Raw genomic sequence first — 57,671 nt, forward strand, 5'->3', positions numbered from 1 at the left:
GCGTGAGGTCGATGGTTCGAGTCCATTTAGGCCCACCATTCCATTTCCCAAAACGGGGCCTTAGCTCAGCTGGGAGAGCGCCTGCCTTGCACGCAGGAGGTCAGCGGTTCGATCCCGCTAGGCTCCACCAATGAAACAATCACGTTGTGATTGGGACAGCTTGTTCCTTGAAAACTAGATAATAGATAGAAGGCAATTAATTTTTTTCAAAGCATCTGTAAGATCTTTTTTAACGGTTAAGTTAGAAAGGGCGCACGGTGGATGCCTTGGCACTAGGAGCCGATGAAGGACGGGACTAACACCGATATGCTTCGGGGAGCTGTAAGTAAGCTTTGATCCGGAGATTTCCGAATGGGGAAACCCACTGTTCGTAATGGAACAGTATCTTTACCTGAATACATAGGGTACTGAAGGCAGACCCGGGGAACTGAAACATCTAAGTACCCGGAGGAAGAGAAAGCAAACGCGATTTCCTGAGTAGCGGCGAGCGAAACGGAATTAGCCCAAACCAAGAGGCTTGCCTCTTGGGGTTGTAGGACACTCAACATGGAGTTACAAAGGAACGGGGTAAACGAAGTGATCTGGAAAGGTCCGTCGAAGAAGGTAAAAACCCTGTAGTTGAAACTTCGTTCCCTCCTGAGTGGATCCTGAGTACGGCGGGACACGAGAAATCCCGTCGGAAGCAGGGAGGACCATCTCCCAAGGCTAAATACTCCCTAGTGACCGATAGTGAACCAGTACCGTGAGGGAAAGGTGAAAAGCACCCCGGAAGGGGAGTGAAATAGATCCTGAAACCGTGTGCCTACAAGTAGTCAAAGCCCGTTAATGGGTAATGGCGTGCCTTTTGTAGAATGAACCGGCGAGTTACGATTTCATGCGAGGTTAAGTTGATGAGACGGAGCCGCAGCGAAAGCGAGTCTGAATAGGGCGAATGAGTATGAGGTCGTAGACCCGAAACCAGGTGATCTACCCATGTCCAGGGTGAAGTTCAGGTAACACTGAATGGAGGCCCGAACCCACGCACGTTGAAAAGTGCGGGGATGAGGTGTGGGTAGCGGAGAAATTCCAATCGAACCTGGAGATAGCTGGTTCTCTCCGAAATAGCTTTAGGGCTAGCCTCAAGATGAGAGTATTGGAGGTAGAGCACTGATTGGACTAGGGGCCCCCAACGGGTTACCGAATTCAGTCAAACTCCGAATGCCAAATACTTATTCTTGGGAGTCAGACTGCGAGTGATAAGATCCGTAGTCGAAAGGGAAACAGCCCAGACCACCAGCTAAGGTCCCAAAGTATACGTTAAGTGGAAAAGGATGTGGAGTTGCTTAGACAACCAGGATGTTGGCTTAGAAGCAGCCACCATTTAAAGAGTGCGTAATAGCTCACTGGTCGAGTGACTCCGCGCCGAAAATGTACCGGGGCTAAACGTATCACCGAAGCTGTGGATTGACACCATTGGTGTCGATGGTAGGAGAGCGTTCTAAGGGCGTTGAAGTCAGACCGGAAGGACTGGTGGAGCGCTTAGAAGTGAGAATGCCGGTATGAGTAGCGAAAGAAGGGTGAGAATCCCTTCCACCGAATGCCTAAGGTTTCCTGAGGAAGGCTCGTCCGCTCAGGGTTAGTCGGGACCTAAGCCGAGGCCGAAAGGCGTAGGCGATGGACAACAGGTTGATATTCCTGTACCACCTATACATCGTTTGAACGATGGGGGGACGCAGAAGGATAGGGTAAGCGCGCTGTTGGATATGCGCGTCCAAGCAGTTAGGCCGGAAACGAGGCAAATCCCGTTTCCATTAAGGCGGAGCTGTGATGGCGAGGGAAATATAGTACCGAAGTTCCTGATTCCACGCTGCCAAGAAAAGCCTCTAGTGAGATGTAAGGTGCCCGTACCGCAAACCGACACAGGTAGGCGAGGAGAGAATCCTAAGGTGTGCGAGAGAACTCTCGTTAAGGAACTCGGCAAAATGACCCCGTAACTTCGGGAGAAGGGGTGCTTTTTAGGGTGAATAGCCCAGAAAAGCCGCAGTGAATAGGCCCAGGCGACTGTTTAGCAAAAACACAGGTCTCTGCGAAGCCGCAAGGCGAAGTATAGGGGCTGACACCTGCCCGGTGCTGGAAGGTTAAGGGGAGAGGTTAGCGCAAGCGAAGCTTTGAACCGAAGCCCCAGTAAACGGCGGCCGTAACTATAACGGTCCTAAGGTAGCGAAATTCCTTGTCGGGTAAGTTCCGACCCGCACGAAAGGTGTAACGATCTGGGCACTGTCTCAACGAGAGACTCGGTGAAATTATAGTACCTGTGAAGATGCAGGTTACCCGCGACAGGACGGAAAGACCCCGTGGAGCTTTACTGCAGCCTGATATTGAATTTTGGTACAGCTTGTACAGGATAGGTAGGAGCCTGAGAAGCCGGAGCGCCAGCTTCGGTGGAGGCGTTGGTGGGATACTACCCTGGCTGTATTGAAATTCTAACCCGCGCCCCTCATCGGGGTGGGAGACAGTGTCAGGTGGGCAGTTTGACTGGGGCGGTCGCCTCCTAAAGAGTAACGGAGGCGCCCAAAGGTTCCCTCAGAATGGTTGGAAATCATTCGTAGAGTGTAAAGGCACAAGGGAGCTTGACTGCGAGACCTACAAGTCGAGCAGGGACGAAAGTCGGGCTTAGTGATCCGGTGGTTCCGCATGGAAGGGCCATCGCTCAACGGATAAAAGCTACCCCGGGGATAACAGGCTTATCTCCCCCAAGAGTCCACATCGACGGGGAGGTTTGGCACCTCGATGTCGGCTCATCGCATCCTGGGGCTGTAGTCGGTCCCAAGGGTTGGGCTGTTCGCCCATTAAAGCGGTACGCGAGCTGGGTTCAGAACGTCGTGAGACAGTTCGGTCCCTATCCGTCGCGGGCGCAGGAAATTTGAGAGGAGCTGTCCTTAGTACGAGAGGACCGGGATGGACGCACCGCTGGTGTACCAGTTGTCTTGCCAAAGGCATAGCTGGGTAGCTACGTGCGGACGGGATAAGTGCTGAAAGCATCTAAGCATGAAGCCCCCCTCAAGATGAGATTTCCCATGGCGCAAGCTAGTAAGATCCCTGAAAGATGATCAGGTTGATAGGTCAGAGGTGGAAGCATGGTGACATGTGGAGCTGACTGATACTAATAGATCGAGGACTTAACCAACGCTTTTTAAAAAATGAAATACCTTCTTATTATCTAGTTTTGAAGGAACAACGTTCCTTACATGTTTGGTGGCGATAGCGAAGAGGTCACACCCGTTCCCATTCCGAACACGGCAGTTAAGCTCTTCAGCGCCGATGGTAGTTGGGGGTTTCCCCCTGTGAGAGTAGGACGCCGCCAAGCCATTTAAAAAGATCAGCCATCCGGCTGGTCTTTTTTCGTCGTTCGGGACAAATCAATTGACCAATTGGATGTTGGAAGGATCAAAAATGGAACCTCTCGGACTTAATCCATTCAAATATTAAAAATGGCACCTTAGCTTGGCTTATTTTAAGAAATTGCACAATGCAAGGGTAATCATCATTGGGCATGGTTTTCATCAGTTCTGCCCACCATTCTGTCTCATAACGAGCTATTATGCTAAGGTTATAAGAAATCAAATAATGGATTAAAAGTTCAGGTAATGAAAAAGCTGACGAATCTTTATTTAGTGATAGCATGAACTGCCCCTCTGCCAAATTATACCGTATTGGGGAAGAAGCATTATGAATAGGAATGCCATCAGTTTTTAAATGCAGTGTCCCAGGCACTTCTGAAATACTGTAAGCTTGATTCGTTTTAGCTTTCAAAAATTCTTCCATCCGACTGCTGGACATTTGATAGCTATCCAATATCGCTGAGGGTAATTGAAAGCCATTCGAAGAGGGTAACAGGGCGACGAAATTTTTTTTGGAAATGGACCATGTAAAGTTTTGCATATCCGGGATTTCCTTTATCAGCGTCCCCATGGAAAATTTTTCACCCTCCAGATGCTTGATATGAAATAACTTCTCGGCAATGCAGGTGAAAAGTCCGTTCTTTTGCGTTTTCACTTCGTCCTTTAAAAATTCATATTGTTGTTTTTTCTTTTTTCTCGTAGTTACCCCATGGGCAAGCATCGAAGTTGATTCCGGATAATTGGGATCGATCGTGAGCAGACAAGCCTTTAACAATTGGGCGAATCCATAAAATGTAAGGATTGGTTGTATGGAAAGTGGTGCAATGGCAGCCTGATTATAATAAGTTTTAGCATGTTCGAGATGGTAAATAAATGGATAACAATTATCGTAACTTTTTATTTCCGCTTCTGCTATTTTTTCATGCGTATAACATTTTTGTAAAAAAAGTTGAGAGGAAGATGCGGAAAAAAAAGGTGTATATTTATCGAAATTATCATTGTTTTCAGGCATTGCAGCTATCCTCCGAATTAATAGAATAATCAAACATTTATTTCTCTTCTTGACAGTAGTATGTCCTATTGATAACCTACAAATAATATTTTTAAGCAGGAGGGGAAAATAATGTGGGAAAATAAATTTGCAAAAGAAGGTTTAACCTTTGATGATGTCCTATTAATTCCAGCGAAATCAGAGGTTTTGCCGAAAGATGTTAACCTTCAAGTCAACTTAGCTGAAAACTTAAAGCTCAACCTTCCTATCATCAGCGCAGGAATGGATACCGTGACAGAAGCCGAAATGGCAATTGCCATGGCTCGCCAAGGCGGATTAGGTATCATTCATAAAAATATGTCTATTGAGGCACAAGCTGAACTGGTGGATAAAGTAAAACGTTCAGAAAGCGGTGTTATTACCGATCCATTTTTCTTAACGCCAGATCACCAAGTATTTGATGCAGAGCATTTAATGGGTAAATATCGCATTTCGGGTGTTCCTGTAGTCAACAATATAGAGGATCAAAAACTTGTGGGTATCATTACAAACCGTGATTTGCGATTTATTTCCGATTTTTCCTTGAAGATTTCCAGTGTCATGACTGTAGAGAATCTGGTCACAGCGCCAGTGGGAACTAACTTGGAACAAGCAGAGAAGATCCTTCAAAAGTACAAAATTGAAAAGCTTCCCCTTGTAGACGATAATGGAGTCCTTAAAGGACTTATTACGATCAAGGATATAGAGAAAGTCATTGAGTTCCCGAATTCGGCGAAAGATAAGCAAGGAAGATTACTTGCAGGTGCTGCAGTCGGAGTGACTAAGGATACAATGAAGCGTGTGGAAATGCTAGTTAAGTCCCATGTCGATGCAATTGTACTTGATACTGCTCATGGTCATTCAGAAGGCGTCCTTGAAATGGTGAAGGAAATCCGCGGGACATATCCTGAATTGACGATCATTGCCGGTAATGTGGCAACAGCCGAAGGGACGAAAGCATTGATTGAAGCAGGTGCCGATGTAGTCAAAGTGGGAATAGGACCAGGGTCAATCTGTACGACAAGGGTTGTAGCTGGTGTAGGTGTTCCACAAATCACGGCAGTCTTCGATTGTGCGACAGAAGCAAGAAAACATGGTAAAACGATTATCGCTGATGGCGGAATTAAATACTCTGGTGATATTGTTAAAGCCCTGGCAGCAGGCGGACATGCAGTAATGCTTGGCAGTATGCTTGCAGGTGTAACTGAAAGCCCAGGCGAAACGGAAATTTTCCAAGGTCGCCGTTTTAAAGTGTATCGGGGTATGGGTTCTGTTGCTGCTATGGAAAAGGGATCTAAAGATCGTTACTTCCAAGAAGATAACAAGAAATTCGTACCGGAAGGCATCGAAGGTCGCCTTCCATACAAAGGACCTCTTTCAGATACGATTTTCCAACTGATTGGCGGCATTCGTTCAGGTATGGGATATTGCGGTACAGCCACATTGGAAGAGTTGAGAGAAAACTCCCAATTTGTTAAAATGACCGGTGCCGGGTTAAGGGAGAGCCATCCTCATGATGTCCAAATTACCAAAGAAGCACCGAACTACTCAATGTAATGAATTTAACATATAATTGTCATTAAAATTTATTGTTAAAATAGACAGAGTCTGCGATTACTCTGTCTATTTTTTTTATTTTTTCTGTGATAAACTAGACAAGGTGTCAAGGGAATTACATAAAGTTTCTTCTTTGTTATAGAGATTAGCTTAAAAGTTGGAGGTATTGGAAATTGAAAAAAATCAGCAAGATGACCCTCATTTTCACTTTTGTTTTTGTTCTTGTAATGTCGCAATTTGCCTATCAACCGGGGGAAGCTGTTGCTGAATCTGATAATTTAGGTTTAAAAGCAGAAGCAGCCATCATCATTGATGGTGAAACAGGACAAATCGTATATGAAAAGAATGCCGATAAAGTATTAGGAATTGCATCCATGTCTAAAATGATGACCGAGTACATCATTATGGAGTCAATTGAAAATGGGAAAATCAGTTGGGATCAAAAAGTTAAAATAAATAAATACGTACATGACCTTTCAAAAGCACCCAATTTATCGAATGTTGGGTTAACGGAAGGTGAAGATTATACAGTTAAGGAACTATATCAAGCTATGGCCGTCTATTCCGGAAATGCGGCAACAGTAGCTTTAGCACAGTTGGTTTCCGGAAGTGAAAAGAGCTTCGTTAAGTTAATGAATGAAAAAGCAAAGGAATTAGGCTTGAAACACCATAAATTCGTTAATGCCAGCGGTTTGAATAACTCCGATTTATTAGGACAATATCCTTCCGGCAATGAAGATAGTGAAAATATCATGACAGCAAAAGATACTGCCCTTCTTGCTTATCGTTTAATCAACGATTATCCGGAAGTGTTAAAAATCGCCAGCATTCCTAAATTGAAGTTCCGCGATGGAAAGGAATATCCGAACTTCAACTGGATGTTGCCAGGTCTGATATTTGAATATAAAGGCGTAGATGGACTGAAAACGGGATCTACCGACTTTGCCGGTTATGGACATACAGGGACGGTTATCCGGGACGGTCAGCGCTATATCACGGTGGTTATGAAGTCCACTAATAAAAACGAACGTTTTGCAGATAGCACTAAGCTCATGAACTATGCGTATGCAACCTTTAAAAAGGAAAAAGTCCTTCCAGCCAATTACCAGGTGAAAGGGAAAGAAACACTTTCAGTAGTAAAAGGCAAGGAAAAAAACGTTAAGATCCAATCTGAAAAAGCAATCGAGCTACTTGTTGAAAATGGTGAGAAAGATAACTATAAAACAGATTTAGTGATCGATAAAAACAAATTGAATGATGATGGCAAGCTTACTGCACCAATCAAAAAAGGTGAAAAGCTGGGTTACATCACAGTCACTCCTAAAAAAGGAGAAGATTACGGATACATTAACGGCGATCCGGTTAAGGTTAACGTCGTAGCTGCTGAATCTGTTGAAAAGGCAAACTGGTTCGTATTATCAATGCGAGCGGTTGGCGGATTCTTTGGTGACGTATGGAGCAGTGTAGCTTCTACTGTTAAAGGCTGGTTTTAAGTTTCGCGTATAAAACGGTTGCGAAATGTATAAAATTATAGTACATTATGGAAAACAATCTGATTATATAAGAAAGCAATGACAGGAAATAGTAACAAGTATTTCTTTCTATAGAGAGCCGATGGCTGGTGGAAATCGGTGTGAGAGTTTTGTGAATCCCTCCTGGAGCAGAGTATGGAAAGCCTTTTGGGTCAGTAAATACTTTCGGTTAAAAGCCGTTATCGAGATAAGTGGTAGGCGTTTTTCATAGGCCTTCAACTAGGGTGGCAACGCGGGTTAACTCTCGTCCCTTCTTCAGGGGACGGGAGTTTTTTGCGTTCTTTGATAAATCATCAAATTATTAAGGAGGAACTGAAAATGTTGGATTTGAAATATGTAAGAAATAATTTTGAAGAAGTGAAGCGTGTATTGCAATTTAGAGGGGAAGATTTGACCGATTTAGGTAAATTCGAGGAACTGGATGTAAAGCGTCGGACTTTGATTGCCGATACGGAAAAGTTGAAAAGCCAAAGAAATGAAGTTTCGCAGCAAGTGGCCGTATTGAAACGGGAAAAAAAGGATGCAGATCAGTTGATTGCCCAAATGCGTGAAGTTGGTGACCGTATCAAAGGGTTCGATGATGAACTTCGTGAAGTGGAAGCCCAGTTAGAAACATTACTTCTTTCCATTCCGAATATTCCGCATGATAGTGTGCCTGTTGGTGAGACGGAAGACGATAATGTCGAAATTCGTAAATGGGGAGAGTTACCGGAATTCAAGTTTGAACCGAAACCACACTGGGATGTAGCTGGAGATCTAGGCATCCTGGATTTTGAACGGGCAGCAAAAGTGACCGGAAGCCGATTTGTATTTTATAGGGGGCTTGGTGCTAGATTAGAGCGTGCTTTAATTAGCTTTATGTTGGACCTTCATGTTGAGGAACACGGATATGAAGAAATGCTGCCGCCATATATGGTGAACCGTGCAAGCATGACTGGCACAGGTCAATTGCCAAAATTCGAAGAGGATGCTTTCCGTATCGAAAGTGATGATTACTTCTTAATTCCTACAGCTGAGGTCCCGGTGACAAACTTCCATCGTGATGAAATCATGAGCACGGACGATCTGCCGATAAGCTATGCGGCATACAGCGCTTCATTCCGTTCAGAGGCAGGGTCTGCTGGTCGTGATACCCGCGGGTTAATTCGTCAGCACCAGTTCAATAAAGTTGAACTAGTGAAGTTCGTGAAGCCGGAAGATTCTTATGCAGAGTTGGAGAACCTCACTGGGCATGCCGAAAAGGTCCTTCAATTGCTAGGCCTTCCATACCGGGTGCTGAGCATGTGTACGGGAGATCTTGGATTCACTGCTGCTAAAAAGTATGATATCGAGGTTTGGATTCCGAGTTATGGAACGTACCGAGAAATTTCTTCTTGCAGTAACTTTGAAGCATTCCAGGCTAGACGGGCCAATATCCGCTTCAGACGTGATGCAAAAGGCAAACCGGAACACGTCCATACTCTTAATGGATCAGGTCTGGCAATCGGCCGTACAGTCGCTGCCCTTTTGGAAAATTATCAGCAGGAAGATGGCAGTGTTATCATTCCTGAAGTATTACGTCCATATATGCGCGGTGTGGAAGTCATTAAACCGTAAGTTAAAAGGAATCAGCTTCTGATTAAAGAGGCTGATTCTCCTTTTTATCAAAGTTTGAAATTATTTTAAAAAAACTTTATAGAGGGCTTGACTTTAATTTTAATTCCATGTAATATAATAAATGTTGATACGGAGGTATACCCAAGTCCGGCTGAAGGGATCGGTCTTGAAAACCGACAGGGGAGTCAAATCCCGCGGGGGTTCGAATCCCTCTACCTCCTCCATAACTTATTAATAACCACAGCGCATAAATTGGATATCGATAAAATCCGTTACAGATATGTAACGGATTTTTTGTTTTCTAATATATTAAAAAACCACCGGATAACCGGTGGTTTTTTTGTTTTACACATTTCGCAATAACTTGGTTTGCTCCATATATTCGGCAATCCTTTTTATAAGAGGTTCGATGCTTGCTTCATCCTGCATAAGGTCGTATTCGTTTATATTTAACCGAAGGACAGGGCAGGCGTTGAATTGATCGATCCATTCTTCGTAACGGCCGTGCATTTCCTGCCAATATTCAATTGGGGTATGCTGTTCCATTGGACGGCCACGCTCTTGGATCCGGTAGAGGATATCATCCAGTGAGCCTTCGAGATAGATAAGTAAATCAGGGTGCGGGAAGTATGGCGTCATTACCATGGCGTTGAAAAGGCTTGTATAAGTTTCGTAGTCCACATCATTCATCGTGCCTTTTTCATAATGCATTTTTGCAAATATCCCGGTGTCTTCATAAATGGAACGGTCTTGGATAAAACCGCCGCCATATTCGAAGATTTTTTTTTGCTCTTTAAAACGTTCAGCGAGGAAATAGATTTGCAGGTGGAAACTCCAACGATTAAAATCATCGTAAAACTTATCCAGATAGGGGTTCGTATCAACCTTTTCAAAGGATGTCCTGAATTGAAGGGCATTGGCTAAAGCATTGGTCATGGTCGATTTTCCTACGCCAACCGTCCCTGCTATCGTAATGACAGCGTTGTTTGGAATATTATATTTCTTTCGTAAGTTCATTTGACTTTACTCCTTTGTGCAGGGCATTCTCTATTTTGCTGATTATCGTTTTCAAATCATCCTTGTTCCCGACAAAATCCAGCTCATCTCCGTTGAATGTAAGAACAGGTATGTCGGGGTGCTGTTTCTCAAATGCTTCCATGAATGTTCGATAATCCGCGGATAACTGCTCTAAATAAATGGAGGATATATTTTTTTCGAATTCACGACCTCTTTTACCGATTCGGGAGATAAGAGTATCAAGACTTGCATTTAAATAAATCACCATATTAGGTTTAGGCATATCCCGTGTTAAAATATTGAATATTTCAAGGTATTTATTGTATTGTCCGTTCTTTAACGTTCGTTCAGCAAATATCAAGTTCTTGAATATATGGTAATCAGCCACCACGGCTTGTTTATTAGTAAGATACTTTTTTTCGATATCTTCCAATTGTTTATACCGGTTACACAGAAAAAACATTTCTGTTTGAAAGCTCCACTCATCAATATCTTTATAGAATTTCCCGAGAAATGGATTCTCATCTACAATTTCCTTCAATAATGAAATTTGAAAATGATCTGCGATAACTTTTGCAAGTGATGTTTTTCCCACGCCGATTGGACCTTCGACGGTGATAAATGGGGTGGATTTCATCCAATCTGTCCTCCTTCATGAGGTATCAAGCTGAAATTCCCGGTTATTAGGTTTTTCGCCAAGAGATATTGTATCACAGACTTGGGACTTTAGTGACATTTTTGTCAGGTTGATAAAGAAAGAGAATGAAAGAGTGTTCATTGGGGGTGGTATGTAGGTTAGTGCCTTTTCGATTGAATGCTTAAAAGTCTTCACCTTCTTTAATGGATGCCTTGAGAACATGGTTCATCATCTTTAATGCGTAATGATTATCTTCCTTTGATGCAGAAGCGATGCAATCCTTCGGAATCCATAATTTATATTCCCGCATATAGGCATCATTGGCTGTGAATAGCACGCAGATGTTGCCAGCTATGCCAGTAATGATCAGGGTTTCCACGTTTAATCGTTTAAGTAGTGTATTGAGTGCCGTCCCATAAAATGCGGAATGTTTCGGCTTGATGAGAAAAAATTCGTCCGGTTGAGGTTTTATCCTTTCGATTAATGAGGCATTTCCTTCATTTTTACATCTACTAATAATTTTATCGAAGTCAGCTTGCCATAAATCATAATGGTCGTTTATATAAATGATTGGAAAACCTTTTACTTTCATTTGCTTTTTTATTTTCAAAATCGGGTCGACGATAAGTTTCGTATGTTCAAGGAGCATATTTCCGTATTTGAAATCAAAATCATTGATCATATCAATGATAAGCAAAGCAAAAGAAGGTGAGTCAGGTCGATTCATGGTATATCCTCCTGTATTGTGAGAATTTACTTGCAGCACGTATGCCTCATGCGTTACTATTCTTTAGAATAAGTAGTATGACCTTTATTTTTGTCTTATATTTGTCTGTTTACTCCTACTTAATATGAGGGGGTTTTTTTATGAAGGATGATGTTTATTACATGAATTTAGCCTTAAAGGAAGCAAAAAAGGCGCAGATGTTGAATGAAGTGCCGATTGGCGCTTTAATCGTAATAGATGATCAAGTTATTTCGACAGGGCATAACCTGAGGGAAACTGAACAGAATGCGACGGCACATGCGGAGCTACTTGCGATCAATGAGGCTTGCAAGGAACTTGGCAGTTGGCGCCTTGAAAATGCGACATTATATGTAACGCTGGAACCTTGTCCCATGTGTGCAGGGGCCATCTTGCAATCAAGGGTAAAAAGGGTTGTTTTTGGAGCGCATGATCCTAAGGCTGGGTGTGCAGGGACATTCATGGATTTACTTCGTGATGAACGCTTTAACCATCAATGTGATGTAACAAGCGGTGTATTAGGGGAAGAGTGCGGCTGGATATTGACTTCTTTTTTTAAAGAGCTTAGGGATAGAAAGAAAACTTTGAAAAGAGAGCAAGCACTCAAGATTGCCGAAGAAAATGAATAGGGGAAAACGAATGTTGAAAAAAGGTTTGCTTCGTTTGATAAATTTGGAATCAAACTGTTCATGAACAACACTTGCGTTTTTTTTGTTACCTTAGTATAATGAATTATGCGTCGACGTGACGCTATGAATTTGGTATTACTTTTGCCGTGCTAGACGGGGAGGTAGCGGTGCCCTGTACTCGCAATCCGCTCTAGCGAGGTTGAATCCCTTCTCGAGGTTAGCATTCTGTAGGGCCTGCCTTAAGTAAGTGGTGTTGACGCCCGGGTCCTGCGCAATGGGACTCTATGAACCATGTCAGGTCCGGAAGGAAGCAGCATTAAGTGGAAGTTCTCATGTGCCGCAGGGTTGCCTGGGTCGAGCTAACTGCTTAAGTAACGCTTATGGTTGCTAATCGACAGAAGGTGCACGGCAGTTATTTTACATAAACAAAAAACTCATTCGTATCGGGTGGGTTTTTTTTTATGCCAAGAAGGTGAAGTGCTTGGCATTTTTGAAAAAAATGAGGCAATGATGAAATTTCTTTTTAGACTTTGAAATAAAGGAAATCAGTAATGTATAATAAACAAGATGGAGAAAAGAAGGAGGGATTTCCGTGGGGTATCAAGCATTATACCGGGTATGGCGGCCACAACAATTCATTGATGTAGTCGGGCAGGAACATGTAACGAAAACGTTGCAGAATGCCTTGGTCGGGCAGAAGGTTTCGCATGCCTATTTATTTTCCGGTCCACGTGGAACAGGGAAAACAAGTGCTGCCAAAATTCTAGCAAAAGCAGTGAATTGTGAGCATGCCCCGACAAGTGAGCCCTGTAACGAATGTGCTACCTGCCGCGGAATCACCGATGGCTCCATATCAGATGTTATAGAAATTGATGCAGCATCCAATAATGGTGTCGAGGAAATCCGTGACATTCGTGACAAGGTCAAATATGCACCTAACGCGGTTACATATAAAGTTTACATCATTGATGAGGTACATATGCTTTCACAAGGGGCTTTCAATGCGCTTTTAAAGACATTGGAAGAGCCTCCGAAGCACGTGATTTTTATATTGGCGACGACTGAACCTCATAAGATTCCACTAACAATCATTTCCCGTTGCCAAAGGTTTGATTTTAAAAGGATCCAGCCTCAAGATATAGTTGGCAGGATGTCACAAATCATTGCAGAAACAGGTGTTTCCTGTGATGAACAGGCCCTGCATATCATTGCGAGGGCAGCCGAAGGCGGGATGCGAGATGCACTAAGCCTTCTTGATCAAGCGATATCCTTCAGTTCGGAGACGGTTTCTGTGGAAGATGCATTGACTGTCACCGGTTCTGTGTCACAGGCATTTTTAAGCCGGCTGGCAAAAGCTATATATGATAAAGAAGTAGCGGTGGCGCTTGAAGTCCTTGAACAATTGCTGGCCATGGGGAAAGATCCGGCTAGGTTCATAGAAGACATGATTTATTATTTCCGTGACATGCTTTTGTATCAAACGGCACCGGCACTGGCGGAATCCTTCGAGCGTGTTTTGATTGATCCCCAATTTAAGGAATTGGCAGAAGTAATCTCTTCTGAATCGATTTACTCCATCATTGAAAGCTTCAATCAAACACAGCAGGATATGAAATGGACAAATCATCCAAGGATTTTCCTTGAAGTGGCTCTTGTGAAGTTATGTAATGAGCAAAGGCCAAATCAAAGTGATAACGGGCAGCTCCAACAGTTGCAGCAGAAAATAGAAGATTTAGAGAAGAAATTACTCGAAATGCAGAAAAACGGCATTCCGGCGGCCATGACGGAAAAACCTGCAGAGCAGGCTAAGGCGCAAAGGGCCGTTAAAAAGGCGTATAAAGCTCCTGCTGGAAAGATCAATCAAGTATTGAAACAAGCTACGAAGCCAAATCTTAATGCTGTGAAAAGTAAGTGGGGGGAAGTGCTTGAACAGTTAGGTCAGCAAAACCAAAAGTCATTGGCAGCTTTATTGACGGAGGCAGAACCTGTTGCTGCGTCTACTGAAGCTTTTGTGGTAAAATTCAAATATGATATTCATTGTCAAATGGCAATGGAAAATAACCGTTTCGTGGAAGTAATAGCCTCGATCATGCAGCAATTGACCGGACGCCGAATGGAGATAGCTGGAGTTCCGGAGAGCCAGTGGCAAAGGTTGCGGGAGGATTTCATATCGACACAGCAGTTCGACGGTCCAGAAGAAACGGAATCAAAAGAAGAAGACCCCTTTATAGCAGAGGCTAGAAAATTAGTCGGCGATGATTTACTTGAAATTAAAGAATAATTGGAGGTAAGAAGAATGGGTATGCGCGGCGGTAATATGCAGAACATGATGAAACAAATGCAAAAGATGCAAAAGAAGATGGCAGAGGCACAAGAAGAATTAGGTGAAAAAAAGGTCGAAGGAACTGCTGGCGGCGGAATGGTGACGGTCATCGTGACTGGACATAAAGAAATAGTCGATGTAGTCATCAAACCGGAAGTTGTCGATCCGGATGATATCGATATGCTTCAGGATTTAGTGCTGGCTGCGACTAATGATGCTTTGAAAAAGGCGGAAGAACTGACAAACCAAACGATGGGACAATTCACTAAGGGAATGAACCTTCCGGGTATGTTTTAAGCAAGTTCAAAAGAAACTTCCTTTTAGGGGGTTTCTTTTGAAATTTTTAGGAGGAATTCGATGCATTATCCAGAACCAATTTCCAAGCTCATTGACAGTTTTATGAAATTGCCGGGGATTGGTCCTAAAACGGCTGCTCGATTAGCCTTTCATGTACTAGGCATGAAGGAAGATACTGTTTTGGATTTTGCAAAAGCACTTGTAAATGCTAAGCGGAATCTTATGTATTGCTCAGTCTGTGGTCATATTACAGATCAAGATCCCTGTTATATCTGCGAGGATCAAAAGAGGGACAGAAGTTTGATTTGTGTGGTTCAGGACCCGAAAGATGTAATAGCTATGGAAAAGATGAGAGAGTTCAATGGTTTATACCATGTCCTGCATGGCAGTATTTCCCCGATGGACGGAATCGGTCCGGAAGATATAAATATTCCTGATTTATTAAAGCGCCTGCAAGATGAAACAGTGCTGGAGGTAATTTTGGCTACTAATCCTAACATTGAAGGTGAAGCGACAGCCATGTATATTTCGCGGCTGCTTAGACCATCAGGCATCAAAGTGACCCGAATTGCCCACGGACTTCCTGTTGGCGGAGATTTGGAGTATGCGGATGAAGTGACGCTATCAAAAGCAATAGAAGGAAGAAGAGAAATATAAGATAGCTGGGAGGACTTCACTTGTTCTTTCGTAAAAAAAAGAAACTTCGGAATGAATTCAATGATTCATTGATTGAAGAGCTTGAACATTTGAAATGGAATTGGCATAATCAAAAATCATTACTTGAAAAAAGCGTTGATCCATCTGAGGAAGTAATCGCCCAAACGAGACTGGCGGAAGTGAAATATTTTTACTTATTCAGGGAAGTTAAAAGAAGGAATGTCCGCTTAAAAAGATGATAGGGAAATGGCTGTGAAGGATTGCTGATCCTCATGGCCATTTTTTTCGGTTCTTAATCCATCGATTTCTTCATATAAGTGTAGTACAAGCTTGCGGGGAGGAATGAGTTTGGAACCAGTTGTCTTTGTTGCCGTAATTGGCGGCCTGATTTTAATGCTCCTCATTATCGGGGCGCCATTAAGACCTGTCCGGTTTATAGGGCAGGGGATTATAAAGGTCATTATCGGTGCAGCATTTTTGTTCTTTTTGAATACACTTGGGAATCAAGCGGGCATTCATGTACCCATCAACCCCGTTACCTCGGCAGTCGCCGGCCTGCTTGGAATACCGGGGGTTGCCGCTTTGGCGGCCATTGGTTATTGGATCATTTAAAGGATATTGCGTCGAAGTCATTCTTATGAAAACCCCATGGATATCTCCTTGGGGTTTTTATCATGTTATAGTTTTTTTAAAAAAAACTAATTAAACGATTGACGATAACCCTTCAACCTGATAATATATTAGGAGTCGCCAATAACGACATCGTCAGTTGCTCAATCGAAAAAAACAAATTGAAATAATTGTTGACATTAGGTTGAGTAAGTGATAAGATAATAAAGTCGCTTACGAAGTAACGACAAAAAATCGCTCTTTGAAAACTGAACAAAACAAAGCGCCAACGTTAAATTTTAAGTGAGCACACACTATCAAAAAAGCAAATGAGCAAGTCAAACATTTCTTCGGAGAGTTTGATCCTGGCTCAGGACGAACGCTGGCGGCGTGCCTAATACATGCAAGTCGAGCGAATCGACGGGAGCTTGCTCCCTGAGATTAGCGGCGGACGGGTGAGTAACACGTGGGCAACCTGCCTATAAGACTGGGATAACTTCGGGAAACCGGAGCTAATACCGGATACGTTCTTTTCTCGCATGAGAGAAGATGGAAAGACGGTTTACGCTGTCACTTATAGATGGGCCCGCGGCGCATTAGCTAGTTGGTGAGGTAATGGCTCACCAAGGCGACGATGCGTAGCCGACCTGAGAGGGTGATCGGCCACACTGGGACTGAGACACGGCCCAGACTCCTACGGGAGGCAGCAGTAGGGAATCTTCCGCAATGGACGAAAGTCTGACGGAGCAACGCCGCGTGAACGAAGAAGGCCTTCGGGTCGTAAAGTTCTGTTGTTAGGGAAGAACAAGTACCAGAGTAACTGCTGGTACCTTGACGGTACCTAACCAGAAAGCCACGGCTAACTACGTGCCAGCAGCCGCGGTAATACGTAGGTGGCAAGCGTTGTCCGGAATTATTGGGCGTAAAGCGCGCGCAGGTGGTTCCTTAAGTCTGATGTGAAAGCCCACGGCTCAACCGTGGAGGGTCATTGGAAACTGGGGGACTTGAGTGCAGAAGAGGAAAGTGGAATTCCAAGTGTAGCGGTGAAATGCGTAGAGATTTGGAGGAACACCAGTGGCGAAGGCGACTTTCTGGTCTGTAACTGACACTGAGGCGCGAAAGCGTGGGGAGCAAACAGGATTAGATACCCTGGTAGTCCACGCCGTAAACGATGAGTGCTAAGTGTTAGAGGGTTTCCGCCCTTTAGTGCTGCAGCTAACGCATTAAGCACTCCGCCTGGGGAGTACGGCCGCAAGGCTGAAACTCAAAGGAATTGACGGGGGCCCGCACAAGCGGTGGAGCATGTGGTTTAATTCGAAGCAACGCGAAGAACCTTACCAGGTCTTGACATCCTCTGACAACCCTAGAGATAGGGCTTTCCCCTTCGGGGGACAGAGTGACAGGTGGTGCATGGTTGTCGTCAGCTCGTGTCGTGAGATGTTGGGTTAAGTCCCGCAACGAGCGCAACCCTTGATCTTAGTTGCCAGCATTCAGTTGGGCACTCTAAGGTGACTGCCGGTGACAAACCGGAGGAAGGTGGGGATGACGTCAAATCATCATGCCCCTTATGACCTGGGCTACACACGTGCTACAATGGATGGTACAAAGGGCTGCAAACCTGCGAAGGTAAGCGAATCCCATAAAGCCATTCTCAGTTCGGATTGCAGGCTGCAACTCGCCTGCATGAAGCCGGAATCGCTAGTAATCGCGGATCAGCATGCCGCGGTGAATACGTTCCCGGGCCTTGTACACACCGCCCGTCACACCACGAGAGTTTGTAACACCCGAAGTCGGTGAGGTAACCTTCATGGAGCCAGCCGCCTAAGGTGGGACAGATGATTGGGGTGAAGTCGTAACAAGGTAGCCGTATCGGAAGGTGCGGCTGGATCACCTCCTTTCTAAGGATAATTACGAGGCGCTTTTGTTTTGTTCAGTTTTGAATGAGTGATTCATTCAATTAAATAGCAATCCCGCGATAAGCTTGGGAAGCAGAAGCTTATTATTTATGTGAATGGGCCTATAGCTCAGCTGGTTAGAGCGCACGCCTGATAAGCGTGAGGTCGATGGTTCGAGTCCATTTAGGCCCACCATTCCATTTCCCAAAACGGGGCCTTAGCTCAGCTGGGAGAGCGCCTGCCTTGCACGCAGGAGGTCAGCGGTTCGATCCCGCTAGGCTCCACCAATGAAACAATCACGTTGTGATTGGGACAGCTTGTTCCTTGAAAACTAGATAATAGATAGAAGGCAATTAATTTTTTTCAAAGCATCTGTAAGATCTTTTTTAACGGTTAAGTTAGAAAGGGCGCACGGTGGATGCCTTGGCACTAGGAGCCGATGAAGGACGGGACTAACACCGATATGCTTCGGGGAGCTGTAAGTAAGCTTTGATCCGGAGATTTCCGAATGGGGAAACCCACTGTTCGTAATGGAACAGTATCTTTACCTGAATACATAGGGTACTGAAGGCAGACCCGGGGAACTGAAACATCTAAGTACCCGGAGGAAGAGAAAGCAAACGCGATTTCCTGAGTAGCGGCGAGCGAAACGGAATTAGCCCAAACCAAGAGGCTTGCCTCTTGGGGTTGTAGGACACTCAACATGGAGTTACAAAGGAACGGGGTAAACGAAGTGATCTGGAAAGGTCCGTCGAAGAAGGTAAAAACCCTGTAGTTGAAACTTCGTTCCCTCCTGAGTGGATCCTGAGTACGGCGGGACACGAGAAATCCCGTCGGAAGCAGGGAGGACCATCTCCCAAGGCTAAATACTCCCTAGTGACCGATAGTGAACCAGTACCGTGAGGGAAAGGTGAAAAGCACCCCGGAAGGGGAGTGAAATAGATCCTGAAACCGTGTGCCTACAAGTAGTCAAAGCCCGTTAATGGGTAATGGCGTGCCTTTTGTAGAATGAACCGGCGAGTTACGATTTCATGCGAGGTTAAGTTGATGAGACGGAGCCGCAGCGAAAGCGAGTCTGAATAGGGCGAATGAGTATGAGGTCGTAGACCCGAAACCAGGTGATCTACCCATGTCCAGGGTGAAGTTCAGGTAACACTGAATGGAGGCCCGAACCCACGCACGTTGAAAAGTGCGGGGATGAGGTGTGGGTAGCGGAGAAATTCCAATCGAACCTGGAGATAGCTGGTTCTCTCCGAAATAGCTTTAGGGCTAGCCTCAAGATGAGAGTATTGGAGGTAGAGCACTGATTGGACTAGGGGCCCCCAACGGGTTACCGAATTCAGTCAAACTCCGAATGCCAAATACTTATTCTTGGGAGTCAGACTGCGAGTGATAAGATCCGTAGTCGAAAGGGAAACAGCCCAGACCACCAGCTAAGGTCCCAAAGTATACGTTAAGTGGAAAAGGATGTGGAGTTGCTTAGACAACCAGGATGTTGGCTTAGAAGCAGCCACCATTTAAAGAGTGCGTAATAGCTCACTGGTCGAGTGACTCCGCGCCGAAAATGTACCGGGGCTAAACGTATCACCGAAGCTGTGGATTGACACCATTGGTGTCGATGGTAGGAGAGCGTTCTAAGGGCGTTGAAGTCAGACCGGAAGGACTGGTGGAGCGCTTAGAAGTGAGAATGCCGGTATGAGTAGCGAAAGAAGGGTGAGAATCCCTTCCACCGAATGCCTAAGGTTTCCTGAGGAAGGCTCGTCCGCTCAGGGTTAGTCGGGACCTAAGCCGAGGCCGAAAGGCGTAGGCGATGGACAACAGGTTGATATTCCTGTACCACCTATACATCGTTTGAACGATGGGGGGACGCAGAAGGATAGGGTAAGCGCGCTGTTGGATATGCGCGTCCAAGCAGTTAGGCCGGAAACGAGGCAAATCCCGTTTCCATTAAGGCGGAGCTGTGATGGCGAGGGAAATATAGTACCGAAGTTCCTGATTCCACGCTGCCAAGAAAAGCCTCTAGTGAGATGTAAGGTGCCCGTACCGCAAACCGACACAGGTAGGCGAGGAGAGAATCCTAAGGTGTGCGAGAGAACTCTCGTTAAGGAACTCGGCAAAATGACCCCGTAACTTCGGGAGAAGGGGTGCTTTTTAGGGTGAATAGCCCAGAAAAGCCGCAGTGAATAGGCCCAGGCGACTGTTTAGCAAAAACACAGGTCTCTGCGAAGCCGCAAGGCGAAGTATAGGGGCTGACACCTGCCCGGTGCTGGAAGGTTAAGGGGAGAGGTTAGCGCAAGCGAAGCTTTGAACCGAAGCCCCAGTAAACGGCGGCCGTAACTATAACGGTCCTAAGGTAGCGAAATTCCTTGTCGGGTAAGTTCCGACCCGCACGAAAGGTGTAACGATCTGGGCACTGTCTCAACGAGAGACTCGGTGAAATTATAGTACCTGTGAAGATGCAGGTTACCCGCGACAGGACGGAAAGACCCCGTGGAGCTTTACTGCAGCCTGATATTGAATTTTGGTACAGCTTGTACAGGATAGGTAGGAGCCTGAGAAGCCGGAGCGCCAGCTTCGGTGGAGGCGTTGGTGGGATACTACCCTGGCTGTATTGAAATTCTAACCCGCGCCCCTCATCGGGGTGGGAGACAGTGTCAGGTGGGCAGTTTGACTGGGGCGGTCGCCTCCTAAAGAGTAACGGAGGCGCCCAAAGGTTCCCTCAGAATGGTTGGAAATCATTCGTAGAGTGTAAAGGCACAAGGGAGCTTGACTGCGAGACCTACAAGTCGAGCAGGGACGAAAGTCGGGCTTAGTGATCCGGTGGTTCCGCATGGAAGGGCCATCGCTCAACGGATAAAAGCTACCCCGGGGATAACAGGCTTATCTCCCCCAAGAGTCCACATCGACGGGGAGGTTTGGCACCTCGATGTCGGCTCATCGCATCCTGGGGCTGTAGTCGGTCCCAAGGGTTGGGCTGTTCGCCCATTAAAGCGGTACGCGAGCTGGGTTCAGAACGTCGTGAGACAGTTCGGTCCCTATCCGTCGCGGGCGCAGGAAATTTGAGAGGAGCTGTCCTTAGTACGAGAGGACCGGGATGGACGCACCGCTGGTGTACCAGTTGTCTTGCCAAAGGCATAGCTGGGTAGCTACGTGCGGACGGGATAAGTGCTGAAAGCATCTAAGCATGAAGCCCCCCTCAAGATGAGATTTCCCATGGCGCAAGCTAGTAAGATCCCTGAAAGATGATCAGGTTGATAGGTCAGAGGTGGAAGCATGGTGACATGTGGAGCTGACTGATACTAATAGATCGAGGACTTAACCAACGCTTTTTAAAAAATGAAATACCTTCTTATTATCTAGTTTTGAAGGAACAACGTTCCTTACATGTTTGGTGGCGATAGCGAAGAGGTCACACCCGTTCCCATTCCGAACACGGCAGTTAAGCTCTTCAGCGCCGATGGTAGTTGGGGGTTTCCCCCTGTGAGAGTAGGACGCCGCCAAGCCATTTAGAAAGATCAGCCATCCGGCTGGTCTTTTTTTGCATAATGCAAAGGAAAATCATTGGATATAAAGGGATTATCAATTAAGGAAACTTTTATAAAGACATACACGTATTGAAATTCCCCATCATACATTGTTAAAAGCATCCCGGGTTCTCTTAAACTATTTAAATTCATGTATGCGAACAATGGTTTTTGGGGAGAATGCAGGTATGGAGGTGGAGATGTTGGGGACAACAACAACCAAAACAACGGCAGGGGAAACGTGCGCGGTTTGTGAACAAATAAAAGGGATGGGAATACATCTATATACGACTTTTATTTGTGAGGAATGCGAAAGGGATATGATTGGCACGGATACGAACGATCCCAAGTACCAATATTACTTAAAGCAATTAAGAAAAATCACTAATCCTGAAATATTATCATGAAAAAATAGTGTGTGGAAAGTTAAAGAGTCAGAGAAAAAAGAAATGATGTGTTTCTTTAATCTCTGATTCTTTTTTTGGTACTTTAGAAGAATGCTTGGCAACGTGCTCCCATGTTTCTGTATGTTCCCTCCAAACAGACGGTTCGGAGACGCATAATTGCCTTTCAGTCGACGCAATATGAGATAAAATTGAACTTATTTGATAAAATGAAAAAATACTATGATATGAGGGAAGAGAAAAATGAATCAATCACAGACACCGTTGTTCGATGCAATGAGTGCTTTTCATAAAAAAAGCCCAATATCTCTGCATGTCCCAGGGCATAAAAATGGATGGGTGTTTAATAAAAAGGGCCAAGCCTTATACAACCCCATTCTTGGTATTGATGCCACGGAGATAAGCGGTTTAGATGACCTGCATGCTCCAGAGGGCGCCATTTTACAGTCCGAGCGACTACTCTCTGACCTATATGGGGTAAAGCGGAGTTATTTTTTGGTTAATGGGTCCACCGTGGGCAACATTGCCATGATTCTTGCTGCCTGCCGGGAAGGCGATAAGGTCCTTGTCCAAAGAAACTGCCATAAATCAATTTTACATGGATTGATGTTAGCGAATGTACATCCGATCTTTTTACAACCAGCTTATTATGAGAAATGGAGCATTGCTGGCGGTGTGGGATCAAAATTAATTGAAGAAGCCTTGAGTGTACATCCAGATGTAAAAGCCATCATTGTGACCTATCCTAATTATTATGGTCTTGGTGAAGACTTGACGGAAATGGTAGGACTCGCACATCAAAAAGGGATTCCTGTGCTGGTGGACGAGGCACATGGCGCTCATTTTCAGTTAGGAAGTCCGTTTCCAAAGCCGGCAATTTTGGCAGGGGCGGATGCCGTTGTCCATTCAGCGCATAAAACACTGCCGGCTATGACGATGGGATCATTTCTTCATGTGAATTCATCCTTGGTTGATGTCGATCAAGTATCATTCTATTTACAAATGCTTCAGTCGAGCAGTCCATCTTACCCAATTATGGGATCGCTCGACTTGGCTAGGGCCTACTTAGCCGCTTTTACATCAGAAGATAAAATATCCCTTATTGAAAAGATATCAGACTTCAGAGGGGAATTAGGTGCCCTTCAAACAGTAAGGGTCCTGGAGGCGCCACTAGGCACCTTGGCAGACCCGTTGAAAGTGGTCATTCAATCAACAAATGGTTTAAGCGGGTTTGAATTACAGCAGCTATGTGAAGCCCAAGGCATTTTTACTGAATTGGCTGATCCTCATAATTTATTAATGATTTTACCCTTATTAAAAATGGGTACCGAATTTCCTTTTCAGGAAATCGTTCAAACCATAAAATGTGCCACTGAAGACAGAACTGGAAACAAGGAATCAGATCTCGGGGGCCTATGGCCTGATGGAAGGTCAATGACAGGACTTGAAATGCCATACTCCGTCATGAAGCAAAGTAAATCAAAATCTGTCACATTACGCAATGCAGTGGGTGAAGTATCTGCCGAGATGGTCATTCCTTATCCGCCGGGCATCCCTTTGATTATGTCCGGGGAAATGATTACTCCTGATCATATATTCAATCTGAGGAGACTGCTGGAACTGGGATCAAGGTTTCATGGTGGTTCCTCCCTTTCAAACGGAGAATTGATCGTTTATGAAAGCGGGCATTAAAATGATATACTACAAACAAAGAACCTTGGAGGTACATCGATGAAACGTGGTATTTTTATAACAATGGAAGGGCCTGAGGGTGCCGGGAAAACAACAATTACCCAAATGCTTGGCAAGGCTCTGCAACAAGAAGGCTATCAAGTCCTATTAACGCGTGAGCCAGGGGGAGTTCCCATTTCGGAGCAAATTAGGGAAGTGATCCTTAATAAAGATAATACAGCCATGGACTCGAGAACAGAGGCTTTATTATACGCAGCAGCAAGGCGTCAGCATTTAGTGGAAGTAGTCATGCCTGAGTTGGAACGAGGGGGAATTGTCCTCTGTGACCGATTTATAGATAGCTCGTTAGCCTATCAGGGTCATGCAAGGGGTCTGGATATAGAAGAAGTTTATAATATCAATAAATTCGCAATTGGAGATATGATGCCAGATGCCACGTTCTTTTTTGATATCGAACCGGAAGAGGGATTGAGACGTATCCAGTCCAATGGGGAACGGGAAGTGAACCGTCTGGATCTTGAAGCCCTCGACTTCCATAAAAAAGTTCGTGAGGGGTATCAACTCATTATAAATAGATGGAAAGACCGTTTCATTATCGTGGATGCAGGCCGGACAATAGATGAAGTCCTAGAGGAAACGAAAGCCAGCTTGCTGAAATTTTTAGCGAAAGCAGGAAACTGAATATATAGGTTTCCATATTATTCAACCAATACTATTCCAGACAAGGACTAGTTGCTATAATGGAGTTAGTAAAAATTCAGAGTAACCGGAGGATGATGAGAATGAAAATGATCATTGCTGTCGTTCAAGACAAGGATAGTCATCGCCTGCTGAATGAATTAGTGGAAAATAATTTTGGGACGACCAAGCTAGCCAGCACTGGCGGGTTTTTAAAATCAGGTAATACGACTTTTATGATTGGCACAGAGGATGAACGTGTTGATAAAGCCATCCAGATCATCAAACAGAATTGTCAGTCACGATCCCAGTTAGTATCACCGGTTTCACCGATGGGCGGGAATGCCGAGTCCTATGTACCTTACCCAGTGGAGATTCAAGTGGGCGGTGCGACCATTTTTGTTCTGCCGGTTGAAAACTTTTTACAATTTTAACGGTTAGTTTCAGGGAGGTTCATTATGAAAATCAACCATGATATCCCTATTAAGCATAATAAATCGCGTCAGGATGCCAAGCAGTTTCAAACCGGAAATGGCAGATTTCAAAAAATGGTCCAGACACAGGATCAAAAGATGCAAATCCAAACATTAAACCGTTTGATAGGCGATATTGAAGGGTCGGGTCAGCGGTTAGGAAGGTCACGCACTTTTAGGGAATTGGCAAAATATAAGTGAAACGGTTTGTTAAAGAAGCGGTTGAATATGGACTGGAACTGAAGCAATCCACGAGCTGGAACGAATATGGTCAGAGCAGGCAGTTGAAAACCATGGAAACGATAGATGTAAGATTAGTTGAGTTAAGTGAGGAAATCCTAAATAAAGAGAAAAGCTCGCTTGAAATATTGGAAATGATAGGCGAGATTAAAGGTCTTCTGATTAATTTATATACTTAAGTGAGTTGATGGTTTTGGATAAAACATGGCAGGACATGAGTCAAATTCAGCCGCAGGTAATGACGATGCTGCAAAATAGCATAACGAAGCAAAGGGTGGCCCATGCGTATTTATTTGAAGGGGAAAAAGGGTCAGGTAAGCAGGAGATAAGCAGTGCCTTTGCCAAAAGCTTACTATGTGAAGCCCCGACAGCAGGTTATGAGCCATGCGAACTTTGTCGGAATTGCAAACGGATTTCAAGTGGGAATCATCCTGATGTCCATTTGATAGAAAGAGACGGTCTCTCAATAAAGAAAGAACAAATTAAGGGGCTTCAGGAAGAATTTTCGAAAAAAAGCGTAGAGGCGGATCGGAAGGTTTATATGATTGCCGATGCTGACAAAATGTCGGTGGGGGCAGCCAACAGTCTATTGAAATTTTTAGAAGAACCTTCGGCTGATACTGTGGCAATATTGATGACCGAACAGCTTCAGAGGATTCTGCCAACTATATTATCAAGGTGCCAAGTGATTTCGTTCAAGCCATTATCTCCTGAGAATGTGAAACGGAAGCTGATGGAACAGGATGTAGAACCACAGCTGGCTTCGGTTATTGCACACATAACACAGAATGTGGAAGCTGGAATCGTGCTTAGTCATGATGAATGGTTTGTACAAGCTCAAAAAATAGTGGTAAAATTATATGAAGTGTTAAAACTTAATTCCTTGAAGGCATTGCTGTACCTTCAGACGGATTGGTTCACACACTTTAAAGAAAGAGAACAGGTTGACAGAGGTCTTGATTTGTTACTTCTTATATATAAGGATTTATTATACATTCAGTTGGACAAAAAGGACTTCGTTGTGTTCCAAAATAAACTGAAGGAATTTGAAACTCACGCTCTTCATCTTTCCCCAAGACGCCTTGCTGAACATATGGGTTGCATTTTGGAAGCAAAAAGGAAGCTGATGTCCAACACGAATCCACAGCTGTTGATGGAACAGCTTGTGCTGAATTTGCAGGAGGGATCATGATTTGTATGATGTTGTAGGTGTCCGTTTTAAAAAGGCGGGCAAAATATACTACTTCGATCCGGGTGAATTCGCTATTCCTAAGGACGATTTTGTAATAGTGGAGACTGTCCGCGGTGTTGAATTCGGTAAAGTCGTTACAGCCCGAAAACAAGTAGATGAAAACGATGTTGTCCTGCCATTGAAAAAAGTACTTCGGGTCGCTGATGCAAAGGATAAGCTGATTGTAGACGAGAACAAGGCGGCTGCAGAAGAGGCTTACTCTATATGTTGTCAAAAGGTTGTGGAGCATAAGCTGGATATGAAGCTGGTTGATGTGTCATATACTTTCGACAGAAATAAAGTCGTGTTTTATTTTACAGCGGATGGTCGCGTGGATTTCCGTGATTTAGTCAAAGATTTAGCTGCCATATTCAGAACTCGCATAGAACTGCGCCAAATTGGGGTAAGGGATGAGGCAAAGATGCTTGGTGGCATCGGGCCTTGTGGCAGAATGCTTTGCTGCTCCACATTTCTTGGAGATTTTGAACCGGTTTCCATCAAAATGGCGAAGGATCAGAATTTATCATTAAACCCTACAAAAATCTCAGGTTTATGCGGTCGATTGATGTGCTGTCTGAAATATGAAAATGATGAGTATGAAAGTGCGAAGGAAATGCTTCCTGATTTAGGTGAAATGATTAATACGCCTGGTGGCAAAGGCAAGGTAGTGGGGCTTAATATTCTAGAACGCGTACTTCAGATTGAACTAATCGAGCAAGAAAGAGTATTAGAGTATACTCTAGATGAGATTCTAAAAGAGGGAGCCGTTTCTATTCAAGCCACAGATTATTAAGGTGGTGGGAGAGCGTGGATAAGAAAGATATTTTTGAGTCGGTGACCAATATGGAAACCCAGATAGGCCAATTATATAAGCAGCTTGGAGAATTGAAGCAGAATTTGGCTGAGATCCTTGAGGAAAATCAGTCGCTCAAGCTGGAGAAAGAGCATTTGCGCCATCGGTTGGGCCTTGTGGAAGTCGAAAGTGCGCCTGCTGCAGTAAAGGTCAAACAAAAAGTGAAAAACCGTACAGCAAGTACGGACAAGGTTATGGATATCGGGGAAGGCTATGATAATTTAGCCCGTATCTATCAAGAAGGCTTTCATATTTGCAATCTGCACTTTGGCAGTTTACGAAAAGAAGGGGATTGCCTGTTCTGTTTATCTTTTTTGAACAAGAAGTGATAAAGGAATAATATAAAAGATGTTTCTTTTACGTGATAGATAGACCGTTTACAATATATAGTGATTCGGGGTCTGACGCATACTATGAGTCAGACCCCTTTTTGTACGATAGTAATGTAGAAGCATGGTCCCTAAACATGCTTTTTCGATACATGATTAGGAGGGTAACAGCAATGGTGGAACTTAAAGGCGATGAGCGCCTGGATTATCTATTGGCTGAGAATTTAAGGATCATTCAGAGCCCATCGGTGTTCTCTTTTTCATTAGATGCCGTTTTATTATCAAGGTTCGTAAATATACCGATCCAAAAAGGCAAAATCGTAGATCTTTGCTCAGGTAATGGGGTCATACCTTTACTGCTGAGTACAAGAACGAAAGGGACAATTACAGGTGTTGAAATACAAGAGCGGTTATATGACATGGCCCAAAGGAGCATGGATTACAATGGCGTATCCTCCCAAATCGAGATGATTCATGGGGATATAAAGGAAATTCCAAAACAGATAGGGTATAGCAAATATGATGTCGTTACTTGCAACCCACCCTATTTCCCGACTCCATCTATCGAGGAAATTAACAAAAATGAGCACTTTGCAATTGCCCGACATGAAATAATGTGTAATCTTGAGGACGTCATGCGTGTTTCAAGCCAGTTGCTGCGTCAGGGTGGGAAAGCTGCATTCGTTCATAGACCGGGCCGTCTGATGGATATCCTGCATTTCATGCGGATGTACAGAATTGAACCGAAGCGGCTGCAATTCGTTTATCCTAAGAGTTCAAAAGAAGCGAATACGATTCTTATAGAAGGGATAAAGGACGGCAACCCTGATTTGAAGATTCTTCCTCCGCTTGTTGTATATAATGATCAAAATGAGTATAATCCGGAAATCAGAAGGATTCTATATGGAGAGGAATAAGCATTATTTTTATGTTTTGAAATGCAGGGACGGCAGCTATTATGCTGGGTATACGAATAATTTGCATCGTAGGATTGATGCTCATAATAATGGCAGGGGTGCAAAGTATACACGAGGCCGGACCCCGGTTGAACTGATTTATCATGAAATATTCGAAACACGGACATTGGCCATGCAGGCTGAATATAAATTTAAGCAATTAACAAGAAAACAAAAGCAAAAGTGGATGGCAAAGGAGGATACATGATATGTGGCAGCAAAAAAGTTTTGAAAAAGAAGGATTGGAGCCAGCTCTATATCTGGTTCCTACACCGATAGGGAACCTTGAGGATATGAGTTTCCGGGCTTTAAGAATCTTAAAGGAAGCGGATGTCATTGCTGCTGAGGACACGCGAAATACGAAGAAATTATGCAACTACTTTGAAATTTCGACACCTATCGTCAGTTACCATGAACATAATAAGGAATATAGCGGGAAGCAAATGCTAGAGAGGCTTCGATCTGGAGAGGTCATCGCATTGGTAAGTGATGCTGGTTTGCCGACGATATCCGATCCGGGATATGAACTGGTCAAAGATGCCATTGCCGAACAGTTTAAAGTCATCCCGTTGCCGGGGGCCAATGCTGCATTAACTGCATTGATCGCATCTGGTCTGATTCCGCAGCCTTTTTACTTTTATGGCTTTCTACAACGGGGAGCAAAAGAAAAAAAGCAGGAGCTGGAAAAATTAAAAAAAATGGAATCGACTTGGATCGTCTATGAATCGCCACATCGATTGAAAGAAACATTGAAACATATGCATGAAATTTTAGGTGACCGCCGTATAGTATTATGCCGCGAATTAACCAAGAAATTTGAAGAGTTCATTCGAGGGACTGTGAGTGAAGCATTGACGTGGGCGATGGAATCTGAAATTCGCGGTGAGTTCTGTTTAATAATTGAAGGTGGGCAATGGTCGGAAGATGAACCTGAAGAAGCTTGGTGGATGGCCCTTGACATCGTCGGTCATGTTAATCATTATATAGAAACCAAGCAGTTCACTTCAAAGGATGCAATCAAGCAGGTCGCAAAAGATCGCAATATGCAAAAACGTGATGTATATCAAGCGTATCACATTGATATACCAAAATAATAAACATAAAAAAACTTCCGAAGACCGGAAGTTTTTTTATCATTTATTTAGAAGCAGTGAAGTTTTGTTGAATTTCTTGAATAAGTAATTCTGCACCTTCACGACTAAGGATCAATTTACCATTAGCAAGTGTAAGGTTGTTATCGGAAACTTCACCTGTAACTTGGCAAGTCATGTTTGGTTTGTATTTTTTCAAGATGATGCGCTCATCATCAACATAGATTTCAAGAGCGTCTTTTTCAGCGATACCCAATGTACGACGAAGTTCGATTGGAATAACCACCCGGCCTAACTCATCAACTTTACGAACAATACCTGTAGATTTCATTTAAAAAATTCTCCTCTCAGTTACAATCTAGTACCCTATTTCTATTTTTTTCGCCAATATTCGACAAATTTTTTTATAAATTTATAATACCAGCCATTCCCAAATTCGTCAATGATTTATTTTCATTTTTTTGTAAGAAATAGCATGGCTCTTTTCGTGTAACAAAAAGGCTTTTAAAGAGAAAAAATCGGTTATGTCTTTAAAAGTGAAGAAATAGCAGGATACAAAGAACTACTAACTTCACCACATTTCGACAAAGTATGCATATAAAAACATACTTTACTATTATATGATTAAATATCATTTAGTTTCAAAACAAAAGTTCTGAATTAAGGATAATTTTCTGAAAAAGTTTATGAATATGTGAGTTGTTGCACAAAAAAAGAAATTTAGGTATATTTTGTTGAGGTAAGAGGTAATGCTGTCATAAGGGAAGTTCACTTCCGTACCCCTGTTGTTAAAATGAGATTAAACTTATATTTTTTTAATTCTATTAACATGATGATTAGATTAGTGTTTATTGTCGCGCAGAATTGTATATAGCGTTAAAATAGAGATAATAGCTTAAAATATATTCTTATGGCTTGGGCCAGTCCCATAGCCGGTTTTTCAAATGATGAGGAGGGAACGAAGTGCAAGATAAATTAAAGACATTCTATATCACGACACCCATATATTATCCGAGTGGTAATTTACATATAGGGCACGCGTATACGACAGTGGCAGGGGATGCCATGGCTCGTTATAAAAGGATGCGTGGCTTCGATGTCATGTATTTAACAGGAACTGATGAACATGGTCAAAAAATCCAGCGTAAAGCGGCTGAGGAAGGAGTCACTCCTCAGCAATATGTAGATAATATCGTATCAGGGATTAAAGAGCTCTGGGAAAAGCTTGATATTTCATATGATGATTTCATCAGGACTACGGAAGATCGCCATAAAGAGGTCGTAGCCAAGATTTTCAAAAGGCTGTTGGATCAGGGTGATATATATTTGGACCAATATGAAGGATTATATTGTACACCTTGCGAATCTTTCTTCACGGAACGTCAGGTGGAAGAAAGCAATGGAAACTGTCCTGATTGCGGCAGGCCTGTTGAAAAGGTGAAAGAGGAATCTTATTTCTTTAAGATGAGTAAATATGCGGATCGGTTACTGAAGTTTTATGAGGAAAACCCGGATTTCATTCAACCGGAATCCCGCAAAAACGAAATGATCAATAACTTCATCAAGCCTGGATTGGAAGATCTGGCCGTTTCCCGTACTACTTTCGATTGGGGCATCAAGGTGCCGGGAGATCCAAAGCATGTTATTTATGTATGGATTGATGCATTGACCAATTATATAACGGCATTAGGGTATGGAACGGACAATGATTCTAAGTACTTGAATTATTGGCCTGCCGATGTACATCTGGTCGGAAAGGAAATCGTTCGTTTCCATACAATCTATTGGCCGATCATGTTAATGGCTCTTGATGTGCCGCTTCCAAAGAAAGTCTTTGCCCACGGATGGCTTCTCATGAAAGATGGTAAAATGTCGAAATCAAAAGGGAATGTAGTGGATCCCGTTACATTGATTGATCGTTACGGTTTGGATTCCTTACGCTACTACTTATTGCGTGAAGTACCATTTGGTTCAGATGGAGTATTTACACCGGAAGGGTTTGTGGAACGGATCAATTTTGACCTGGCAAATGATTTAGGGAATTTATTGAATCGAACAGTTGCAATGGTCAATAAGTATTTTGATGGTGTGATTCCAAATTACGAAGGATCCAATGGCGAATTCGAAAAGGCTTTGCTTGAAATGAACCAAGATACGGTAGGCAAGTATGAGGAAGCAATGGAAAACATGGAATTTTCAATTGCACTAACATCCATTTGGCAACTCGTGAGCAGAACTAATAAATTCATTGATGAGACCCAGCCATGGACTCTTGCTAAAGATGAATCAAGGAAAGAAGACCTTGCTGGTGTCATGGTTCATTTGGCGGAATCATTGCGCAGGACGGCAATACTTTTGAAACCGTTCTTGACGCAAACTCCGGAAAAAATCTTTGCTCAGCTTAGCATCAAAGATGATGTGTTAAAATCCTGGGACAGTTTAGCGGAGTTCGGTCAAATTCCTGCTGAAACAAAAGTCTTGAAGGGAGAGCCGATCTTCCCTCGTCTGGATATGGAAGAGGAAGTTTTATATATTAAAGATCAAATGCAGGGTGGCGCCCCCAAGGTCGAGGAAAAAGTGGAAGAGACGATTCCCGAAGTTGATGAAATCACTATTGATGACTTTACAAAAGTGGAGCTTCGTGTTGCTCAGGTCATGGAAGTTGAGCCTGTGAAGAAGGCGGATAAGCTTCTTAAACTTCAGCTTGATTTGGGGTATGAGAAACGCCAGGTCGTATCAGGCATTGCACAGCATTATAAACCCGAAGATTTAGTAGGCAAAAAAGTGATATGCGTAACAAATTTAAAACCTGTTAAACTTCGTGGCGAGCTCTCTCAAGGAATGATTTTGGCGGGAAGCCAGGATGGTGTGCTCTCAGTCGCAACAATAGATTCATCGATTCCTAACGGTTCAAAGGTGAAATAAACCGATGAAAACATAAAGGTGTTTCATATGAAACATTTTTATGTTTTTTTCTTTATGCTTTTGGAAAAAGTAATGTAATACAGGTTTAGTTTTTGGTTCTGCATTTATTTGTTGGGCATATAGGCTTCTTTGTAATCTTTTTGTTACCTAAATGTGAAACATAAAACTTTCATTTTTTAATAAAATAGTGCTAGAAAGGAAGAAAAATAATGTTATTTGACACACACGTACATGTTAATGCGGAACAATTCAACGAGGATCTCGAAGACGTAATAGACAGAGCTAAGGAAGCAGGAGTCAATAATATGGTAGTCGTTGGTTTTGACCGGCCTACTATTATAAGGGCAATGGAATTAATAGAAGCTTATGATTTCATGTATGCCGCGGTCGGATGGCATCCTGTGGATGCTATAGACATGACTGAAGAGGATTTACAATGGATCGAGGAGTTATCCAATCATCCAAAGGTTGTGGCCATTGGTGAGATGGGCCTGGATTATCATTGGGATAAATCACCGAAAGATGTTCAAATGGAGGTGTTCAGGAAGCAGATCCGATTGGCAAAAAAGGTGGGGCTGCCCATTATCATCCATAATCGGGAAGCGACCGCGGATATCGTGAACATACTCAAGGAAGAAGAGGCATCAATGGTTGGAGGCATCATGCATTGCTTTAGCGGAAGTGCAGAAACGGCTTTGGAATGCATCAATATGAACTTTTATATTTCATTGGGTGGCCCTGTGACCTTCAAGAATGCAAAAAAACCAAAGGAAGTGGCAGCAGCCGTACCTTTAGACCGTTTACTGATAGAGACCGATTGTCCATACCTGGCTCCCCATCCTTATAGAGGGAAGCGTAATGAACCTTCGTATGTGAAGCTTGTTGCTGAACAAATTGCAGAAATCAAACAACTCACATTAGAGGAAGTTTCCCAGGCAACAACGGAAAATGCCAAGAAATTATTCGGCATTAACTGACATTTTTTTTTACAATATCTCCCGGGATTCATTAGCTAAAATTGAATTTTTTTAAGGTTTCTACAAATTTCACTCCTACTATAGGTTTATTATGTCGAGAAGTCGCCCTTTCCTTTTCAATATGAAATATGCATAATAGGTAGTAATTTCCTGAATGAGAAGTGAATGGGTTGACAGCTTGATAACTAAGTCTATATAATCACCGGGAGGAAGGAGGAGTTTTTCATTCTATTAAAAACTATGAAAAACCTTATTCCCAAACCTTTTGGGAAGAAGAGGATGGCAATTGCCATTTGCAGTGCTATTCTTGTTTCTACAGCATTGGGAATATTGATATATCAAGGAACAAAGGATACAGTAACAATCATGCTAGACGGAAAAAAAGAGGTAGTGCGTACACACGCGGCTACTGTAAATGATATGTTGGAAGATTTAGAGATTACCGTTAAAGCTGCAGACTATGTCCACCCATCTAGAACCACCAAGGTTGATGATGATTTAGAGGTGGTTTGGAAGCCTGCACAAAAAATCGTCATGGTACAGGATGGTAAGACGAAGGATGTTTGGTCCACCGCCGATACGGTAGATGAACTTTTAAAAGACCAAAATCTTAGGGTGAAGGAACAGGATAAGATCACCCCTTCGAAAAATACGAAGCTGAAAGCGAATATGGAAGTTGCCATAGACAAAGCCTTTTCACTGAAATTAGTGGTAGGTGGAGACGAAAAGCAGGTATGGTCAACTTCGACTACTGTCGCTGACTTTTTAAAGCAACAAGGGGTAAAACTCAATGATTTGGATCGAGTTGAGCCGGAATTAACCGAAAAAGTTGAAGCTGAGAATACGGTAAACGTAGTTCGAATTGAAAAAGTCACCGATGTAGTGGAAGAACCAGTTGACTTTGCTGTCATAACTAAAAAAGATGACTCTTTATCAAAAGGGAAAGAGAAAATTGTCAAAGAAGGAAAAGACGGACTCATTTCCAAAAAATATGAAGTTGTTAAGGAAAATGGCAAAGAGGTTAAAAGAGAATTACTTTCAGAAAAAGTAGTTAATAAAAAGCAGGATAAAGTTGTAACGGTCGGAACTCGAACGACGGTTGCCCAGGCATCACGCGGAGTAACTAACGTTAGTTCTACAAGCGGAAAAGAAATATACGTATCATCAACAGCTTATACTGCCAGTTGTAAGGGCTGTTCCGGTGTCACGTCCACAGGCGTGGATCTAAAGAGTAATCCGGGTGCCAAAATCATCGCTGTCGATCCAAACGTAATTCCTATGGGATCGAAAGTATATGTAGATGGCTATGGCTATGCAGTAGCTGCTGACAAAGGCGGAGCAATAAAGGGAAATAGGATTGACGTCTTCTTTTCTTCAAAAAATGATGCCTATCGCTGGGGTGTAAAGAGGGTAAAGGTTCGTGTATTGGACTAATAAGGTTTCTCTCGCAGGAGATGAATTCGTCTCCTGTTTTTTGCGTTTTATTTTCCATTTGTTGAAAAACCCTATGTAAAACTGTTTTAATAAGATAGACGTCTCACATAAGGTTTCAATTACGGGGGACCGGTTACGTTTATCCAAGAGCTAATCAAAGCGTTTGCGCTTTTCTGTATGGAGGAAACCATGAAAAAGATTAAAGAAATTATCGTTGTAGAAGGAAAAGATGATACGGTAGCGATAAAAAGGGCTGTTAATGCTGATACAATAGAAACCAACGGTTCCGCGGTGAATGAATCTTGTATTGAGCAGGTGAGGCTTGCACAAAAGACACGTGGAGCCATCATTTTCACAGACCCCGATTTTCCAGGCCAAAAAATCAGGAATATCATTTCAGAACAAGTAAAAGGCTGTAAACACGCCTTTTTAACGAAGAAGGAAGCCCTTCCTAAGGCAGGTAGAGGAATTGGTGTGGAGCATGCTTCTCCTGAGGCAATTCGTAATGCTTTAAAGGATGCCCAATTAATGGATGAAGAGGCTTCAGAAGAGATTTCACAGCAGGATTTAATAGATGCAGGTTTAATCGGAGGATCTGGTGCCAAGGAACGAAGGGAAAAACTTGGATCTATTTTAAAAATCGGGTTTACCAATGGTAAACAGTTATATAAGAGACTAAAAATGTTCCAAATATCGACTGAGGCTTTTGAGAAAGCAATGGTACAGATAATTCAGGAGGAAAAAAATGAATAAGGATATTGCAACCCCTGTCAGAACGAAAGAAATATTAAAGAAATATGGATTCTCCTTTAAAAAGAGCTTAGGCCAGAACTTTTTAATCGATACGAATATCTTGAAACGTATTGTTGAACATGCCAATTTAACTGAGGAAAGCGGCGCCATCGAAATTGGGCCAGGAATAGGGGCATTGACGGAACAACTAGCGAAAAGCAGCAGAAAGGTTGCGGCCTTTGAGATTGATCAGCGTCTGCTGCCCATCTTATCGGATACACTGTCTCTCTATAACAATGTAAACATCATTCACGGGGATGTTCTCAAAGCTGATGTCAAAAGGGTCATCGAGGAGGAATTTGCTGGCTTTTCGGACCTGATGGTTGTTGCAAATCTGCCATACTATGTCACGACGCCCATCATTTTAAAGCTATTGTCCGAGGACTTGCCCATTAGAGGCATCGTCTGTATGCTGCAAAAGGAAGTGGCTGATCGAATTGCCGCAAAACCTGGGACAAAGGAATACGGTTCTTTATCCATTGCCATTCAATATTATACTGAAGCCGAAACAGTGATGATAGTACCTAAAACGGTATTCATGCCTCAGCCTAATGTTGATTCAGCTGTAATCCGTCTTACAAGGCGCGTGAAGCCGATCGTCGAGGTCCTGGATGAGGATTTCTTCTTCATTGTGACCCGGGCGAGCTTTGCCCAGCGTCGGAAAACGATTTTAAATAACTTAACCAGTCAGCTGCCAGATGGTAAATCGAAAAAAGAACTTATACTTGCGGCTCTCGAAGCCGCGGAAGTGGATCCTTCCAGACGGGGGGAAACGCTGAGCATCGAAGAATTTGGCCGCTTAAGTGATGCATTATTGCCGAATTTCAAATAAAGGAAATGTGAAGGATTCAAGTCGGAATGGGGTCAATCCCAGCTTCCGGCTTTTTTTATTTTGAAATTGGCCAACCATGAGGAAACATACCTGAAAATGTAATCAATCCCCACCTTTCACCATTCAAGAATGGTTCGCATAACTTAAGAATGAAAATAAACTAGGGCGGGCTGAAAATAAGTCTTCTCATGGGGTGGGGCCATGAATATTCAAATAAACGATATTGTTGGTCGGATTTCTTATAAATGCGACGTGTTGTTCCGGGTAATCGATATCCGTGATATTGACGGAAGACGTCAAGCTGTTCTTTATGGGGAGGATATCCGACTGATTGCAGATGCACCTTTTCAAGATTTAATGATCATTAATGATAATGAAAGAAATGATCGACAAAGGTCGAATGAGGTACTTCAAGAACAATCTTACCGCTTATTAACACAAGATCTAGAGCTGCAACAACAAAAAAATGGCTATCAATCCAGTAATGGTTATCGGTACAGCGGTGAATATTTTCAGATACCAGGGAGGGTCCTCCATGTTGATGGGGATGCATCTTACTTAAGGAAATGCATGGATCTATATCAGAAATTCAGTATTCCGGTCAATGGCATCTATTGCAATGAAAAGGAAATGCCCCAAAGAATCGGGGGGTTGTTGGACCATTATCGGCCGGACATTCTTGTTGTAACCGGTCATGATGCCTATTCAAAATCAAAAGGACCGATATCCGATATTAATGCCTACCGTCACTCAAAGGATTTTGTACAGACGGTTAGAGAGGCTCGTAGGAGGGTTTCTAATTTAGACCAGCTGATTATATTTGCCGGGGCTTGTCAGTCGCATTTTGAATCGCTGATCCAAGCGGGGGCAAATTTTGCAAGTTCTCCTTCCCGTGTTAATATACATGCTCTTGATCCGGTATATATCGTCGGAAAGATAAGCTTTACGCCTTTTTCCGATCATATTCATGTATGGGATGTGCTTAGGAATACATTAACTGGAGAGAAGGGCTTGGGGGGAATTGAGACAAAAGGGGTGTTACGGACCGGGTTGCCTTTCAAGCCATTTCAGGAAGAATGAACGAGCTGCATTTTGAAAGAATGCAGCTTGCTTTTCGTGAGTAAGAATTCGGATATCGTCAAAGAAAAACTGGTTTTTTGTTGAGTAATGTCAGTAGGTAATATTTTAAATACGAAAATTCGGCTTAATAGATAATGAAATAGTTCGTTTACATAATTTTTCATTTCCCAGGATATAATAAAATTGTTCGCGATTTTGCCGAATTTCAGATAAAAATATATTGACTACATTTTTAAGTGCTGATATAATTTATTATTTTGTTTGCGTATATTTGTAAATTGTGATATACTTAACTTAGTGAGGTGGACCGAAAATGCCAAAAACTCTAGCTGATATTAAAACTGCACTTGATTCAAACCTAGGTAAAAGATTGCTCTTAAAAGCAAACGGTGGAAGAAGAAAGACTGTAGAACGATTCGGAACTTTGGCGGAAACTTATCCGGCTGTTTTTGTAATTGAGCTCGACCAAGATGAAAATGCGTTTGAAAGAGTATCTTACAGCTATGCGGATGTTTTAACGGAAACCGTAGAACTAACATTTTTAAACAAACAACAAGAGATGTAACTTAGACGAGGCAGTGAACAACTTTGTTTGCTGCTTTTTGTTTTGTATGGAATACCTGTGAGCTCCAATAAAAAGGCTTAAAAAGGATGTAATGAAATAGCGTATGATGCAAACACTAGGCATGTGACGGCATGTGAAAGGGGTTGCTTCGCTTGAGCAGGAAAAAAGGGATTATGTCAAATGATCTTAAAGAGGAATTGGCTAAAGAACTTGGATTTTACGATGTTGTCCAGAAAGAAGGCTGGGGAGGAATCCGGGCCAGGGACGCAGGGAACATGGTAAAACTTGCTATCGAAAAAGCACAACGTCAATTGGTGAACAAAGAGTAAGATAAAACACTTAATTGCATCATGCCGTCATGTTGAAAGAAACCGGACTCTTTATACAATGTATAGCTCCATTCATTTTTGCTTACATTGTAGTTAAGGAGTCTGGTTTTTTTATGTATTGGTGATTGCCATACGGATATGTAGCAAATCTTTTGGGATGCAGGAAGCAGCTGCTCTCCAATGTGCCTACATGTGTCTATTCTCCTCTAAGGGCCGATCTTAGCTTCATTACATTGAAATTACGATGAAAAAACCTTTAGAATATAAACAAATATGATAGAATAGGACAAGAACTTTTAAGAACGTTAAAGTAGGTGGACATATTGAAGCTTATGGAAAAAGCCCCGGCTAAAATTAATTTGGCTTTGGATGTGCTTTTCAAACGGCCTGATGGGTATCATGAGGTGGAAATGATCATGACGACAGTCGACCTTGCCGATAGAATTGAACTAAAGGAAATAACGGGAAATCATATTCAAATTCTATCCCATAATCGATTTGTTCCGGATGATCACCGGAATTTAGCTTATCAAGCTGCATTTATTCTAAAGGAACGTTTTGGGATCAATAAAGGTGTTTCCATAACTATAGAGAAAAATATACCTGTAGCCGCAGGGCTTGCTGGTGGAAGCAGTGATGCCGCAGCTACCTTGAGAGGCTTAAATAGACTGTGGAAGCTTGGTCTTTCCATGGATGAACTTGCGGAAATAGGAGCTGAAATTGGCTCTGATGTTTCATTTTGTGTATATGGAGGAACGGCATTGGCCAGGGGGCGCGGGGAAAAAATCACGCATCTTCCCGCACCGCCAAAATGCTGGGTCATCTTGGCCAAACCGACGATCGGCGTATCGACAGCAGATATATACAAAAGGCTCCAAACTTCAAAAATGGAGCATCCGGATGTACCTGGAATGATTTCGGCTATTATGGAAAACAATTATCACGATGTATGTGAAGGGTTGGGTAATGTTCTGGAACAAGTGACATTGCAGTTATACCCAGAGGTTGCGAACATTAAAGATCAAATGAAGACATTTGGAGCGGATTCGGTCTTGATGAGCGGAAGTGGTCCGACCGTTTTTGGTTTGGTGGAACACGATTCGCGCATGCAAAGAATTTATAATGGACTTCGCGGATTTTGTGATCAAGTCTATGCGGTCCGTTTACTGGGTGATCGAAACAATCTTGAATAGAAACGTACATTAGTGGTATAGTTGCTATATAATATTCGGAATTCACAAAGGGGGTGTCTCAATGAAATTTCGTCGCAGCGAGAGGCTAGTCGATATGACCAATTATTTATTAGAACATCCAGGGGAACTTGTTTCGCTGACTTATTTTGCTGAAAGATATAGTTCGGCAAAGTCCTCGATCAGTGAAGATTTGACAATCATCAAAGATACCTTTGAACAACGCGGCATAGGATCTTTAACAACCGTTCCAGGTGCGGCAGGTGGAGTGAAATATATTGTTTCCATCAAGGAAGAAGAAGCCAATGCCTTCATTGACGGATTATGCGATACGATCGCTAGTCCAGAAAGGCTACTTCCTGGCGGTTATCTATATATGACAGACATATTAGGACATCCGCAAACCGTGAATAAGGTTGGAAGGATAATCGCTTCAATGTATGCCAAGAAAAACATCTCAGTCATCATGACAATGGCAACCAAAGGGATATCATTAGCATACGCCGTGGCAAATTATTTGAATGTTCCAGTTGTAATTGTAAGTAGGAATAATAAAGTAACGGAAGGTTCTACAGTGAGCATCAATTATGTTTCAGGCTCTTCAAAGAGGATCCAGACTATGGTACTCTCTAAGAGAAGCTTGGTTGAGGGTTCAAATGTATTGATTGTAGATGATTTCATGAAGGCTGGGGGTACCGTTAATGGTATGATCAGCCTATTGGATGAATTTAAGGCAACAGTTGCCGGAATAGCGGTGCTGGTCGAATCCGAACATACGGAGGAGTGCCTTGTCGAGGATTATGTTTCTTTAATCAAGTTGACGCAGGTGGTCGAAAGAGACAAGAAAATCAATGTAAGCCGTGGGAATTATTTTACGAAAAAGGAATAGGGGGAATCATTTAATGAAAACGATACATACTGATGAAGCACCGGCAGCAATCGGACCATATTCACAAGGCGTAATCGTGGATAAGTTATTTTTCAGTTCAGGACAGATCCCACTTACTGCTTCTGGTGAGATGGTGACTGGGGATGTAAAGGAACAAACACACCAGGTCTTTAAGAATCTCCAAGCTGTATTGAAAGAAGCTGGGGCTTCATTGGAAACGGTCATTAAGGCCACAGTATTCATTAAAAGTATGGATGATTTCAGTTCGATTAATGAAATATACGGAGAATATTTTTCTGCTCACAAACCTGCTCGCTCTTGCGTAGAGGTTGCTCGCCTTCCTAAAGATGCACTAGTGGAAATAGAAGTGGTAGCGCTCGTTAAATAAACGGGCGTTTTTTTTATGTTTAAGGGAATACTTAATGGGTTTTCCTGTAATGTAAGGATGATTTTTAACATTTTTGAAAACTAGGCTGAATTTTCTAAAAAAATTACAGATAATAGAAGGAGTTCACGTTTTTTTGTTGAATATGTACTTTAAGTTTTAACAACAACAAAAAGGGATGGTGAGCTTAAATGGAAGTAACTGACGTAAGATTACGCCGTGTGAATACGGATGGTCGTATGAGAGCTATCGCATCAATTACACTGGATAATGAATTTGTGGTTCATGATATTCGTGTGATCGACGGAAATAATGGTTTATTTGTAGCAATGCCAAGTAAACGAACTCCAGATGGAGAATTCCGGGATATCGCTCATCCAATCAATTCCTCGACACGCGGGAAAATTCAAGAAGCTGTCTTGACAGAATATCACCGATTGGGAGAACTTGAAACTGAATTAGAGGAAGCTGGAGCAGGTGCTTCTTAAAATAACCTTACTTTTAAACTTTAAATTTATAATTCGTGCATCTAGAGCCTACTTCATAAGTAGTGCTCTTTTTTATTTATTCATAAACGGATAAGTATAGGACCTATTCGCTCATCATGCAGAAATTTGCTTTAATTATCTAAATTGTAAAATTAAGGTGATATATTCAAAATTTAAGTACCCATCCTTTTTATTTTTTAAACCTTTTTGTTCATCCTGAAATTGAAATTCCTGTAAGCGGGATTTGAGGATATCACTTACTCTATCATCTGATGAGCTGAAGATGAATTGAATCGGTAACCTGATTTTGGAATGGAAGTTAATAAAGGGTGCAGTACTTCCAGATGGCTTGTACATAGGTCTAGCGTGATCATGGCAATGTTTTGGGATAATGGGGCTTGCTGGTGTTATAAAGGGGAGGAGACATGGTTTCTGTATTATGCCGTTAATGAAAATGACATCGACCATGATTTAAAATAATGCTAAAAGGTCCATTAATAACTTAAGTAAGGCTGTCGGAAATCGAACTTTTTTAACCTGATTGGTTGACAATTATATGTACTTTTAATTGTTACCTTGAAAAGAATCACTATTTGAGATAATATTTTTAGTGGATAAAAAGGTGAAAATGGAGGCCTGTTATGAGTAATCGCTATGCAATAATATTGGCCGCTGGGCAAGGTACTAGGATGAAATCTAAGCTTTATAAGGTTTTGCACCCTGTTTGCGGGAAACCAATGGTACAACATGTTATCGATCAAGTCAATCAACTTCAAATAGAAGATATTGTTACAGTCATCGGCCATGGAGCTGAAAAAGTACAAGAACAACTTGGTGATTCATGCAAGTATGCCTTACAAGAACAGCAATTAGGTACGGCACATGCTGTAATGCAAGCGGAAAGCGCTTTATCCGTAAAAAGTGGAACGACCCTTGTTATTTGCGGTGATACGCCCCTGATTAAAGCGGAAACGATGAAAGAGCTTATATCATTACATGAGCAAAGTCAGGCGAAAGCAACAATCTTAACAGCATATGCAGATAACCCTGCTGGTTATGGAAGGGTCCTTCGCGGTGAAGGCGGTCTTGTAGAAAAAATCGTCGAGCATAAGGATGCCACTGATGAAGAAAGATATGTTAAGGAAATAAATACCGGTACATATTGCTTCGATAACCAAGCATTATTCAGCGCGCTGAAAAAAGTTTCAAATGAAAATGTCCAGGGAGAATATTACTTACCGGATGTGATTGAAATCTTAAAAGAGGAAGGCGAAGTGGTGACGGCCTTCCAATCCAGTGATTTCGAGGAGACATTGGGTGTAAATGACCGAGTGGCTTTATCGCAGGCGGAGCTAATTTTACGGAAACGCATCAATGAAACGCATATGAGGAACGGTGTAACGATCATCGATCCGCTTACTACGTTCATTGAAGCTGATGTGCAAATCGGACAGGATACAGTCATTAACCCTGGGTCATTCATTAAAGGAAAAAGTATTATCGGGCAGGATTGCTTGATTGGCCCGAATACGGAAATCAGTAATTGTGAAATTGGTGATGGAACGGAAGTCCTCCAATCGGTTGTACACGAAAGCAGTATTGGAAGTTTTGTTAAAATCGGTCCATTCGCACATGTTAGACCTCAATCAGATATTAAGGATTCCGTTAAGATCGGTAATTTTGTCGAAATTAAAAAGACCGTTTTTGGCGAAGGAAGCAAGGCCTCTCACTTGAGTTATATTGGAGATGCAGAGGTTGGGGAGAATGTTAATATAGGCTGCGGATCTATTACCGTGAATTACGACGGGAAAAATAAATACCTGACGAAGATTGAAGACAATGTCTTCATAGGCTGCAATTCTAATCTGGTTGCACCCGTGACGGTAGGAGAAGGGGCATATGTAGCTGCTGGGTCAACCATCACTCAAGATGTACCGCAGGAAGCCCTATCCGTTGCCCGGGCTCGTCAAGTTAATAAAGAAGATTATGTCAAGAAATTGAAATTTAATAAATAACCGACGGAGGTCATCATGTCAAATCAGTATTTAGATCCTAATTTAAAAGTATTCTCTTTAAATTCAAACTTCGATTTAGCTCAGGAAATTGCTGCTGCAATCGGTGTTGAGCTTGGAAAATGTAGCGTAACAAGTTTCAGTGACGGTGAAGTTCAGATTAATATTGAAGAAAGTATTCGTGGCTGTGACGTTTACGTAATCCAATCAACAAGCCAACCAGTCAATGAAAATTTAATGGAACTTTTAATTATGATCGATGCTCTTAAACGTGCTTCAGCTAAAACGATCAATATTGTAATGCCATATTACGGTTATGCCCGACAAGATCGTAAAGCGCGTGCGCGTGAACCAATTACAGCTAAACTTGTCGCAAATCTTTTAGAAACGGCTGGTGCCCACCGTGTTATCACATTAGATCTTCACGCACCACAAATTCAAGGTTTCTTCGATATTCTGATCGATCACCTTGTTGCTGTTCCGATTTTAGCTGATTTCTTCAAAGAAAAAGATTTAAGTGATATCGTCATCGTTTCCCCAGATCATGGTGGTGTAACACGTGCCCGTAAAATGGCCGATCGCCTAAAAGCACCGATTGCCATTATCGATAAGCGCCGTCCAAGACCGAACGTGGCGGAAGTCATGAACATCATTGGTAATATTGAAGGGAAGACAGCAATACTGATTGATGACATCATCGATACTGCAGGCACTATTACACTAGCGGCCAATGCTCTTGTGGAGAATGGTGCTAAAGCAGTGTATGCTTGTTGTACACACCCAGTCCTTTCAGGCCCTGCCATCGAAAGAATTCAAAATTCAACGATCAAGGAATTGGTCGTGACTAACTCGATTGCCCTATCTGAAGATAAGAAAATCGATAAAATTACAGGACTTTCTGTAGCACCTTTGATTGCAGAGGCAATTATTCGTGTGCATGAGGAACAATCAGTCAGTACATTATTCGATTGATAACAAAATTAATCAAAACACGGCGGGCCTTCGGGCTCGCCGTATTTTTGTTTTAAATTTTCAAAAAATACTAAATTCTTAGTTGACAGATATGAATACTAATAATAAAATGGCTATACAAATTCAATTCATATTCATGGAATGAAAACCTGTACTAACGCAAGTGCATATTGGATGACGCCGATCGGACTACCGAAGGCTCCTTTTCACTTACCATTGAACATTAGGCATCTTTTTGCCCTATTGTCCTATTGGTGAGGAAAGGAGCCTTTTATTTTTATATAAATAGTTTAAGAAGGGTGTGCAGAATATGAAAAAACGAAAGATATGGCTGCTGACCATCTTCAGCATCTTCATGCTGATAGTGAGTGCATGCGGGCAGGAAAAGAACAGTTCCACAAGTGCTGATGCAAAAGAATCGGATAAGACCATCCGAATCGGTTATCAAAAATTCGGGACATTAAATATTTTAAAATCAAAGGGAGAGTTGGAGACACATTTAAAGGATGTGGGTTATACAGTCGATTGGACTGAATTCCCTGCAGGACCTCAACTGCTTGAAGCCTTGAATGTCGGCAGCATTGATTTTGGGCACACAGGGGAGGCACCGCCGATATTTGCACAGGCAGCCAATGCGCCGCTTGTCTATATTGCCAATCAGCCGGCAAACCCATCAGGAGAGGCCATAGTCGTACAAAAGGATTCACCCATTAAAAATGTGAAAGATTTAAAGGGTAAGAAGGTTGGCTTGAATAAAGGTTCCAATGTTCATTACCTATTGGTTAAAGCGTTAGAGGAAGCAGGTCTTACTCTTGATGACATTCAGCCCGTCTACTTGCCGCCGGCTGATGCGAGGGCTGCTTTTGAAGGAAACCAAATCGATGCCTGGGTAATATGGGATCCATTTTTATCAGCGGCGGAATTGGAACTTGAAACGAAAACGATTCAGGATGGAGACGGACTGGTGGCGAATCGTGAATTCTTTTTGGCAACTGATTCATTTGCCGGGAACGAAGAGGCTTTGAAAATTATCAAAGAAGAACTGATAAAAGTTGATAAATGGATTGAAGAAAACCCAAGGGATGTTGCTGAGTTTCTATCTCCGGAAATTGGAATGAGTGTGGAGGCATTGGAAAAAACATTAAATAGAAAAGAATATGGACTTGAGGAGATTTCCAATGGGGTTTTGGATGATCAACAAAAGATTGCCGATACGTTTTACAATCTTAAATTAATCCCAAGCAAGATTAATGTTCTGGATGCATCTGCAGATGTTAAAAAAAATTAAGGGGGAAATGAAAATGAAAGTTTTTTGGTTTTTACCATCACACGGGGAAAGTCGCTATTTAGGATCTACAAAGGGAGGGAGGGCAATCACGCTTCCTTATTTAAAACAAATAGCACAGGCGGTCGATCATTTGGGATTTGAAGGAGCGTTGCTTCCGACGGGACGGTCTTGTGAGGATGCATGGGTAGTGGGTTCTTCATTGATTTCCGCAACGGAAAGAATGAAATTTCTAGTTGCGGTCCGACCAGGTTTAATGTCGCCAACCTTGGCTGCCAGGATGGCCTCGAGTTTCGACCGGTTGTCGAATGGACGCCTCTTGATCAATGTAGTAACTGGAGGGGACCCGGTCGAACTGGCAGGTGATGGCGTATTTCTGAATCATAAGGAACGATATGGGCAAACAGATGAATTTCTTGATATCTGGAGAAAGGAGATGTCCGGGGACAAAGTGGACTTTGAAGGGGAGCACCTAAAGATTGAAGGCGGGGATATCCTGTTGCCGCCTGTACAAAAACCATACCCACCACTCTATTTCGGAGGTTCATCCGACCCCGCCATCGATATATCAGGAAAGCATATTGATGTGTACTTGACTTGGGGTGAGCCGCCGGTGCAAGTGGCAGAAAAAATTGAGAAGGTACGTAAAAAGGCAGAAGAATATGGACGTGAGGTTAGGTTTGGCATACGGATGCATGTCATTGTAAGGGAAACGGAAGAAGAAGCTTGGCAGGCAGCGGATGAACTAATTAAATATGTGGATGACGAAATGATTGAAAATTCGCAAAAGATTTTCGAAAGGTTTGATTCAGTGGGCCAAAAGCGGATGTCGCAACTCCATGACGGAAACAGGGATTCGCTTGAAATCAGCCCTAACCTTTGGGCAGGTGTAGGTCTAGTGCGCGGGGGCGCCGGTACGGCACTAGTGGGGAGTGCAGAAAATGTTGCTGCCAGAATGAAGGAATATGAAGAAATCGGAATAGAATCCTTTGTTTTATCTGGATACCCTCATCTTGAAGAAGCGTACAGAGTTGCGGAATTATTATTCCCTTTACTCTCTGTTGAACAGCTGGAAAGTCCCGTTTCAAAAGCTACGAGCCCATTTGGGGAAATACTGGCCAATGACCACTACCCTACAAAAGGACGTGAAAATGAAGATGCAGAAAAAATTAAGCAAAAAGTTCAATAGGTTCCACCTCATATCTTGGCTTGTGCCCATTCTCCTTTTGATAACTTGGCAGCTCCTGTCTTTGTGGGGGATTTTGTCGGATCGGATATTGCCTGCCCCGACTGAAGTGTTTCAAGCAGGTGTCGCTTTATTGGGTACTGGTGAACTTATGGATTATATCGGCATCAGTGCTCAGCGTGCCTTCATCGGCTTTTTAATAGGCGGGATCATTGGTTTTGCACTAGGTTTATTAAATGGATTATCATCCATTGCTGAAACCTTATTCGATACCTCGCTTCAGATGTTGCGTAACATTCCGCATCTAGCTTTAATACCGCTGGTGATTCTATGGTTTGGTATAGAAGAAGAAGCAAAAATCTTCCTTGTCGCTTTAGGGGTTCTTTTTCCTATCTATCTAAATACATTTCATGGAGTGAAATCGGTGGATAAGGGATTGATCGAAGCAGCGAGGGTTTATGGGTTAAGTGGTTTTTCTTTATTCTGGAATGTTATTCTCCCTGCCGCCTTTCCATCCATTTTAGTGGGTATCCGCTTCTCTCTTGGAATCATGTGGGTCACATTAATTGTCGCAGAAACAATATCCGCTAATTCCGGAATTGGATATATGGCTATGAATGCCCGGGAATTCATGAGGATGGATATTGTTGTTCTTAGTATTCTCCTATATGCCTTATTGGGAAAAATATCGGACGTTGCGGCCAAAATAATCGAAAAAAGATGCTTGAAGTGGCATCCATCATACCAATGAGGAGGTCATTAATATGAAAAATGGAAATTCGTTGGAGTTGCAGGGTGTAAGAAAGGATTTTGGGGAGTTTGAAGTATTAAAGGGGATGGACCTCACATTTAAAAAAGGGGAATTCGTAGCCATTGTCGGTAAGAGTGGATGTGGAAAGAGCACCTTGCTTCGCCTTGTGGCAGGACTGGAAAAGCCGACGGGCGGGCAGATACTGGTGAATGGAAAGCCGTTGAAAGGATTAAATAAATCTTCACGTACGATGTTTCAGGATGGAAGGCTTTTTCCTTGGAAAAAAATCCTTGAAAATATTGGTATAGGCTTGAAAGGGGATTGGAAGCCAAATGCCATGGAACTACTGGAGCAAGTGGGCCTTGCAGATCGAGCAAGCGATTGGCCGTCCGTTTTATCTGGGGGGCAAAAGCAAAGGGTTGCATTAGCGAGGGCATTGGTGAACCAACCTGACATTCTCCTCTTGGATGAGCCGTTAGGGGCATTGGATGCTTTGACGAGAATTGGCATGCAAAGGCTGATTGAAGATCTATGGAGGAAAAGGGACTTTACTGCCTTGCTTGTTACACATGATGTTGAAGAAGCCGTAATGCTAGCCGACCGTGTCATATTAATCGAAGAAGGCAAAGTGGTCATGAATAAGGAAATCAATCTGCCGAGACCACGGAAAAAGGATAGTATTCAATACTCATCACTAGCAGCACAAATCCTTAACCGAGTGATGCAAGTTGAGGGGGAAATGGAAAAAAAGGCGATACACGCTTGAATTAGAGAAAAAAGATTTTGCGGCGAATACCTATGTTTACCATATGTTTATCCCCTTCTTGCTTCCTTCGGATTTTACCTTTCATGTTTAATGATTCGCCATTTAGGGAAATGTAAAATATAGAGAAACTTGTAATTCATATTTAGGAAGGCGGAGGATGTATGAGTAATATATTAGCTGCAAAAGAACGTACGGATTCAAAACACTCTAATTTAAGGAATTTGAGGGAAAATGGCGAAATCCCTGCGATAGTATATGGCAATAAAAATGACAGTACGGCCATTTCAGTCAATAATATCGAGCTTCAAAAGACAATCAAGGAAATAGGCCGTAATGGAATCATTTCTTTGGAATTGGAAGGTGCGAGTTATAAAGTCATGCTTTCTGACTATCAAAAGGATCCAATTAAGAATTCCATTTATCATGCAGACTTTTTAATTGTAGATATGTCCGCTCAATTACAAGCGCAAGTTCGCATTAACCTTGTCGGTGTTTGTAAAGGCGTGAAAGACGGTGGGGTCCTTCAGCAGTCACTTCATGAAGTCACGGTTACGGCTAAACCTAATGACATTCCTGACTCCATCGATGTTGACGTTACCGAACTTCAGGTAGGGGATACAATCTACATATCCGATATCCAAACGAATAAGCAAGTTACAATCGACCATGATGGTGAAGAAGTTGTTGCATCCGTTTTGGCTCCTCGTCAGGAAGAGGAAATAAGTACAGGTGAACAGCAGGATGGCGGTATCCCTGAAAATGAAGAAGGCAGGGAAACCAAGGCATCACCAGAGTCATGATGCCGGGATTAAACAAGTGAATCGTGATATAATAGGCGTAGCTCTTAACGAGTTACGTCTTTTCAATCTCTGGATGCATCAATTTAAACCGGACCATTTTTTTCGTAATGGATTCCTTTAATTAGGATTTTTCCTAATTAGTTCTCCTGTCGCTTGCAGGCCAGCTTGAAATTAGGGTACTATTTTTCTAAGGTCAATGATCTTGGAAAAACCTCGTCCCAGCGTAACTCCCTAAATAACCGTAATGACGGAGTGTGAATCATGAAAATTATTGTAGGGTTAGGGAACCCAGGTAAACAGTATGAAAAAACCCGGCATAACGTCGGATTTGAAGTAATAGATGAGTTATCCAAAAGATGGTCGATTCCACTTGATCAAGCAAAGCATAAGGGGATATATGGTACGGGAATGGTAAAGGGAGAAAAAGTTTTATTGCTTAAACCATTAACCTACATGAATTTGTCAGGCGAATCCATTTCGGCTGTCATGCATTTCTTTAAGTTGGATATCGCGGATGTGGTCATTATCTATGATGACCTTGATTTGCCTCCAGGGAAGCTTCGCCTTCGTCAAAAAGGTAGTGCAGGCGGTCATAATGGGATAAAATCTTCAATTGCCCATTTGGGTACGCAAGAATTCAATCGAATCAGAATAGGAATTGGCCGCCCGATTGGCCGCATTCCGGTATCTGATTATGTATTGGGGCGTTTTTCGCCAGAAGAATGGGATCATGTCGGGGCAACGATCGAAAAAAGCGCAGCTTCTTGTGAAGCCTGGATGGAAAAGCCATTTATACAGGTCATGAACGAATATAACCAATAAGCAGAGAGTAGATATAAGTAAAGAATAATATCTTCCTGTTTCGCTGAATAAAACCCCTCTACTTTTGTACATACTAACACTATTACTAAAATAGGGGGTTACCAAATGGCTCTCCATTATCGATGCCGACATTGCGGAACTAAGCTGGGCTCAATCGAGGCACACTCACTGAGTACGGAGCAGTTAGGTTTTAATCAACTTACCGATGAAGAGCGACAAGAGATGATCGTTTATGATTCTGAAGGGGATATGCATGTAAGGGCGATATGTGAAGATTGCCATGAAACGCTGCAAAGAAACCCTGATTTATATGAAAACGATTATATTATTCATTAGCGGGAGAGGGCTTTGGACAAAATCCAAAGCATTTTTCCGTTTGTCTGGAATACCAGGGCACATAAAATTGCCGTTGATAAAGAGGACGCTTGGTGAAATGGCCAAGTTCAAATAAAAGGATTACAAATGGTTTTTTCGCACGTTAAAGAGAGGGGGGAAAGAAAATGAATGGATTGCAGAACTTGTTCTCCAAACAAGATGATGTTCATTCGTTAATAGCCGGCATCGATGAAGGACTTAAGGAGCAGATCGTCTCTGGTCTGACAGGTTCCTCGAGATCACTATTGCTGGCTTCCGTATATGAAAAGACGAATAGGCCTATTTTATTAGTTACCCATAATTTATTGCAAGCTCAAAAATTCCATGAGGACTTATCCAGTTTCATTCCCGAGGAAGAATTATATATATATCCAGCCAATGAATTGATTGCGGCTGATTTGAGTGTTGCCAGCCCGGAATTAAGGGCCCAACGTGTAGAGGCATTGAACTTTTGGGCGGAGGGAAAGAAAGGGATTGTCATTGCGCCGATTCCCGGGGTGCGCCGTGTGCTTCCTCCAAAGGATATTTGGAAGAGACATCAGCTTATCTTTAATTTAGGGGAAGATATCGAGCTTGAACCAACGCTTAATAAATTCATTGCCATGGGTTATAACCGGTCTGAAATGGTTGCTTCTCCAGGTGAATTCAGTATCAGGGGCGGTATAATCGATATTTATCCGATCACCGAACCTAATCCAATAAGAATTGAATTATTCGATACCGAAATAGATTCAATAAGGACTTTTTCAAGCGAAGATCAGCGATCCATCGAGAAACTCAAGAAAGTGACGATTGGTCCCGTCAGTGAGGCTTTGCTAGAGACGGAGCATATCGAAAGAATCATAACAAGGCTCGAGAGCGGATTAAGTAAAAGCCTGAAGAAACTTAAAGACGAGAAAACCAAGGAACAGCTGGTCCAAACGATCAGTTATGAACTTGAACAGCTGAAAATGGGGAATATACCCGACAAAATCTTTAAATACTTAAGTTTAGCATATGAAGATCCAGCTAGTTTAATAGATTATTTACCGGTAAATGGTTTGGTTTTCTTGGATGAAATCAGTAGAATCCAGGAAATCAATGATTCTTTGGAGAAGGAAGAGGCTGGGTGGTACACGGATCTTTTAAGTCAGGGACAAATTATCCATGACATCAAATTGGCTCATCCCATGCAGGAACTAATAATGAAATCCAGCAGGCCGTTCGTATACCTTTCATTGTTTTTAAGGCATGTACCGCATACGAATCCTCAGAATATCCTGAATTTTGCCAGTAAACAAATGCAAAATTTCCATGGACAGATGAATGTGTTCAAAGCTGAACTGGAACGTTGGAAAAAAGGGAAATATACAGTCGTCATACTTGGACAGGATGAAGAACGGGTAAAAAAGCTGCATTCGGTTTTAGCCGATTACGATATAGAGGCCGCAGAACTGTTTAATGCGGACAGTATTCTTCCAGGTAAAGTACAGATTTTACGCGGCAGTCTAAATAGCGGCTTTGAATTACCTATGCAAAAGTTCAGTATCATTACGGAAACGGAATTGTTTAATAAGAAGTCAAAGAAATCAATACGGAGACAGAAACTATCGAATGCGGAGCGAATCAAGAGTTATTCCGAACTGAAGATCGGTGACTATGTCGTTCATGTTAACCACGGTATCGGTAAATACTTGGGCATTGAAACCCTTACGATAAATGGGGTCCATAAAGATTACCTGAATATTCGTTATCAAGCGGACGACAAATTGTATGTTCCTGTCGACCAAATCGATCTTGTCCAAAAATATGTCGGTTCTGAAGGAAAAGAACCGAAGCTTTATAAGCTAGGCGGAACGGAATGGAAGCGTGTCAAAAGTAAGGTTCAATCATCCGTTGAGAACATTGCTGATGATTTAATCAAGTTATACGCAGAAAGGGAAGCGGCAAAGGGCTATGCCTTTTCACCTGATGGTGATATGCAGAGAGAATTCGAAACATCATTCTCTTATAACGAAACGGAAGATCAATTACGTTCCATTGTCGAGATCAAAAAGGATATGGAACGTGAACGGCCGATGGACCGTTTATTATGTGGCGATGTTGGATATGGGAAGACAGAGGTGGCGATCCGGGCCGCTTTTAAAGCCATTATGGATGGCAAGCAGGTTGCATTTCTTGTTCCGACCACAATCCTCGCCCAGCAGCATTATGAAACATTAAGGGAGCGTTTTCAGGATTATCCCATTTCGATTGGTCTTATGAGCCGTTTCCGGAGTAAAAAACAGCAAACGGAGACGATTAAAGGATTGAAGGCCGGCACGGTGGATATTGTGGTTGGCACGCATAGGATTTTATCCAAAGATATCGTGTACCGCGATTTGGGATTGCTTATCATTGATGAAGAACAGCGCTTTGGCGTTACACATAAGGAAAAGATCAAGCGGTTAAAAACTAATGTGGATGTACTGACTTTGACTGCGACGCCGATTCCGAGGACCCTTCATATGTCCATGTTGGGCGTGAGGGATCTGTCCGTAATCGAAACGCCGCCTGAGAACCGGTTCCCAATTCAAACTTATGTCATGGAGTATAATGGCTCGTTGGTAACGGAAGCCATAGAACGGGAATTGGCCAGGGGTGGTCAGGTTTATTTCCTTTACAATCGGGTAGAAGATATAGCAAGAAAAGCAGAAGAAATTTCCATGCTGGTGCCCGATGCCCGTGTCACATTTGCTCATGGGCAAATGTCAGAGCAAGAACTGGAAGCCGTCATGTTCAGCTTTTTAGAAGGCGAATATGATGTTTTGGTGAGTACAACCATTATAGAGACGGGTGTTGATATCCCGAATGTCAATACGCTCATAGTGAATGAAGCGGATAGAATGGGACTTTCACAGCTCTATCAGCTGCGTGGCCGTGTAGGGCGATCCAACCGGGTCGCATATGCATTCTTCACTTATAGGAAAGATAAAGTGTTGACTGAAGTGGCAGAAAAACGTCTTCAATCCATTAAGGAATTTACAGAATTGGGTTCAGGTTTCAAAATTGCGATGCGTGATTTATCCATCAGGGGAGCTGGAAACATTCTAGGGGCTCAACAACATGGCTTCATCGATTCAGTTGGTTTTGATCTGTATTCACAAATGTTGAAAGAAGCTGTAGATGCGAAACGTAATGACCAACCAGCCGAAGAAAAGAACACCCTGGAAATTGACGTTGAAGTGGACGCTTATATCCCTGATGCCTACATAATGGATGGACATCAGAAAATAGAAATGTATAAAAGGTTCAGAGGGATTGCTTCGCTTGAAGAAGTGGAAGAATTACAGGATGAAATGATCGATCGTTTCGGAGAATATCCAGAAGAAGTTTCTTATTTATTCATGATTGCTGAAATGAAGGTATATGCTGAAAAGGCCGGAATTGAAAGCATTAAGCAATTAAAGCAGGAAATCAGCATTCTCCTTAGGGAAAAGGTCAGCAGCGGTGTGGATGGACAAAAGGTGTTCGAGCTGGGATCGAAGTATGGCCGTATGGTGGGCTTCGGCATGGACGGCAACCGAATGAAGCTGGTCCTGCACATAAAAGGTGTAGAACAAAGCAAATGGCTTAATATCTTATTTGAGATGACCAAGGGTTTACAGTATGTAAAAAAAGAGACGCAAGCCACTAAAAACTAAAATTGAATGATTGTCCTCTTGAAGAAATTTTTTTAGGTACCATGGTAAAAAAATGCAACAAGAAGAAAAATTTTTTCAAAGTGCATAGAACTTACCATTAGAAAAATACTAAGTACAATAGCTGGTGATGATTTTGCTACAAAATGAGGATTTATCAAATCAATTAGATGAAAGTGAGGCAACATTAGATGAAAGCAACTGGTATCGTTCGCCGAATTGATGATTTAGGAAGAGTCGTCATCCCGAAAGAAATTCGCAGGACCCTCCGTATTCGTGAAGGAGACCCACTGGAAATATTTGTGGATAGAGATGGGGAAGTCATCCTAAAGAAATACTCTCCTATCAGTGAATTAGGCGATTTTGCAAGGGAATATGCAGAAGCGCTATATGATAGCCTTGGAAACCCAGTTATGATTTGTGACAGGGATACTTACATTGCAGTGGCAGGCGGCTCCAAAAAAGAATACTTAAATAAAAGCGTTAGTGAACTAGTGGAAAAAATCATGGAAGAAAGAAATCCTGTCCTGGAGTCTCCAAACGGACAAATTTCATTCGTTGATTCCAATGATGAAGAGGTCCAATCTTATACTGCAGCTCCGATCATTGCAAGTGGCGACCCGATTGGTGCCGTCTTGATTTTCTCTAAAGATAGTACCATTGGTGAAGTGGAACAGAAATCAGTTGAAACAGCAGCAAGTTTCCTAGCTAGACAAATGGAACAGTAACCTTGGACATGCCATTATAATTTTTAAGGTGGAAAGGGCAGCAAACGCGCTGTCCTTTTTGCTCTTTCTAAAAGGCTAACCGGATGGGGACAGACATAAAGAGGAGGAAAATATTCTACAAGGTGAATATGGAAACTAATTAACAGTATGGGCTGGAATTGAAAAATAACCATTGGAATTATGCTATAATAACTACCACATATGAGTGAAAAGGGGAAAAAGAATGGCTGAAAAGCCTTATAATACATCAAATGAACTTTTTCGAGGTGCGCTGATTTTGAGCGCAGCAGCGATTATCGTAAAAGTATTGAGCGCGGCCTATCGCATACCTTATCAGAATATTGCGGGTGACATCGGGTTTTATATCTATCAACAGGTCTATCCCTTCTACGGTGTTGCTTTTACATTATCAACGCTCGGCTTTCCGGTAGTCATATCCAAACTTATTGCTGAACGGGAGTCTTCCAAAAATAACTTTGCGGTCAAGGACATTTTAATGACATCATTCGTCGTCTTAAGTTCGATAGGAGTCATGATGTTTGCTGCACTATTCCTTGGAGCTGATTGGATTGCAGGATGGATGAAGGATCCGCATTTAGCCGGCCTGCTGAAAATCGTTGCCTACTCCTATTTATTAATGCCGATTTCATCTGTTTTAAGAGGCTATTTTCAAGGAATAAACGACATGCTGCCGACGGCAAGTTCGCAGGTCGCTGAACAATGCATCCGTGTGTTGACGATTCTGGTTCTTTCCACAATTTTCGTGTATCAGGGCTATAATGATTATGTGGTCGGCAAGGGGGCGGTCCTTGGTTCGATAACCGGCGGCATAACTGGCCTGGTACTGCTTATCACTTTCGTTATTTTAAGAGAAGAATGGAAGCTTTTTTTACGAATGAGAATCAAACCGGTAAATTTCATAAAAATCTCCAAAGCCCTGATTTTCCAAGGGCTGGCGTTTTGCATAACTGGCTTGATCCTTATCTTGTTTCAGTTTGTCGATTCATTGCACCTGTACTCCCTACTGAGGGAAACTGGAATGGGGGAAAAGGAAGCAAAAGAATGGAAAGGGGTATATGATCGAGGACAGCCGTTGCTTCAGCTAGGTACAGTCGTGGCTAATTCTTTTGCATTGGCGCTTGTACCTGTAATATCCGGATTCGTTCAGAGGAAAAGTGAGCATGAATTATTGAATAAGATCAAATTGGCGCTTCGTGTAAGTGCGACGATAGGACTTGCTGCCGCGATTGGGCTGGTGGTGACGATGAAGCCTGTCAACCATATGCTGTTCATGGATACCAAAGGGACGATTACTTTAGCAATTTTCTCTTTATCGATTTTATTCACATCCCTCATAATGGCAGAAACGGCAGTGATTCAAAGTTTAGGCTACTCGTTCGTTCCGGTGATCATCACGATTGTGGGGGTTGGCAGCAAGTGGGCTTTGAACCTTGTTCTGGTGCCCCATTACAAGATCGCGGGAGCAGCCTCGGCAACAGTGCTTGCGTTTATGATCATGTCTGTATTATTTTATCTGGTATTGAGAGTACATATTAAAAGGCCATTAATTGAAAAGAAGCACGTGTTAATAATTTTGAAGAGTACGGTTTACATGGGTACGGCGGTCGTTTTATTCAATAGTTTATTCGAATTGATATTACCAGGCGAGAGCCGGTTGTTAGCTACGATCCAAGCTTTGACCGGTGTAGGGATCGGTGCAGCCGTTTTTGTGATGACGGCCATTCGTGCAGGTTTATTTGGGGAAGAAGAACTTTCACTTATACCTGCAGGTTCGAAGCTTAAACGATTTATAATAACGAATAGGAGTATACGAAATCATGAATGAGATTACGATAATAGGCCTTGGTGCAGGAGATTTAGATCAGCTTCCGCTAGGGATTTATAAAAAATTGATACAAACGGAACAATGTTTCGTCAGAACGATCGATCATCCTGTAATCGGGGATTTGAAAAGGGAAGGAATAAATTTCACGGCATTTGACGGGATATATGAAAAGCACGACCAATTTGAAGCTGTATATGAAGAAATTGCCGGAACATTATTACAAGAGGCTTCAAACCGTTCCGTTCTATACGCAGTTCCAGGGCATCCCATGGTTGCGGAAAAAACGGTGCAGCTTTTGCTTGAAAAGGGTCCGGCTCTTGGAATAGCCATTAAGCTGGAAGGCGGGCAAAGTTTCCTTGATCCCTTGTTTCAGGCTGTTAGAATCGATCCGATTGAAGGGTTTCAGCTATTGGATGGAACAGATCTTTCACCAGAAGATTTGCACATTGCCCAGCATATGATAATCGGACAGGTATATGACGCATTCAGTGCATCCAATGTGAAGCTGACCTTAATGGAAAAGCTACCGGATGACTACGAGGTATATATCGTTACAGCGGCAGGAAGCAGTCAGGAAAAAGTGACAAAATGCGCTCTCTTCGAACTCGACCGTCAGATGGAGTTAAGTAACTTGACGAGTGTTTATGTCCCGCCTGTAAGCGAAGAAGCTTTACGATATAGGGAGTTCTCTAAGCTGCGGCAGGTCATTGCAGAACTTAGAGGTCCTGACGGATGTCCTTGGGATAAGAAGCAAACTCATGAAAGCTTGAAGAAATATCTAATAGAAGAGGCATATGAGCTGATTGATTCCATCGATGAAGAGGACGATGAGGGCATGATTGGTGAACTTGGGGATGTCCTGCTTCAGGTGATGCTTCATTCACAAATCGGTGAAGATGAGGGCATGTTCACGATAGATGATGTGATTGAAGGCATTACGGCAAAAATGATTCGACGCCACCCTCATGTATTCGGAGATGTTGAAGTGAACGGCGAGGAAGATGTATTGGTGAACTGGCAGAAAATCAAAGAAGATGAAAAAGGGAGCGAAACAAAAGCCCCGCAATCCATACTGGATGGTATTGAGAAATCGCTGCCAAACTTACTTCGGGCCGAAGAGTATCAAAAAAGGGCAGCCAAGGTTGGATTTGATTGGGATGAGGTTTCCGAGGCCTGGAAAAAGGTCAGGGAAGAAGTGCTGGAATTGG

The 57,671-nt window shown here is 42.7% G+C and carries 49 protein-coding genes, 5 tRNA genes, 5 rRNA genes, 1 other RNA gene, 1 pseudogene and 1 other annotated feature (2 of these 62 cut by a window edge); of the genes and pseudogenes, 56 read left to right on the plus strand and 5 right to left on the minus strand.

The window, feature by feature from the left end:
* The 4 genes from QNH43_RS00055 to rrf (QNH43_RS00070) all read left to right on the plus strand — a co-directional run.
* Positions 1 to 38 (plus strand) — tRNA-Ile (locus QNH43_RS00055) (it extends 39 nt beyond the left edge of the window).
* 16 nt (positions 39 to 54) lie between these two features.
* Positions 55 to 130: transfer RNA gene (locus QNH43_RS00060), tRNA-Ala, on the plus strand.
* Positions 131 to 234: 104 nt separating this feature from the next.
* Positions 235 to 3,166 (plus strand): 23S ribosomal RNA (locus tag QNH43_RS00065).
* Between the two features lie 64 nt (positions 3,167 to 3,230).
* A 5S ribosomal RNA gene (rrf, locus tag QNH43_RS00070) occupies positions 3,231 to 3,346 on the plus strand.
* Between the two features lie 80 nt (positions 3,347 to 3,426).
* Here rrf (QNH43_RS00070) and QNH43_RS00075 read toward each other — a convergent pair.
* Positions 3,427 to 4,392: a YaaC family protein gene (locus tag QNH43_RS00075; RefSeq protein WP_283916452.1), complete on the minus strand. Its 966-nt coding sequence runs from the start codon at positions 4,390 to 4,392 to the stop codon at positions 3,427 to 3,429.
* A 111-nt stretch (positions 4,393 to 4,503) separates the two neighbouring features.
* On the opposite strand from QNH43_RS00075, the gene guaB reads away from it, so the two are divergent.
* The 4 genes from guaB (at position 4,504) to QNH43_RS00095 (ending at position 9,319) form a co-directional block, all read left to right on the plus strand.
* Positions 4,504 to 5,967, plus strand: a complete 1,464-nt coding sequence (guaB, locus tag QNH43_RS00080; protein ID WP_063236531.1) for an IMP dehydrogenase — start codon at positions 4,504 to 4,506, stop codon at positions 5,965 to 5,967.
* A gap of 173 nt (positions 5,968 to 6,140) precedes the next feature.
* The gene (locus tag QNH43_RS00085) at positions 6,141 to 7,460 is read left to right on the plus strand and encodes a D-alanyl-D-alanine carboxypeptidase family protein (protein ID WP_260321045.1); all 1,320 of its coding nucleotides are present in this window, start codon (positions 6,141 to 6,143) and stop codon (positions 7,458 to 7,460) included.
* 69 nt (positions 7,461 to 7,529) lie between these two features.
* Positions 7,530 to 7,754: a binding site (T-box leader), on the plus strand.
* Positions 7,755 to 7,817: 63 nt separating this feature from the next.
* Complete coding sequence (serS, locus tag QNH43_RS00090) at positions 7,818 to 9,095, plus strand: serine--tRNA ligase (RefSeq protein WP_283916453.1); 1,278 nt, start codon at positions 7,818 to 7,820, stop codon at positions 9,093 to 9,095.
* A 131-nt stretch (positions 9,096 to 9,226) separates the two neighbouring features.
* Positions 9,227 to 9,319 (plus strand) — tRNA-Ser (locus QNH43_RS00095).
* A gap of 121 nt (positions 9,320 to 9,440) precedes the next feature.
* Here QNH43_RS00095 and QNH43_RS00100 read toward each other — a convergent pair.
* The 3 genes from QNH43_RS00100 to QNH43_RS00110 all read right to left on the minus strand — a co-directional run bounded on the left by QNH43_RS00100 (position 9,441) and on the right by QNH43_RS00110 (position 11,476).
* Positions 9,441 to 10,112, minus strand: coding sequence for a deoxynucleoside kinase (locus QNH43_RS00100; RefSeq protein ID WP_283916454.1), 672 nt, complete (start codon positions 10,110 to 10,112; stop codon positions 9,441 to 9,443).
* Positions 10,090 to 10,749, minus strand: coding sequence for a deoxynucleoside kinase (locus QNH43_RS00105; protein ID WP_283916455.1), 660 nt, complete (start codon positions 10,747 to 10,749; stop codon positions 10,090 to 10,092). Before QNH43_RS00105 ends, QNH43_RS00100 begins: the two co-directional genes overlap by 23 nt.
* Before the next feature lie 181 nt (positions 10,750 to 10,930).
* Positions 10,931 to 11,476, minus strand: coding sequence for a cysteine hydrolase family protein (locus tag QNH43_RS00110; protein WP_283916456.1), 546 nt, complete (start codon positions 11,474 to 11,476; stop codon positions 10,931 to 10,933).
* 140 nt (positions 11,477 to 11,616) lie between these two features.
* Here QNH43_RS00110 and tadA point away from each other — a divergent pair, with 140 nt between their 5' ends.
* The 23 genes and pseudogenes from tadA (at position 11,617) to rsmI (ending at position 29,378) form a co-directional block, all read left to right on the plus strand.
* Complete coding sequence (gene tadA, locus QNH43_RS00115) at positions 11,617 to 12,123, plus strand: tRNA adenosine(34) deaminase TadA (RefSeq protein ID WP_076373253.1); 507 nt, start codon at positions 11,617 to 11,619, stop codon at positions 12,121 to 12,123.
* A gap of 144 nt (positions 12,124 to 12,267) precedes the next feature.
* Positions 12,268 to 12,532, plus strand: an RNA gene (gene ffs / locus QNH43_RS00120) — signal recognition particle sRNA large type.
* Positions 12,533 to 12,715: 183 nt separating this feature from the next.
* Positions 12,716 to 14,404 carry a DNA polymerase III subunit gamma/tau gene (dnaX, locus tag QNH43_RS00125; protein ID WP_076373251.1) on the plus strand — a complete coding sequence of 563 codons (1,689 nt, stop codon included), beginning with the start codon at positions 12,716 to 12,718 and terminating at the stop codon, positions 14,402 to 14,404.
* A 21-nt stretch (positions 14,405 to 14,425) separates the two neighbouring features.
* On the plus strand, positions 14,426 to 14,743 hold the full coding sequence (locus QNH43_RS00130) for a YbaB/EbfC family nucleoid-associated protein (protein ID WP_076373267.1): 318 nt from the start codon (positions 14,426 to 14,428) through the stop codon (positions 14,741 to 14,743).
* A gap of 60 nt (positions 14,744 to 14,803) precedes the next feature.
* Positions 14,804 to 15,400, plus strand: coding sequence for a recombination mediator RecR (gene recR / locus QNH43_RS00135; protein WP_076373249.1), 597 nt, complete (start codon positions 14,804 to 14,806; stop codon positions 15,398 to 15,400).
* Between the two features lie 20 nt (positions 15,401 to 15,420).
* Complete coding sequence (locus QNH43_RS00140; protein WP_063236519.1) at positions 15,421 to 15,639, plus strand: YaaL family protein; 219 nt, start codon at positions 15,421 to 15,423, stop codon at positions 15,637 to 15,639.
* Between the two features lie 103 nt (positions 15,640 to 15,742).
* Entirely contained in the window at positions 15,743 to 16,012 is a 270-nt protein-coding gene (locus tag QNH43_RS00145) for a pro-sigmaK processing inhibitor BofA family protein (protein ID WP_377402698.1), read from the plus strand.
* 344 nt (positions 16,013 to 16,356) lie between these two features.
* Positions 16,357 to 17,907, plus strand: a 16S ribosomal RNA gene (locus QNH43_RS00150).
* Between the two features lie 115 nt (positions 17,908 to 18,022).
* A tRNA-Ile gene (locus tag QNH43_RS00155) sits at positions 18,023 to 18,099 on the plus strand.
* A gap of 16 nt (positions 18,100 to 18,115) precedes the next feature.
* Positions 18,116 to 18,191: transfer RNA gene (locus tag QNH43_RS00160), tRNA-Ala, on the plus strand.
* A gap of 104 nt (positions 18,192 to 18,295) precedes the next feature.
* Positions 18,296 to 21,227: ribosomal RNA gene (locus tag QNH43_RS00165) — 23S ribosomal RNA — on the plus strand.
* A 64-nt stretch (positions 21,228 to 21,291) separates the two neighbouring features.
* A 5S ribosomal RNA gene (rrf, locus tag QNH43_RS00170) occupies positions 21,292 to 21,407 on the plus strand.
* Together the 16S, 23S and 5S rRNA genes with 2 tRNA genes alongside form the textbook arrangement of a ribosomal RNA operon.
* Before the next feature lie 209 nt (positions 21,408 to 21,616).
* On the plus strand, positions 21,617 to 21,835 hold the full coding sequence (locus tag QNH43_RS00175) for a sigma factor G inhibitor Gin (RefSeq protein ID WP_081395831.1): 219 nt from the start codon (positions 21,617 to 21,619) through the stop codon (positions 21,833 to 21,835).
* 240 nt (positions 21,836 to 22,075) lie between these two features.
* Entirely contained in the window at positions 22,076 to 23,524 is a 1,449-nt protein-coding gene (locus QNH43_RS00180; protein WP_283916457.1) for an aminotransferase class I/II-fold pyridoxal phosphate-dependent enzyme, read from the plus strand.
* Positions 23,525 to 23,563: 39 nt separating this feature from the next.
* Positions 23,564 to 24,205 carry a dTMP kinase gene (tmk, locus tag QNH43_RS00185; RefSeq protein ID WP_076372920.1) on the plus strand — a complete coding sequence of 214 codons (642 nt, stop codon included), beginning with the start codon at positions 23,564 to 23,566 and terminating at the stop codon, positions 24,203 to 24,205.
* A 101-nt stretch (positions 24,206 to 24,306) separates the two neighbouring features.
* On the plus strand, positions 24,307 to 24,636 hold the full coding sequence (locus QNH43_RS00190; protein ID WP_063235895.1) for a cyclic di-AMP receptor DarA: 330 nt from the start codon (positions 24,307 to 24,309) through the stop codon (positions 24,634 to 24,636).
* Positions 24,637 to 24,660: 24 nt separating this feature from the next.
* A pseudogene (locus QNH43_RS00195) lies at positions 24,661 to 25,094 on the plus strand (YaaR family protein).
* An 8-nt stretch (positions 25,095 to 25,102) separates the two neighbouring features.
* A complete protein-coding gene (gene holB / locus QNH43_RS00200; protein ID WP_434060146.1) occupies positions 25,103 to 26,107 on the plus strand; it encodes a DNA polymerase III subunit delta' in 1,005 nt (334 codons plus the stop codon).
* A 1-nt stretch (position 26,108) separates the two neighbouring features.
* On the plus strand, positions 26,109 to 26,939 hold the full coding sequence (locus tag QNH43_RS00205) for a PSP1 domain-containing protein (protein ID WP_061440314.1): 831 nt from the start codon (positions 26,109 to 26,111) through the stop codon (positions 26,937 to 26,939).
* Positions 26,940 to 26,989: 50 nt separating this feature from the next.
* Positions 26,990 to 27,328 carry a DNA replication initiation control protein YabA gene (gene yabA / locus QNH43_RS00210; RefSeq protein ID WP_370662572.1) on the plus strand — a complete coding sequence of 113 codons (339 nt, stop codon included), beginning with the start codon at positions 26,990 to 26,992 and terminating at the stop codon, positions 27,326 to 27,328.
* A 173-nt stretch (positions 27,329 to 27,501) separates the two neighbouring features.
* Positions 27,502 to 28,245, plus strand: a complete 744-nt coding sequence (locus tag QNH43_RS00215) for a tRNA1(Val) (adenine(37)-N6)-methyltransferase (RefSeq protein ID WP_283916459.1) — start codon at positions 27,502 to 27,504, stop codon at positions 28,243 to 28,245.
* A complete protein-coding gene (locus QNH43_RS00220) occupies positions 28,232 to 28,492 on the plus strand; it encodes a GIY-YIG nuclease family protein (RefSeq protein ID WP_076372928.1) in 261 nt (86 codons plus the stop codon). The genes QNH43_RS00215 and QNH43_RS00220 overlap by 14 nt, the downstream gene beginning before the upstream one ends.
* 1 nt (position 28,493) lies before the next feature.
* On the plus strand, positions 28,494 to 29,378 hold the full coding sequence (rsmI, locus tag QNH43_RS00225; RefSeq protein ID WP_076372930.1) for a 16S rRNA (cytidine(1402)-2'-O)-methyltransferase: 885 nt from the start codon (positions 28,494 to 28,496) through the stop codon (positions 29,376 to 29,378).
* Between the two features lie 43 nt (positions 29,379 to 29,421).
* Here the strand turns inward: rsmI and QNH43_RS00230 are convergent, their stop codons facing one another.
* A complete protein-coding gene (locus QNH43_RS00230) occupies positions 29,422 to 29,706 on the minus strand; it encodes a transition state genes transcriptional regulator AbrB (protein WP_048689982.1) in 285 nt (94 codons plus the stop codon).
* Between the two features lie 632 nt (positions 29,707 to 30,338).
* Between QNH43_RS00230 and metG the strand changes: the two genes are divergently transcribed.
* From metG to mazG, 25 genes are all read left to right on the plus strand, one after another.
* The gene (metG, locus tag QNH43_RS00235; RefSeq protein ID WP_283916460.1) at positions 30,339 to 32,300 is read left to right on the plus strand and encodes a methionine--tRNA ligase; all 1,962 of its coding nucleotides are present in this window, start codon (positions 30,339 to 30,341) and stop codon (positions 32,298 to 32,300) included.
* A 209-nt stretch (positions 32,301 to 32,509) separates the two neighbouring features.
* On the plus strand, positions 32,510 to 33,277 hold the full coding sequence (locus QNH43_RS00240) for a TatD family hydrolase (protein ID WP_076372934.1): 768 nt from the start codon (positions 32,510 to 32,512) through the stop codon (positions 33,275 to 33,277).
* Positions 33,278 to 33,556: 279 nt separating this feature from the next.
* The gene (locus tag QNH43_RS00245) at positions 33,557 to 34,711 is read left to right on the plus strand and encodes a G5 and 3D domain-containing protein (protein WP_283916461.1); all 1,155 of its coding nucleotides are present in this window, start codon (positions 33,557 to 33,559) and stop codon (positions 34,709 to 34,711) included.
* 189 nt (positions 34,712 to 34,900) lie between these two features.
* Positions 34,901 to 35,464, plus strand: a complete 564-nt coding sequence (gene rnmV / locus QNH43_RS00250; protein ID WP_076372938.1) for a ribonuclease M5 — start codon at positions 34,901 to 34,903, stop codon at positions 35,462 to 35,464.
* The gene (rsmA, locus tag QNH43_RS00255) at positions 35,457 to 36,335 is read left to right on the plus strand and encodes a 16S rRNA (adenine(1518)-N(6)/adenine(1519)-N(6))-dimethyltransferase RsmA (protein WP_283916462.1); all 879 of its coding nucleotides are present in this window, start codon (positions 35,457 to 35,459) and stop codon (positions 36,333 to 36,335) included. The genes rnmV and rsmA overlap by 8 nt, the downstream gene beginning before the upstream one ends.
* A gap of 201 nt (positions 36,336 to 36,536) precedes the next feature.
* Positions 36,537 to 37,415 (plus strand): sporulation peptidase YabG, encoded by an 879-nt coding sequence (yabG, locus tag QNH43_RS00260; RefSeq protein WP_283916463.1) that lies wholly within the window; start codon positions 36,537 to 36,539, stop codon positions 37,413 to 37,415.
* A gap of 313 nt (positions 37,416 to 37,728) precedes the next feature.
* Positions 37,729 to 37,980, plus strand: coding sequence for a biofilm formation stimulator Veg (veg, locus tag QNH43_RS00265; RefSeq protein WP_034316343.1), 252 nt, complete (start codon positions 37,729 to 37,731; stop codon positions 37,978 to 37,980).
* A gap of 152 nt (positions 37,981 to 38,132) precedes the next feature.
* On the plus strand, positions 38,133 to 38,309 hold the full coding sequence (locus tag QNH43_RS00270) for a small, acid-soluble spore protein, alpha/beta type (protein WP_034316340.1): 177 nt from the start codon (positions 38,133 to 38,135) through the stop codon (positions 38,307 to 38,309).
* A 323-nt stretch (positions 38,310 to 38,632) separates the two neighbouring features.
* Positions 38,633 to 39,502, plus strand: a complete 870-nt coding sequence (ispE, locus tag QNH43_RS00275) for a 4-(cytidine 5'-diphospho)-2-C-methyl-D-erythritol kinase (RefSeq protein ID WP_034316338.1) — start codon at positions 38,633 to 38,635, stop codon at positions 39,500 to 39,502.
* Positions 39,503 to 39,563: 61 nt separating this feature from the next.
* Positions 39,564 to 40,388, plus strand: coding sequence for a pur operon repressor (gene purR / locus QNH43_RS00280; RefSeq protein ID WP_076372944.1), 825 nt, complete (start codon positions 39,564 to 39,566; stop codon positions 40,386 to 40,388).
* Positions 40,389 to 40,401: 13 nt separating this feature from the next.
* Entirely contained in the window at positions 40,402 to 40,776 is a 375-nt protein-coding gene (locus QNH43_RS00285) for a RidA family protein (RefSeq protein WP_283916464.1), read from the plus strand.
* A gap of 188 nt (positions 40,777 to 40,964) precedes the next feature.
* Positions 40,965 to 41,261 carry a septation regulator SpoVG gene (gene spoVG, locus QNH43_RS00290; protein ID WP_034316332.1) on the plus strand — a complete coding sequence of 99 codons (297 nt, stop codon included), beginning with the start codon at positions 40,965 to 40,967 and terminating at the stop codon, positions 41,259 to 41,261.
* Positions 41,262 to 41,902: 641 nt separating this feature from the next.
* Positions 41,903 to 43,276 carry a bifunctional UDP-N-acetylglucosamine diphosphorylase/glucosamine-1-phosphate N-acetyltransferase GlmU gene (glmU, locus tag QNH43_RS00295; protein WP_283916465.1) on the plus strand — a complete coding sequence of 458 codons (1,374 nt, stop codon included), beginning with the start codon at positions 41,903 to 41,905 and terminating at the stop codon, positions 43,274 to 43,276.
* A 15-nt stretch (positions 43,277 to 43,291) separates the two neighbouring features.
* A complete protein-coding gene (locus tag QNH43_RS00300; protein ID WP_057276495.1) occupies positions 43,292 to 44,245 on the plus strand; it encodes a ribose-phosphate diphosphokinase in 954 nt (317 codons plus the stop codon).
* A gap of 310 nt (positions 44,246 to 44,555) precedes the next feature.
* Positions 44,556 to 45,533, plus strand: coding sequence for a sulfonate ABC transporter substrate-binding protein (locus tag QNH43_RS00305; protein ID WP_283916466.1), 978 nt, complete (start codon positions 44,556 to 44,558; stop codon positions 45,531 to 45,533).
* A gap of 13 nt (positions 45,534 to 45,546) precedes the next feature.
* The gene (gene ssuD / locus QNH43_RS00310; RefSeq protein WP_283916467.1) at positions 45,547 to 46,719 is read left to right on the plus strand and encodes an FMNH2-dependent alkanesulfonate monooxygenase; all 1,173 of its coding nucleotides are present in this window, start codon (positions 45,547 to 45,549) and stop codon (positions 46,717 to 46,719) included.
* Complete coding sequence (ssuC, locus tag QNH43_RS00315) at positions 46,682 to 47,467, plus strand: aliphatic sulfonate ABC transporter permease SsuC (protein WP_076372950.1); 786 nt, start codon at positions 46,682 to 46,684, stop codon at positions 47,465 to 47,467. Before ssuD ends, ssuC begins: the two co-directional genes overlap by 38 nt.
* A 13-nt stretch (positions 47,468 to 47,480) precedes the next feature.
* On the plus strand, positions 47,481 to 48,233 hold the full coding sequence (locus QNH43_RS00320) for an ATP-binding cassette domain-containing protein (RefSeq protein WP_283916468.1): 753 nt from the start codon (positions 47,481 to 47,483) through the stop codon (positions 48,231 to 48,233).
* Between the two features lie 161 nt (positions 48,234 to 48,394).
* Positions 48,395 to 49,033 carry a 50S ribosomal protein L25/general stress protein Ctc gene (locus tag QNH43_RS00325; protein ID WP_283916469.1) on the plus strand — a complete coding sequence of 213 codons (639 nt, stop codon included), beginning with the start codon at positions 48,395 to 48,397 and terminating at the stop codon, positions 49,031 to 49,033.
* Positions 49,034 to 49,294: 261 nt separating this feature from the next.
* On the plus strand, positions 49,295 to 49,855 hold the full coding sequence (gene pth / locus QNH43_RS00330) for an aminoacyl-tRNA hydrolase (RefSeq protein WP_283916470.1): 561 nt from the start codon (positions 49,295 to 49,297) through the stop codon (positions 49,853 to 49,855).
* 105 nt (positions 49,856 to 49,960) lie between these two features.
* The gene (locus tag QNH43_RS00335) at positions 49,961 to 50,191 is read left to right on the plus strand and encodes an anti-sigma-F factor Fin (protein ID WP_063574553.1); all 231 of its coding nucleotides are present in this window, start codon (positions 49,961 to 49,963) and stop codon (positions 50,189 to 50,191) included.
* Between the two features lie 164 nt (positions 50,192 to 50,355).
* Entirely contained in the window at positions 50,356 to 53,892 is a 3,537-nt protein-coding gene (gene mfd / locus QNH43_RS00340) for a transcription-repair coupling factor (protein WP_283916471.1), read from the plus strand.
* Between the two features lie 188 nt (positions 53,893 to 54,080).
* Positions 54,081 to 54,617 carry a stage V sporulation protein T gene (gene spoVT, locus QNH43_RS00345; protein ID WP_063235918.1) on the plus strand — a complete coding sequence of 179 codons (537 nt, stop codon included), beginning with the start codon at positions 54,081 to 54,083 and terminating at the stop codon, positions 54,615 to 54,617.
* A 223-nt stretch (positions 54,618 to 54,840) separates the two neighbouring features.
* Entirely contained in the window at positions 54,841 to 56,463 is a 1,623-nt protein-coding gene (locus tag QNH43_RS00350) for a putative polysaccharide biosynthesis protein (RefSeq protein ID WP_283916472.1), read from the plus strand.
* On the plus strand, positions 56,456 to 57,671 hold the 5' portion of the coding sequence (mazG, locus tag QNH43_RS00355) for a bifunctional methyltransferase/pyrophosphohydrolase YabN (protein ID WP_283916473.1). It continues 257 nt past the right edge of the window; the window shows 1,216 of its 1,473 coding nt (coding positions 1-1,216); its start codon is at positions 56,456 to 56,458; its stop codon lies off the right edge, out of view. Before QNH43_RS00350 ends, mazG begins: the two co-directional genes overlap by 8 nt.

Source organism: Peribacillus simplex (assembly GCF_030123325.1).
GTDB classification, from domain to species: Bacteria; Bacillota; Bacilli; order Bacillales; family DSM-1321; genus Peribacillus; species Peribacillus simplex_D.

Excerpts from the sequence above, each read along its gene's own strand:
- QNH43_RS00320 (WP_283916468.1), top strand. The coding sequence starts at position 47,481 with ATGAAAAATGGAAATTCGTTGGAGTTGCAGGGTGTAAGAAAGGATTTT.
- guaB (WP_063236531.1), top strand. The coding sequence starts at position 4,504 with ATGTGGGAAAATAAATTTGCAAAAGAAGGTTTAACCTTTGATGATGTC.
- QNH43_RS00110 (WP_283916456.1), bottom strand. The coding sequence starts at position 11,476 with ATGAATCGACCTGACTCACCTTCTTTTGCTTTGCTTATCATTGATATG.
- spoVT (WP_063235918.1), top strand. The coding sequence starts at position 54,081 with ATGAAAGCAACTGGTATCGTTCGCCGAATTGATGATTTAGGAAGAGTC.
- QNH43_RS00145 (WP_377402698.1), top strand. The coding sequence starts at position 15,743 with ATGAGTTTGGAACCAGTTGTCTTTGTTGCCGTAATTGGCGGCCTGATT.
- tmk (WP_076372920.1), top strand. The coding sequence starts at position 23,564 with ATGAAACGTGGTATTTTTATAACAATGGAAGGGCCTGAGGGTGCCGGG.
- QNH43_RS00130 (WP_076373267.1), top strand. The coding sequence starts at position 14,426 with ATGCGCGGCGGTAATATGCAGAACATGATGAAACAAATGCAAAAGATG.
- QNH43_RS00305 (WP_283916466.1), top strand. The coding sequence starts at position 44,556 with ATGAAAAAACGAAAGATATGGCTGCTGACCATCTTCAGCATCTTCATG.
- mfd (WP_283916471.1), top strand. The coding sequence starts at position 50,356 with ATGAATGGATTGCAGAACTTGTTCTCCAAACAAGATGATGTTCATTCG.
- QNH43_RS00215 (WP_283916459.1), top strand. The coding sequence starts at position 27,502 with ATGGTGGAACTTAAAGGCGATGAGCGCCTGGATTATCTATTGGCTGAG.
- QNH43_RS00325 (WP_283916469.1), top strand. The coding sequence starts at position 48,395 with ATGAGTAATATATTAGCTGCAAAAGAACGTACGGATTCAAAACACTCT.
- pth (WP_283916470.1), top strand. The coding sequence starts at position 49,295 with ATGAAAATTATTGTAGGGTTAGGGAACCCAGGTAAACAGTATGAAAAA.
- rsmI (WP_076372930.1), top strand. The coding sequence starts at position 28,494 with ATGTGGCAGCAAAAAAGTTTTGAAAAAGAAGGATTGGAGCCAGCTCTA.
- QNH43_RS00350 (WP_283916472.1), top strand. The coding sequence starts at position 54,841 with ATGGCTGAAAAGCCTTATAATACATCAAATGAACTTTTTCGAGGTGCG.
- ssuC (WP_076372950.1), top strand. The coding sequence starts at position 46,682 with ATGAAGATGCAGAAAAAATTAAGCAAAAAGTTCAATAGGTTCCACCTC.
- holB (WP_434060146.1), top strand. The coding sequence starts at position 25,103 with ATGGTTTTGGATAAAACATGGCAGGACATGAGTCAAATTCAGCCGCAG.
- QNH43_RS00190 (WP_063235895.1), top strand. The coding sequence starts at position 24,307 with ATGAAAATGATCATTGCTGTCGTTCAAGACAAGGATAGTCATCGCCTG.
- QNH43_RS00180 (WP_283916457.1), top strand. The coding sequence starts at position 22,076 with ATGAATCAATCACAGACACCGTTGTTCGATGCAATGAGTGCTTTTCAT.
- QNH43_RS00075 (WP_283916452.1), bottom strand. The coding sequence starts at position 4,392 with ATGCCTGAAAACAATGATAATTTCGATAAATATACACCTTTTTTTTCC.
- QNH43_RS00245 (WP_283916461.1), top strand. The coding sequence starts at position 33,557 with ATGGCAATTGCCATTTGCAGTGCTATTCTTGTTTCTACAGCATTGGGA.
- yabG (WP_283916463.1), top strand. The coding sequence starts at position 36,537 with ATGAATATTCAAATAAACGATATTGTTGGTCGGATTTCTTATAAATGC.
- glmU (WP_283916465.1), top strand. The coding sequence starts at position 41,903 with ATGAGTAATCGCTATGCAATAATATTGGCCGCTGGGCAAGGTACTAGG.
- spoVG (WP_034316332.1), top strand. The coding sequence starts at position 40,965 with ATGGAAGTAACTGACGTAAGATTACGCCGTGTGAATACGGATGGTCGT.
- serS (WP_283916453.1), top strand. The coding sequence starts at position 7,818 with ATGTTGGATTTGAAATATGTAAGAAATAATTTTGAAGAAGTGAAGCGT.
- ssuD (WP_283916467.1), top strand. The coding sequence starts at position 45,547 with ATGAAAGTTTTTTGGTTTTTACCATCACACGGGGAAAGTCGCTATTTA.
- QNH43_RS00100 (WP_283916454.1), bottom strand. The coding sequence starts at position 10,112 with ATGAACTTACGAAAGAAATATAATATTCCAAACAACGCTGTCATTACG.
- rsmA (WP_283916462.1), top strand. The coding sequence starts at position 35,457 with ATGAATAAGGATATTGCAACCCCTGTCAGAACGAAAGAAATATTAAAG.
- yabA (WP_370662572.1), top strand. The coding sequence starts at position 26,990 with ATGGAAACCCAGATAGGCCAATTATATAAGCAGCTTGGAGAATTGAAG.
- QNH43_RS00105 (WP_283916455.1), bottom strand. The coding sequence starts at position 10,749 with ATGAAATCCACCCCATTTATCACCGTCGAAGGTCCAATCGGCGTGGGA.
- QNH43_RS00230 (WP_048689982.1), bottom strand. The coding sequence starts at position 29,706 with ATGAAATCTACAGGTATTGTTCGTAAAGTTGATGAGTTAGGCCGGGTG.
- QNH43_RS00335 (WP_063574553.1), top strand. The coding sequence starts at position 49,961 with ATGGCTCTCCATTATCGATGCCGACATTGCGGAACTAAGCTGGGCTCA.
- purR (WP_076372944.1), top strand. The coding sequence starts at position 39,564 with ATGAAATTTCGTCGCAGCGAGAGGCTAGTCGATATGACCAATTATTTA.
- veg (WP_034316343.1), top strand. The coding sequence starts at position 37,729 with ATGCCAAAAACTCTAGCTGATATTAAAACTGCACTTGATTCAAACCTA.
- QNH43_RS00285 (WP_283916464.1), top strand. The coding sequence starts at position 40,402 with ATGAAAACGATACATACTGATGAAGCACCGGCAGCAATCGGACCATAT.
- QNH43_RS00300 (WP_057276495.1), top strand. The coding sequence starts at position 43,292 with ATGTCAAATCAGTATTTAGATCCTAATTTAAAAGTATTCTCTTTAAAT.
- QNH43_RS00175 (WP_081395831.1), top strand. The coding sequence starts at position 21,617 with ATGGAGGTGGAGATGTTGGGGACAACAACAACCAAAACAACGGCAGGG.
- tadA (WP_076373253.1), top strand. The coding sequence starts at position 11,617 with ATGAAGGATGATGTTTATTACATGAATTTAGCCTTAAAGGAAGCAAAA.
- QNH43_RS00220 (WP_076372928.1), top strand. The coding sequence starts at position 28,232 with ATGGAGAGGAATAAGCATTATTTTTATGTTTTGAAATGCAGGGACGGC.
- recR (WP_076373249.1), top strand. The coding sequence starts at position 14,804 with ATGCATTATCCAGAACCAATTTCCAAGCTCATTGACAGTTTTATGAAA.
- rnmV (WP_076372938.1), top strand. The coding sequence starts at position 34,901 with ATGAAAAAGATTAAAGAAATTATCGTTGTAGAAGGAAAAGATGATACG.
- QNH43_RS00240 (WP_076372934.1), top strand. The coding sequence starts at position 32,510 with ATGTTATTTGACACACACGTACATGTTAATGCGGAACAATTCAACGAG.